This is a genomic window from Microcoleus sp. N3A4 (genome assembly GCF_036701805.1).
GTDB lineage: Bacteria > Cyanobacteriota > Cyanobacteriia > Cyanobacteriales > Microcoleaceae > Microcoleus.
This window is the reverse complement of sequence record NZ_JAUBRJ010000037.1, coordinates 23572-73315: the sequence shown is the minus strand read 5'-3', so window position 1 is coordinate 73315 and position 49744 is coordinate 23572. Positions and strand designations below refer to the sequence as shown.

The 49744-nt window shown below is 46.2% G+C and carries 52 protein-coding genes and 1 tRNA gene; 25 read left to right on the top strand and 28 right to left on the bottom strand.

Annotation, left to right across the window (positions count from 1 at the left end):
- Positions 1 to 98: 98 nt before the first annotated feature.
- The 6 genes from QUA56_RS21110 to QUA56_RS21085 form a co-directional block, all read right to left on the bottom strand.
- Positions 99 to 716: a hypothetical protein gene (locus QUA56_RS21110; RefSeq protein WP_333361142.1), complete on the bottom strand. Its 618-nt coding sequence runs from the start codon at positions 714 to 716 to the stop codon at positions 99 to 101.
- A 134-nt stretch (positions 717 to 850) separates the two neighbouring features.
- Positions 851 to 1558 carry an ABC transporter ATP-binding protein gene (locus tag QUA56_RS21105; protein ID WP_333361140.1) on the bottom strand — a complete coding sequence of 236 codons (708 nt, stop codon included), beginning with the start codon at positions 1556 to 1558 and terminating at the stop codon, positions 851 to 853.
- A 212-nt stretch (positions 1559 to 1770) separates the two neighbouring features.
- Complete coding sequence (locus QUA56_RS21100; RefSeq protein WP_333361138.1) at positions 1771 to 2550, bottom strand: ABC transporter ATP-binding protein; 780 nt, start codon at positions 2548 to 2550, stop codon at positions 1771 to 1773.
- Positions 2551 to 2701: 151 nt separating this feature from the next.
- The gene (locus tag QUA56_RS21095) at positions 2702 to 2833 is read right to left on the bottom strand and encodes a hypothetical protein (RefSeq protein ID WP_333361136.1); all 132 of its coding nucleotides are present in this window, start codon (positions 2831 to 2833) and stop codon (positions 2702 to 2704) included.
- Complete coding sequence (locus tag QUA56_RS21090) at positions 2830 to 3669, bottom strand: SAM-dependent methyltransferase (protein WP_333361133.1); 840 nt, start codon at positions 3667 to 3669, stop codon at positions 2830 to 2832. Before QUA56_RS21090 ends, QUA56_RS21095 begins: the two co-directional genes overlap by 4 nt.
- 156 nt (positions 3670 to 3825) lie before the next feature.
- Entirely contained in the window at positions 3826 to 5391 is a 1566-nt protein-coding gene (locus QUA56_RS21085) for an ABC transporter permease subunit (protein ID WP_333361131.1), read from the bottom strand.
- A 185-nt stretch (positions 5392 to 5576) separates the two neighbouring features.
- Here QUA56_RS21085 and QUA56_RS21080 point away from each other — a divergent pair, with 185 nt between their 5' ends.
- A complete protein-coding gene (locus QUA56_RS21080) occupies positions 5577 to 6149 on the top strand; it encodes a Uma2 family endonuclease (protein ID WP_333361129.1) in 573 nt (190 codons plus the stop codon).
- Positions 6150 to 6185: 36 nt separating this feature from the next.
- On the opposite strand, the gene QUA56_RS21075 is transcribed toward QUA56_RS21080, so the two are convergent.
- From QUA56_RS21075 to QUA56_RS21040, 8 genes are all read right to left on the bottom strand, one after another.
- On the bottom strand, positions 6186 to 6515 hold the full coding sequence (locus QUA56_RS21075) for a helix-turn-helix transcriptional regulator (RefSeq protein ID WP_333361126.1): 330 nt from the start codon (positions 6513 to 6515) through the stop codon (positions 6186 to 6188).
- On the bottom strand, positions 6499 to 6900 hold the full coding sequence (locus QUA56_RS21070) for a type II toxin-antitoxin system RelE/ParE family toxin (RefSeq protein WP_333361124.1): 402 nt from the start codon (positions 6898 to 6900) through the stop codon (positions 6499 to 6501). The genes QUA56_RS21075 and QUA56_RS21070 overlap by 17 nt, the downstream gene beginning before the upstream one ends.
- Before the next feature lie 83 nt (positions 6901 to 6983).
- On the bottom strand, positions 6984 to 7319 hold the full coding sequence (locus tag QUA56_RS21065) for a XisI protein (RefSeq protein WP_333361122.1): 336 nt from the start codon (positions 7317 to 7319) through the stop codon (positions 6984 to 6986).
- On the bottom strand, positions 7307 to 7720 hold the full coding sequence (locus tag QUA56_RS21060; protein ID WP_333361120.1) for an element excision factor XisH family protein: 414 nt from the start codon (positions 7718 to 7720) through the stop codon (positions 7307 to 7309). The genes QUA56_RS21065 and QUA56_RS21060 overlap by 13 nt, the downstream gene beginning before the upstream one ends.
- An 18-nt stretch (positions 7721 to 7738) precedes the next feature.
- Positions 7739 to 8815, bottom strand: a complete 1077-nt coding sequence (locus QUA56_RS21055; RefSeq protein WP_333361118.1) for a branched-chain amino acid ABC transporter permease — start codon at positions 8813 to 8815, stop codon at positions 7739 to 7741.
- Between the two features lie 350 nt (positions 8816 to 9165).
- Positions 9166 to 10548 (bottom strand): branched-chain amino acid ABC transporter substrate-binding protein, encoded by a 1383-nt coding sequence (locus QUA56_RS21050; RefSeq protein WP_333361116.1) that lies wholly within the window; start codon positions 10546 to 10548, stop codon positions 9166 to 9168.
- A gap of 157 nt (positions 10549 to 10705) precedes the next feature.
- Positions 10706 to 11062: a type II toxin-antitoxin system RelE/ParE family toxin gene (locus tag QUA56_RS21045; RefSeq protein ID WP_333361114.1), complete on the bottom strand. Its 357-nt coding sequence runs from the start codon at positions 11060 to 11062 to the stop codon at positions 10706 to 10708.
- Positions 11055 to 11309 carry a hypothetical protein gene (locus tag QUA56_RS21040; protein WP_333361112.1) on the bottom strand — a complete coding sequence of 85 codons (255 nt, stop codon included), beginning with the start codon at positions 11307 to 11309 and terminating at the stop codon, positions 11055 to 11057. Before QUA56_RS21040 ends, QUA56_RS21045 begins: the two co-directional genes overlap by 8 nt.
- A 164-nt stretch (positions 11310 to 11473) precedes the next feature.
- Between QUA56_RS21040 and QUA56_RS21035 the strand changes: the two genes are divergently transcribed.
- The 11 genes from QUA56_RS21035 (at position 11474) to QUA56_RS20985 (ending at position 18943) form a co-directional block, all read left to right on the top strand.
- A complete protein-coding gene (locus tag QUA56_RS21035; protein ID WP_333361110.1) occupies positions 11474 to 12421 on the top strand; it encodes an NAD(P)-dependent oxidoreductase in 948 nt (315 codons plus the stop codon).
- A 59-nt stretch (positions 12422 to 12480) separates the two neighbouring features.
- Entirely contained in the window at positions 12481 to 12891 is a 411-nt protein-coding gene (locus QUA56_RS21030; protein ID WP_333361108.1) for a hypothetical protein, read from the top strand.
- Positions 12888 to 13769: an RNA polymerase sigma-70 factor gene (locus QUA56_RS21025; RefSeq protein ID WP_333361106.1), complete on the top strand. Its 882-nt coding sequence runs from the start codon at positions 12888 to 12890 to the stop codon at positions 13767 to 13769. Before QUA56_RS21030 ends, QUA56_RS21025 begins: the two co-directional genes overlap by 4 nt.
- 232 nt (positions 13770 to 14001) lie before the next feature.
- Positions 14002 to 14283 (top strand): hexameric tyrosine-coordinated heme protein, encoded by a 282-nt coding sequence (locus QUA56_RS21020; RefSeq protein ID WP_333361104.1) that lies wholly within the window; start codon positions 14002 to 14004, stop codon positions 14281 to 14283.
- 181 nt (positions 14284 to 14464) lie between these two features.
- Positions 14465 to 14770 carry an alternative oxidase gene (locus QUA56_RS21015; RefSeq protein ID WP_333361102.1) on the top strand — a complete coding sequence of 102 codons (306 nt, stop codon included), beginning with the start codon at positions 14465 to 14467 and terminating at the stop codon, positions 14768 to 14770.
- A gap of 87 nt (positions 14771 to 14857) precedes the next feature.
- Positions 14858 to 15052 carry a hypothetical protein gene (locus QUA56_RS21010; RefSeq protein ID WP_333361100.1) on the top strand — a complete coding sequence of 65 codons (195 nt, stop codon included), beginning with the start codon at positions 14858 to 14860 and terminating at the stop codon, positions 15050 to 15052.
- 209 nt (positions 15053 to 15261) lie between these two features.
- Positions 15262 to 15639, top strand: a complete 378-nt coding sequence (locus QUA56_RS21005) for a hypothetical protein (RefSeq protein WP_333198476.1) — start codon at positions 15262 to 15264, stop codon at positions 15637 to 15639.
- A 54-nt stretch (positions 15640 to 15693) separates the two neighbouring features.
- Entirely contained in the window at positions 15694 to 17244 is a 1551-nt protein-coding gene (locus QUA56_RS21000; RefSeq protein WP_333361098.1) for a GMC family oxidoreductase N-terminal domain-containing protein, read from the top strand.
- Positions 17245 to 17364: 120 nt separating this feature from the next.
- The gene (locus QUA56_RS20995) at positions 17365 to 17847 is read left to right on the top strand and encodes a transposase (RefSeq protein ID WP_333361096.1); all 483 of its coding nucleotides are present in this window, start codon (positions 17365 to 17367) and stop codon (positions 17845 to 17847) included.
- A 414-nt stretch (positions 17848 to 18261) separates the two neighbouring features.
- Positions 18262 to 18609, top strand: a complete 348-nt coding sequence (locus QUA56_RS20990) for a nucleotidyltransferase domain-containing protein (protein ID WP_333361094.1) — start codon at positions 18262 to 18264, stop codon at positions 18607 to 18609.
- Positions 18587 to 18943 carry a HepT-like ribonuclease domain-containing protein gene (locus tag QUA56_RS20985; protein WP_333361092.1) on the top strand — a complete coding sequence of 119 codons (357 nt, stop codon included), beginning with the start codon at positions 18587 to 18589 and terminating at the stop codon, positions 18941 to 18943. Before QUA56_RS20990 ends, QUA56_RS20985 begins: the two co-directional genes overlap by 23 nt.
- 143 nt (positions 18944 to 19086) lie before the next feature.
- Here QUA56_RS20985 and QUA56_RS20980 read toward each other — a convergent pair whose 3' ends face one another.
- The 6 genes from QUA56_RS20980 to QUA56_RS20955 form a co-directional block, all read right to left on the bottom strand.
- Positions 19087 to 19575, bottom strand: a complete 489-nt coding sequence (locus tag QUA56_RS20980) for a hypothetical protein (protein WP_333361090.1) — start codon at positions 19573 to 19575, stop codon at positions 19087 to 19089.
- 128 nt (positions 19576 to 19703) lie between these two features.
- A complete protein-coding gene (locus tag QUA56_RS20975; protein ID WP_333361088.1) occupies positions 19704 to 20693 on the bottom strand; it encodes an AAA family ATPase in 990 nt (329 codons plus the stop codon).
- A complete protein-coding gene (gene pnuC, locus QUA56_RS20970) occupies positions 20690 to 21361 on the bottom strand; it encodes a nicotinamide riboside transporter PnuC (RefSeq protein ID WP_333361086.1) in 672 nt (223 codons plus the stop codon). Before pnuC ends, QUA56_RS20975 begins: the two co-directional genes overlap by 4 nt.
- 21 nt (positions 21362 to 21382) lie before the next feature.
- Positions 21383 to 22834, bottom strand: a complete 1452-nt coding sequence (locus tag QUA56_RS20965) for an NAD(P)/FAD-dependent oxidoreductase (protein ID WP_333361084.1) — start codon at positions 22832 to 22834, stop codon at positions 21383 to 21385.
- Positions 22835 to 22964: 130 nt separating this feature from the next.
- Positions 22965 to 23996 carry a glycosyltransferase family 2 protein gene (locus QUA56_RS20960; RefSeq protein WP_333361082.1) on the bottom strand — a complete coding sequence of 344 codons (1032 nt, stop codon included), beginning with the start codon at positions 23994 to 23996 and terminating at the stop codon, positions 22965 to 22967.
- Between the two features lie 173 nt (positions 23997 to 24169).
- Complete coding sequence (locus tag QUA56_RS20955) at positions 24170 to 24340, bottom strand: hypothetical protein (protein WP_333361080.1); 171 nt, start codon at positions 24338 to 24340, stop codon at positions 24170 to 24172.
- Positions 24341 to 24603: 263 nt separating this feature from the next.
- Here QUA56_RS20955 and QUA56_RS20950 point away from each other — a divergent pair, with 263 nt between their 5' ends.
- Positions 24604 to 25698, top strand: a complete 1095-nt coding sequence (locus QUA56_RS20950) for a glycosyltransferase family 2 protein (protein WP_333361078.1) — start codon at positions 24604 to 24606, stop codon at positions 25696 to 25698.
- A 123-nt stretch (positions 25699 to 25821) separates the two neighbouring features.
- Here the strand turns inward: QUA56_RS20950 and QUA56_RS20945 are convergent, their stop codons facing one another.
- Entirely contained in the window at positions 25822 to 26361 is a 540-nt protein-coding gene (locus QUA56_RS20945) for a Dps family protein (RefSeq protein WP_333361077.1), read from the bottom strand.
- A 148-nt stretch (positions 26362 to 26509) separates the two neighbouring features.
- On the opposite strand from QUA56_RS20945, the gene QUA56_RS20940 reads away from it, so the two are divergent.
- Positions 26510 to 28447, top strand: a complete 1938-nt coding sequence (locus QUA56_RS20940; protein WP_333361076.1) for a sugar phosphate nucleotidyltransferase — start codon at positions 26510 to 26512, stop codon at positions 28445 to 28447.
- Positions 28448 to 28836: 389 nt separating this feature from the next.
- Here QUA56_RS20940 and QUA56_RS20935 read toward each other — a convergent pair whose 3' ends face one another.
- Both QUA56_RS20935 and QUA56_RS20930 read right to left on the bottom strand, forming a co-directional pair.
- Entirely contained in the window at positions 28837 to 30672 is a 1836-nt protein-coding gene (locus QUA56_RS20935; RefSeq protein ID WP_333361074.1) for an APC family permease, read from the bottom strand.
- A 67-nt stretch (positions 30673 to 30739) separates the two neighbouring features.
- Complete coding sequence (locus QUA56_RS20930) at positions 30740 to 31579, bottom strand: prephenate/arogenate dehydrogenase (RefSeq protein WP_333361072.1); 840 nt, start codon at positions 31577 to 31579, stop codon at positions 30740 to 30742.
- A gap of 38 nt (positions 31580 to 31617) precedes the next feature.
- On the opposite strand from QUA56_RS20930, the gene QUA56_RS20925 reads away from it, so the two are divergent.
- From QUA56_RS20925 to QUA56_RS20895, 7 genes are all read left to right on the top strand, one after another.
- The gene (locus QUA56_RS20925) at positions 31618 to 33180 is read left to right on the top strand and encodes a pentapeptide repeat-containing protein (RefSeq protein WP_333361070.1); all 1563 of its coding nucleotides are present in this window, start codon (positions 31618 to 31620) and stop codon (positions 33178 to 33180) included.
- A gap of 96 nt (positions 33181 to 33276) precedes the next feature.
- Positions 33277 to 34839: a pentapeptide repeat-containing protein gene (locus QUA56_RS20920; protein ID WP_333361067.1), complete on the top strand. Its 1563-nt coding sequence runs from the start codon at positions 33277 to 33279 to the stop codon at positions 34837 to 34839.
- Positions 34840 to 34918: 79 nt separating this feature from the next.
- The gene (locus QUA56_RS20915) at positions 34919 to 36448 is read left to right on the top strand and encodes a pentapeptide repeat-containing protein (protein WP_333361066.1); all 1530 of its coding nucleotides are present in this window, start codon (positions 34919 to 34921) and stop codon (positions 36446 to 36448) included.
- 22 nt (positions 36449 to 36470) lie between these two features.
- Positions 36471 to 37979, top strand: coding sequence for a helicase C-terminal domain-containing protein (locus QUA56_RS20910; RefSeq protein WP_333361064.1), 1509 nt, complete (start codon positions 36471 to 36473; stop codon positions 37977 to 37979).
- 65 nt (positions 37980 to 38044) lie between these two features.
- Complete coding sequence (locus QUA56_RS20905) at positions 38045 to 38257, top strand: DUF2839 domain-containing protein (protein ID WP_333361062.1); 213 nt, start codon at positions 38045 to 38047, stop codon at positions 38255 to 38257.
- Between the two features lie 135 nt (positions 38258 to 38392).
- A tRNA-Val gene (locus QUA56_RS20900) sits at positions 38393 to 38464 on the top strand.
- 53 nt (positions 38465 to 38517) lie between these two features.
- Positions 38518 to 38739 (top strand): hypothetical protein, encoded by a 222-nt coding sequence (locus QUA56_RS20895; protein WP_333361060.1) that lies wholly within the window; start codon positions 38518 to 38520, stop codon positions 38737 to 38739.
- Positions 38740 to 38776: 37 nt separating this feature from the next.
- Here QUA56_RS20895 and QUA56_RS20890 read toward each other — a convergent pair whose 3' ends face one another.
- Together QUA56_RS20890 and QUA56_RS20885 are read right to left on the bottom strand one after the other, a co-directional pair.
- On the bottom strand, positions 38777 to 38983 hold the full coding sequence (locus QUA56_RS20890) for a type II toxin-antitoxin system HicB family antitoxin (protein WP_293185095.1): 207 nt from the start codon (positions 38981 to 38983) through the stop codon (positions 38777 to 38779).
- Positions 38983 to 39177 carry a type II toxin-antitoxin system HicA family toxin gene (locus QUA56_RS20885; protein ID WP_333361057.1) on the bottom strand — a complete coding sequence of 65 codons (195 nt, stop codon included), beginning with the start codon at positions 39175 to 39177 and terminating at the stop codon, positions 38983 to 38985. Before QUA56_RS20885 ends, QUA56_RS20890 begins: the two co-directional genes overlap by 1 nt.
- A 257-nt stretch (positions 39178 to 39434) precedes the next feature.
- Here QUA56_RS20885 and QUA56_RS20880 point away from each other — a divergent pair, with 257 nt between their 5' ends.
- Together QUA56_RS20880 and QUA56_RS20875 are read left to right on the top strand one after the other, a co-directional pair.
- A complete protein-coding gene (locus QUA56_RS20880) occupies positions 39435 to 40385 on the top strand; it encodes a DNA polymerase beta superfamily protein (protein WP_333361055.1) in 951 nt (316 codons plus the stop codon).
- Between the two features lie 41 nt (positions 40386 to 40426).
- Positions 40427 to 41188 carry a nucleotidyltransferase domain-containing protein gene (locus tag QUA56_RS20875; RefSeq protein WP_333361053.1) on the top strand — a complete coding sequence of 254 codons (762 nt, stop codon included), beginning with the start codon at positions 40427 to 40429 and terminating at the stop codon, positions 41186 to 41188.
- A 162-nt stretch (positions 41189 to 41350) separates the two neighbouring features.
- Here QUA56_RS20875 and msrA read toward each other — a convergent pair whose 3' ends face one another.
- Entirely contained in the window at positions 41351 to 41974 is a 624-nt protein-coding gene (gene msrA, locus QUA56_RS20870) for a peptide-methionine (S)-S-oxide reductase MsrA (RefSeq protein ID WP_333361051.1), read from the bottom strand.
- A gap of 107 nt (positions 41975 to 42081) precedes the next feature.
- The gene (gene cobJ, locus QUA56_RS20865) at positions 42082 to 43857 is read right to left on the bottom strand and encodes a precorrin-3B C(17)-methyltransferase (RefSeq protein ID WP_333361049.1); all 1776 of its coding nucleotides are present in this window, start codon (positions 43855 to 43857) and stop codon (positions 42082 to 42084) included.
- Between the two features lie 210 nt (positions 43858 to 44067).
- Between cobJ and bchH the strand changes: the two genes are divergently transcribed.
- Positions 44068 to 47937 carry a magnesium chelatase subunit H gene (gene bchH, locus QUA56_RS20860; RefSeq protein WP_333361046.1) on the top strand — a complete coding sequence of 1290 codons (3870 nt, stop codon included), beginning with the start codon at positions 44068 to 44070 and terminating at the stop codon, positions 47935 to 47937.
- Between the two features lie 445 nt (positions 47938 to 48382).
- Here bchH and QUA56_RS20855 read toward each other — a convergent pair whose 3' ends face one another.
- Complete coding sequence (locus tag QUA56_RS20855) at positions 48383 to 48577, bottom strand: hypothetical protein (protein ID WP_333361045.1); 195 nt, start codon at positions 48575 to 48577, stop codon at positions 48383 to 48385.
- 459 nt (positions 48578 to 49036) lie between these two features.
- On the opposite strand from QUA56_RS20855, the gene QUA56_RS20850 reads away from it, so the two are divergent.
- Positions 49037 to 49657 (top strand): M23 family metallopeptidase, encoded by a 621-nt coding sequence (locus QUA56_RS20850; protein ID WP_333361043.1) that lies wholly within the window; start codon positions 49037 to 49039, stop codon positions 49655 to 49657.
- Positions 49658 to 49744 lie beyond the last annotated feature (87 nt).

Here is a 49744-nt window from a genome sequence, read left to right as displayed (position 1 = left end):
GTAGGCACAGATATTTTTCCTACACTGAATGTATGATAATCCTTAGTCATTAAAGCCAGAACTGCGGAATGTGGGTTAACACTGTTGAATCAAGAGAATTAGTTGGTAAGAATGCTCGCTGTAGGGGAGCCGTACTTTTGAGCTATTGCTTCCATTACTTGCCACTGTTTTTGAATTTTTTCATGGTATTTATTGGTTCCATAATCTTCAATGCTTGGTGCTGGCCATATAGTTCCAACTGTTTCTAAAGATTCAGCGATCGCTAACATCATGTTGGTTAAACTAGGAAACCATAAAGAAGGGTCACATTCTTCTAGTTGTAGCACAGGTGAGTTTTCAACCTTTGTTTCCGAACCAGCAATGAATAGAGAACCATTTTCATAGGAAACAAATTGAAGATACTTTGGATCGTGAAAAGATGGAGAATAATATCCTTTTGCCTCCTCAATAGACACGAAATGAATTAAGTCACTTACGGATTCAAAAAATCTCTCCAGCGCACAGGAATATGTCGAATTACTGTATGAACCATCGTCATCATCTGGCCACATCATACCTACAGGTGCGCCGGCCCACTGATAAAATTCATAGGCTTCATCAGATAGCTGAAATGGAAAAAAACTGAGTTTTTTTTCAATTTCTTCTCTGGGTCTATCTGGCTCGCTTAGCTCACAGTAAATACTGATTCGCTCAAGAGCCTCGGTCATCACAGACATAGTTTATTACTCCCAAATCAACTTCAAAATGCTGCTATTGTATTGTCAAAATAACACATAATTATCATTGCCTAAGCGGAAACGACCTAATAGCCGATTACCAATGCCCAATTCCCAATTCCCAATTCCCATATTTAACTTTCACCTAAATACGCTTTGCGAACAGTTTCATTTGACTGCAAATCGCTAGCAGTACCGGCGACTACAACCTGACCAGTTTGGATGACATAGCCGCGGTGAGCTACACTTAAAGCCATACGGGCGTTTTGTTCCACCAGTAAAATAGTTGTTCCTTCAGCATTAATATCGCGGACGATCGCAAAAATTTGACTGACTAACATCGGTGCCAATCCCATACTCGGCTCGTCCAATAATAACAAGCGGGGGCGCGACATCAAAGCCCGGGCGATCGCCAACATTTGCTGTTCGCCGCCGCTGAGAGTTCCCCCTTTTTGACTAATTCTTTCTCGCAAACGAGGAAATAAATTTAATGCTTTTTCCATATCGGACTTGATACCGAGAGAATCGCTGCGGAGATAAGCACCCATTTCTAGGTTTTCTTGCACCGTCATTCGCGGAAAAATTAGCCGCCCTTCTGGACTTTGAGAAATCCCCAAACGAACGATCGCCTCTGTAGATAGTGCTTCTAAAGGCTTTCCCTCAAATAATACAGTGCCTTGGCGCGGGCGCAGCAGTCCTTGAATCGTGCGGAGAGTTGTAGTTTTCCCCGCCCCGTTGCTGCCAATTAATGTCACAACTTCTCCCTGCGAGACTGTTAGCGATACTCCTTTGAGAGCGTGGATATTTCCGTAGTAGGTGTGAATGTCTTTAATTTCTAGCATGATTACTTTTTAGAATATATTGTCTGAAAGTTACATCAAAAGTTGAGGAACGATCCCAAACATCGATCGAGTAGTATGGGCGGGGGCGGGTTTATGAGATTGTCTCTTATGGCCAATTATTGGCAGTTTTACCCGCCCCTACAAAATTTAACATCATACAAGTCCGAATCAAACGGAAATGATATAAGGTGCGCTGCGGCGAACCTTACCCATTACCCATTGCCATCTTCTTCTTTTCCCAAATATGCCTCAATTACGCGAGGATCGGCGCGAACTCGATCCGGAGTTCCCTCAGCAATTTTAGTACCGTACTCCATCACACTCACGCGATCGCTAATTCCCATCACCACTTTCATATCGTGTTCGATTAGCAAAATACTCAAATCTAACTCATCGCGAATCCGGTAAATAAAGCGAGTTAAATCAGCAGTTTCGTTCGGGTTCATCCCCGCAGTCGGTTCGTCCAAAAGCAACACTTTCGGATCGGAAGCCAAGGCCCTGGCAATTTCCAATCTCCGCTGGTCGCCGTAGGAAAGGTTTTTTGCCAACTCCGGCGCTTTAGCAGCACCTAAACCGACAAAATCCAGCATACTCAAGGCTTTTTTCTTAGCTTCCCGTTCCTCCAAAATCACAGCCGGAGTGCGGAGGATTGCGCCCAACAAACCTGTTTTTAACCGGCAGTGCCTGCCCACTAAAACATTATCCAGCACAGTCATGTTGTTAAACAAGCGGATATTTTGAAAAGTTCTAGCAATGCCGAAACTTGTCAGGCGATCGGGAGGCAAACCCGTGATATTCTTATGTTCCAAGAGCAACTGACCGGCACTCGGTTTGTAGATACCCGTCAGCATATTAAAGAATGTGGTTTTGCCGGCACCGTTGGGCCCGATTAAACTGGCGATCGAGCCTTTTTCCAATGTTAAACTAACCTGGTTGACCGCAGTCAAACCGCCGAATCGCATTGTAAGTTGCTGTGCTTCTAATAATGACATTTTGGTTTTATTTCCTCTGCTGTAGGGTGCGTGACTGCGAATAGATTTGGGCCCAGTCTAACAGGGCTGTGGCGTCACGCACCTTCCTGAATATAGCGGGGTTCGATCTTCTCCGGTAGGGTGCATGACTGCAAATAGATTTAGGCGGAGTCTAGCCAGCCTCTCGCGTCACGCACTTTTCTGAATATACGGGCATTTGAGCCTCGAATTTGTTATTAGGAGCAGTTTTTGTTACTTGGCTGTGGTAAGGTGCGTCAGCAGCAAATTGTTTGAGTTGAGTCAACGTTTTGGACTGACGCACCCTACTGCATTCTCTAACGTACAAACAAAATAGAACTTAAAAAGATTAGATTCTAGAGAAAGTTGAGGGCGATATTGTTGGTGCAACTCAGCAGTTGAGAATCTGTCAATAATTTTGAGATTGACATCCTCAGCCAAAGTTTCAATATTTTCAAACCCAGTAATCCACGGTGCATACATACTTTCGTATTTATCTATGTAATCATTAATATCTTGGTAGCCCGTCGTTCTCAAAATCACCTGCTCCGACATATAATCAAAAGACAATCGGAAATTCTGGAAATTGTCGCGAATTTGTTCTAACACAAATATTACATCTTTTTTTGCCAGCAAGGTAGTGTTGCCTTCCCACAAAAAATATGTCGCTCGCTCGAAATCAACTTCGCTCTGTTTCAGCAAGGAGATTAAACCGTCTTTTATGTAATCGCCGGGAATGTAGCGAACATTTGCACTAATTTTGTTGGCTTTGAGAGTTTTTGCTTTTAATTGCAGTGTCGCGGGGTCGTCTATTTCAAAATAAAGCACTCCTTCTCCATTTATTCTAGCAGCGCGAGTATCCAAACCCGAACCTAAAATAACTATTTGCTTGCAACCTCCTAAAATTTGATTAGACAAAACATCATCAAAATATTTAGTCCGCAACTTAACCATTTCTTTAGCGGCGGGAGAGTTTTGAGTTATTTCGCTGGCAGTTTTTTTTGTTTCCTCATTCAACCAGATTTTTACTACATTATCAGTGTAAAGAGGATTTGGTTCTGCATTCTCTTCCGCTCTCAATTCGGCTACAATAAAAGCAGTCCCAGTTACATTATTAGTCATCGCTAATTTTTTAACCTTATTTTAAATCCGTTTAACGACGCTGTATGGTGCGTCAGTCTTGAGATTAGTGCGAAAAATTAAAGTTTTCTGACTGACGCACCCTACCTGATGCGATCGGGGCTTTAGTCCCGATCTATTTAACCAGACATAATATTACTATTGACTTCTCGCATCTGCTAAAGACTCATTGCTAGCTTCAGCATCCGAATGCAGTTCAGCTTGGTGAATCTTATCGGGAATCAGCCCCTCCGGCCGCACGATCATCATGACAACAAGAGTTAGGCCGAATAGAAATAAGCGCATTTGAATCGGGTCTAAACTGGTGGCCAGAAAGTCTCGCAACTGGGGAATTGCAATCCTGGGGAGTACAAAAGTATTTAGAAAACCCTTGAGGACTTGGGCTAATTGTGGCAGATAAAGCCGATCGGCAGACATGATAATGATAGCGCCCAAAATCACCCCCGTCATGTTGCCCAAACCGCCTAAAATCACCATACACAGGATGATTACCGACACCGAGAAATCGAAAACGCTGGGAAAAATCGCGCTAATATAGGCGGCGTAAAATGCGCCTGCAAACCCCGAAAACGTCGCTCCCATCGCAAAAGCCGAAAGTTTGGTTTTCACCAGGTTAATCCCCATCGCACTAGCCGCTAATTCATCTTCGCGCATGGCATTCCACGCCCTGCCCAAGCGGGAATCTCGCAGCCGCGAAATCATGAAGTAAGCGAAGACAACTAGCAGCAAAATTAGGTAGTACCAGGGAAAGTAGTTGCCGGTGCTGAAAGTGCCGACAATGGGGAGAGATGGACGCCCGATCGGGTTTATTCCCGCTTCGCCGCCGGTGAGGTTAAAAGGTCGATCGCACCCAACCAGACAAAGCACCAACTCGGGTTTCCCCAATAGGGAAGCAACAATCTTCGACACTGGTTCGTCGATCCGAATCGCGGTTAAATTCCTAAAGACAACCGGGATAATTTCGCCAAAACCGAGGGTAACAATCGCCAAATAATCGCCCTTGAGCCGCAGTGTCGGAATACCGAGGATTACGCCCGCGATCGCAGCTACACCGGCGGCGATCGGCAATACCACCCAAAAATTCCAAGCAATATTTAACTGCCCAGAAGATAGCAAAGCCGTCGTGTAAGCGCCGATCGCAAAAAACGCCGCATATCCCAAATCCAACAAACCCGCAAAACCCACAGTAATATTCAAACCCAGCGCCAGCATAATAAAGATTTGAATCTGTACTACAGTAGCAATCCAGCCTGTTTGAGCTTGAATGTCGATAAACGGAAACAGAATTAGAATAAAAGCTAATGTCACCAGAGTTGCCAGCCGCTGGCGTTCCCCCTGCAAACCCTGCAAAGCACCCATTAACGTAGCTGTCAAAATTGCGATCGTCAAACTGCAAATCCCGTACAGCAGCGTAGTCGGCAAAGCCACAGCAGGTTGACCAGAAAAAGGTCTAATCAAAACCCCTTCTACCACACTCGCAACTAACAGCCAAACTCCCAATCCCAATCCCGCTAAACTACCGATAGTCGCACCCATTTTCGGGCTGTAAACCTTCTGATCTTGACAGCTCATAAAGCCCGCCGCCGTACCCATCAGCCACCCGATTACAGTGCCGCTCCAACCGCCGAATAGGAGGACAGTCAAAGAGCCGATCGCTCCTAAAATACCGCTCGATTTAATTGCTTGGATTATTTTATTAGTCATTAGTTATTAGTCATTAGTTATTAGTTATTAGTCACTGTTCACTGTTCACTGTTCACTGTTCACTGTTCACTGTTCACTGTTCACTGTTCACTGTTCACTGTTCACTGTCAACTGTCAACTGTCAACTGTCAACTGCTATATACTGGAACTGTTACCGCAACACACTTCAAACGGGCGATCGCGATATGGTACAAGCACCTCAAAAAACTATCACCCTGGACGAGTTTTTGCAACTCCCAGAAACCAAACCCGCTAGCGAATACATCAACGGTGTCATTTTACAAAAACCTATGCCCCAAGGAAAACACAGCACAATTCAGGGAGAACTCATCACGACAGTTAATGCAGCGGGCAAACCTCAGCGGATTGCTTGGGCATTTCCAGAACTTCGCTGCACCTTTGGCGGACGTTCTATTGTTCCCGATGTCGCGATTTTTGTTTGGAATCGCATTCCCCTAGATGCTGACGGCGAAATTGCCAATACATTTAATGCTCACCCAGACTGGACAATAGAAATTTTGTCTCCAGCCCAAAGTCAAACCAAAGTCACAAACAATATTTTGCACTGTTTGAATGCTGGTTGTCAGATGGGTTGGTTGCTCGATCCCGATGAAAAAAACATTTTAGCCTATCCCGCAAGGCAGCAGCCAATTTCCTTGCAAGAACCGACAGATATACTACCGGTTCCCGAATTTATGCCGGAAATGCAGTTGACTTTAGGCGAAGTTTTTGGCTGGCTGAAACCAGGGAATATTTAAAATGTAAAATGCGATCGTGCATACTCGTTTCTCAATTTACGCACTACGCTGCTCAGTCCGATTTTCCTCAATGGCGATCGGGATGAGTTGAACCTCCAATCGCTGATTGAGCGCGCGCGCAATTTTTTGCAGCATTAAAAGCGAGTGTTCCTCATACTCAGCATCTTCAAGCTCCGCAATCACCGACTGTTTCGTCCCAATGCGATCGGCAAGTTGCTGTTGGGTCAATCCTGCTTGCATCCGAACACGATAAATCAGTTGTGCAAGTTCTGCATTGAAAGAGGATTCCTTAATCATTTCCTCCATTTCAGGATCTTCAGAGGTCATTTGTTGAAGGATCTTTAGTGCATCATTCGTCTTCGCCATCTTCTGTTTCCTCCACATAGGTATGAACTGCTGGATTGGCTTCAAATTGAGCCTTTTGCTGAATTGCCCGCTCAATCTCTGTATCAGGGACTCGATCCTCATCTTTTGTGATGGCATGAGTCAAAATTGCTACATTCTGCCCAGAAAAGAAGTACAAAATGCGATACTGCACTCGAAGATGCTTTGCCCGTAATTCATAAATTCCGTCACGCAGATAATCTGCCACAGGTCTTCGTAACTCGTAACCTGTACTTGCTAGTTGTTGAATTCGCGCAACACAGTTGGCATATCCTTTGCGATCGTGCTTCATGAGGATCTTAAGCCATTCCAAAACTGGAGCCGCGCCATCTCGATCTTGATAAAAAATAACTTTTGTTTCGGGCAAAGTTTTCGATCCTCGTCATCCACATTTACTTTATCACAAAATTGCTATAATTAGTGTATTTCGTGATTTTGCAGGTGGATATTTCAGGCGATCGCAAATCCGGTATGTTTGCGGACTTCCGGCGAATGAAAAGCCAAGACAATGCAATTTTCCGGGACGCCACCCTCCAGTAATTCATCAGTAATGCCGTCTTCAATACCGTCATAATGAATCCAGAGTTTTCCTTCGCGAATCTCGACGTGAATGAGGCAATAGTGAACTCGCCTTTGACCCTCCCAACCTTCATTCATCAATAAAAAATCATTGCGGTCTTGGCTGACAATGACTTTGCTATTAAGATCGGCATATCTGTAAGGTAGGCTGGCATAGTACGACAGAATTTTATAGATTAACTCGCGGTATTTGTCTAGTTTATCCATCTGGTAATAACCTCCTGAATAGTATCGACAACGAGAATTTTTATTACTCCGTCTGCAAGTACAACTTGTACGATATCTTCATTAAAGAAGCTTGTATAAATCTCTTCAGTAATTGCTAGATATAGAGTGCGATCTGGCTCTTTTTTCGATAGGATTTTTAAGTACAAAGTGTATTGACCGATCGCATTTTCCCAATCTTTTACTAGAGATTTGCCGACAAAACTTTTAATTTCAACTGCAATCTTTTGTCCCTCGCGTTCGGCTGCTAGCAGCTTTTTAGCTCCCAAATCCACAAACACACCGCGCGAACCAAATTGCAGAGTCAAAGGATCGTCTGTAATTGTCCACCCGTCCTTTTCTAAAGCAGTCCTTACATTATAATGATAAATGTCTTTTGCCATTTTTTCAACCCAGCACCTTCAAACCTTCTCCTGAACATTTTCTCCCAACAAACCCCCTGGCCTAAAAGCCAAAATCACCACCAAAACCCCAAACACCCAAGCATTAGTCCAGCGACTCGACAAATACTGATCGCTCAAAGACGACAGCAACCCAATCAAAACGCCTCCCAACATCGCCCCGACTATATTGCCAATTCCTCCCAAAACCGCCGCCGTAAAAGCTCTCAAACCCGCCGTAAACCCCATCGTAAACACGATCGTATTGTTGTACAAACCCACCAAAATTCCCGCCGAACCCGCCAAAGCTCCACCAATCAAAAAAGTCAGAGCAATAATCTGATCTACATTAATCCCCATAATTTTAGCAGCATCGCGGCTTTGAGCCGTTGCCCGCATCGCCTTTCCCAGACGAGTGTACTGGACAAACACATGAAGCAAAACCATCAATACCACAGCCACCACCAACACAATTAAATCTTTCGTAGTAAATACAATACTCGTTTGAATTCCCAAAAACTTTAGAATATCAACTCGCGGCAACAAATCGGGAAAGCTTTTCGGAGCGGCAGAATTAGAACCCATCACCGGAATAAAAGCCTTCAATCCTCCCCAAAATAACCCCATATTTTGGAAAATAAAGGAAACTCCAATTGCCGAAATTAACGGAGCCAAACGAGGAGCATTTCGCAAAGGTCGATAAGCATACTTTTCGACAACAATATTCAGTCCAGCACAAAACACCGAACATACAATTAAAGCGACTAACATCACCGGTATAGCAATACCTAAAGGCGCGCCGTCTTGAATGCCAAAAGCGCCGAACACTGTTAGGGAAGCAAAAGCACCCAACATATACAAATCGCCGTGAGCAAAATTGATTAACTCAATAATGCCGTAAACCATCGTGTAACCCAAAGCAATAATTGCAATCAGCGCCCCGTTGACCAAACCCACTAACAATTGTTGAATCAAAACTTCAGGACTGCTGGCTATTTCTCCTAAAATTTTCGGCAAATCAAATCCTGCGATCGGGCCTAATAGCAAAACTATATAAACTACACCTAGATATAAGAGAATTCTTTTCCAGTTCTTCATGTTTGTGAGTAATTGGGAATTGGGAATTGGGCATTAGGAACATTCATTCTACTCGTTTCTAGGCAGATATTAGAAACGCGGATTCGGAGGCTCTACCTCCAATTTTTCGGCTCGGAAAGCCCAGCAGACCAAGAGTGACATTGGTTCCTAGGCTCTGCTTAGGAACCAGTTAAAATCACTAATGACAACAGTCAACTGACAACTGACAACTGACAACTGACAACAGTCAACTGACAACAGTCAACAGTCAACTGACAACAGTCAACAGTCAACTGACAACAGTCAACAGTCAACTGACAACAGTCAACAGTCAACAGTCAACAGTCAACTGACAACTGACAACTGACTAATTATTCCGTCTTGAGCGCATTCACGAACTCCCACTTACCGCCTTTAACAACATTTCCTGACATTGTAGTCAAGCTCGTGTCGCCATTAGCATCAAAACTCCAAGTGCCGAGTACCCCGTTAAAATCTTTAGTTGCCAAGACAGCATCGCGGATCGCGGCGCGGTCATTTTTGCAAACTTTATTAATTGCGCCGATCGCAACTTTAGCAGCTTCATAGGCGTATGCTGCATAAGCTTCCGGTTCAGCATTATATTTTGCCTTGTAACTTGCGTACCACTTCGCACCCACACCAGTCAATTCTTGAGGAGGCAAGCCGCCAAAAGTAGCATAAACTCCTTCGGCATCTTTGCCTCCGGCATCGATTAAAGCTTGCTCTTTAATGCCGTCCGGGCCCATGAACTTAACTGCATCAGCCGTCATCCCGACATTTCTCATGTCTTTAATTATTTGTCCGGCGTTGCTCTGAGTAGTGCCGCCGAAGTAAATGAGGTCTGGATTTAAAGCTTTGATCTTATTCATTAACGCCTTGTAGTCGCTAGCTTTAATATCAATTCCTTCTCTTCCGAGGACTTGAATTCCCAACTTTTTAGAAGTTGCTTCAAAAACATCAGCGATGCCTTTGCCGTAGAGTTCTTGGTCGTCGAGAATGTAGACTTTTTGCACGCCTAAAGATTTTGCCCAGTTGCCAGCTACAGCCCCTTGAAGGTCGTCAGCGGGGACAACGCGGGTGAAATTGCGAGTGCCTGCGGGATAATAAACGTTGGGTTCTTTGGCTTCGCCTTTTCCTGGTTTAGTCAGTCCCGGATAAGTGTTGGCCGGACTGATCATGACGATGTTAGCTTGGTTGAGCACGGGAATGGAAAGTTTGGCTGCACCGGAGTTATAGTGACCGATGGCGGCAACTACCGAACCGTCAGCTACGGCTTTGTTCGAGTTTGACGTTACTTGGGCCGGGTCCCATTTGCCGGCGGCGGCAGTGGCATCGTCGAGCACTTCGTATTCGATTTTGATTTTGCCGTCGCAAGCTTTGGAGTCGGTTTCGGCAAGTGCTTGTTTGATGCCGTTGACCATTGTTTGAGATTGACCCAAGGCGCTGCCTGTCATGGGGAGCATGGAGACAATTTTGACTGTATTTGGATCTCCGGGGCTGCTAACTGCGACGGGAGTGGCTCCGGGACTGGCTCCGGGAGTTGTGGCGGTGGGTGCTTGAGGATTTTGACAGCTAGCGCACAGAGATGCTATCCCGGCGGCGAGGAGTAATGTCCGCATCCCCCCGGTGTTGAGATTTTGTGTTGGGTTGGTTTTTGTGGGTGTGGGACTTTTGCCCCCTGATTGCTGTGAAAAGTTCATAGCTTGGTTGGTTTGTTGCTGGCGTTTTTGCATATTTTTCACTTTAGTGAGTATGTAGTCAAGAGTTAGCACAAGTTTAAAAAATTTGTGTCAACTCTCAAATATACACTGCTGCCACAAGAAGGTCGGGACTTGGGCCATATGTGATATTAATGTCGGCGATATCCAAAGTTTAGACTTGAAAAATGTCTTATTCGCCTGGTTCTGCTTGGTATTGTGCGATCGCAGTTTGGATTTCCTCGGCCGAGACGTTTGCTTGTTCTGATTTCGAGTAAATCAGGTGTAAGACAACCTGAGTCGGTGATTCAACTTGATAAATCAAACGATAACCACCGCTCTTACCAATTTGGGAATCACTGTTTTTAGCCCGGACTTTGTAAACGGTGTATTGGGTTCCTGCAATCTGGTTTCCGATGAAGTTTCCTTGGATAATCTCATCGAGGACGGGCTGAACATCCGTTTGAATTTGGCGATACTTTTTAGCGAGTCCTTTGAGGCGACGTTTGAAGAGTGCCGTGAATTTGAGTTGGACTGGCATATCAGACATTGATGCCGTCCCAGAGTTCCTCAATGGGGAAAGTTTGTCCAGCTTTGGCTTGGTGGAAGGAGGCTTTCAGGTCAGCGAGGATTTGGTCGTTGGAGTCGGTGTCTGAATCAAAATCTGAGTCAAAGTCTGGGACGATCCCGGCCTGTGTCCGACTGGTCAAAAATTCCAGGAATGTCAGGGTTTGCTCTAAAATCGATTCAGGAGTCCGTTCGATCGCTTCTAGAAGGCGTTGTTTAATCGGCGACATAAGATGACCTCTAAATCTAGCTCCTCCGATCTTATCAATAATTATATTGCGTGTTTCCTATTGATAACCCTGTTCGATCGCACTGATGCACGAATTGTCACAACTAACGATGCTCTTTCGTCTTATCTATAAATACCTCACAGGCTTCAACAGGAGGTTCCTAGATGAGAATTTTTGTTGCAGGTGCAACGGGGGCGATCGGTCGTCCGCTACTCGCCCAATTGCACAGCGCAGGACATGATGTAGTGGCGTTAACCCGCACTCCCGAAAAAGCACGGATTTTAGCTGAACAAGGTGTGGAACCGGCGATCGCAGATGTGTTTGATGCAGATGCTGTCAAAGCTGCTGTGATTCGCGCTCAACCGGAAGTTGTAATCGAACAACTCACCTCTCTGCCTAAAACCTACACGCCTGAGACAATGCAGGCGGCAGCAGCACTGAACGATCGCATCCGTCTCGAAGGAGGTGCAAATGTCCTAGCGGCAGCGCAAGCGGCTGGTGTGCGTCGTTACATCCGGCAGTCGATCGCATTTTGGGCGATTCCCGGTACAGGATTGGCAGACGAAGAAACACCGCTAGCCTTAGATGCCTCGCCCGCAGTTGCAGACGGAACCCGCACCCTGAATGAGATTGAACATCCCTTACTAGGGAACCCCAATCTAGAAGGAATTATCCTGCGTTACGGCTTCTTCTACGGGCCCGGCACTTGGTACGCAACCGATGGAGACGTTGCCGAACAGGTGCGGCAGCAACAATTCCCGATCGTCGGAAATGGCGAAGGGCTATGGTCTTGGGTTCACATTGAGGATGCGGCCTTTGCGACGGTGGCGGCAGTCGATCGGGGAAATCCCGGTATTTACTTAATTGCGGACGATCGACCCTTAGAGGTGCGCGTGTGGCTTCCTGCTTATGCCCAGTGGCTCAATGCTCCACCGCCACCGCAGGTATCAGTTGAGGATGCTCTGCGAATCAGCGGTGCAGATGCTGTCTACTATGGCACCCAGATACGAGGTGTCTCTAATGGTAAGGCAAAACGCGAACTAAATTTTCAGGCTCGATCGTTGGAATGGCTTGTTAAAAATGCCGTTGAAGAGGGCCAACTGAGAATTTAAACTCGATCGGGCTAACACTAGGAGTTGTCTAAAAAGCTTTCTAATCAGGGAGAAATAAAATGAAGATTGCTCAATATGGAACAACGATCGCGGTCATCCATGCGATCGCAAACGGAGTGCATGGTTTAGCGCATTTGGAAATCCCAATTCCCCTCTCTCTGCTTCAGAGTTTGTTTGTGGGTATTGTGATTGTTCTGATTCCCATCATTGCAGCCGTTTTGCTTTGGACGCAGTTCTACCGCATTGGTATCTGGCTCTTGCTCAGTTCAATAGCAGGATCGTTCCTGTTTGGGTTCTACAATCATTTCATCGCGATTAGTCCAGATCATGTGTCTCAAGTTGCCTTTGAAGGCTGGGGTTTGGTGTTCCAAGTCACAGCCATCCTGATATTAATTGTGGATGGATTAGGAGCGGGAATTGGCTTCTGGGCATTGAGAACTATTCAGCAACAAGAGCAGGGGGCTTTATGAGTTCTCTGGATGATTTTAACCACCATCGTCCGTTGCTGTTCTCGATCGCCTACCGAATGCTGGGAACTGTCACAGATGCCGAAGATATGGTACAAGAAACCTTCCTGCGCTGGCAACAGACGGCAAGCGAAACCGTGCGATCGGCAAAGACTTATCTGACAACTATTACTACTCGTCTCTGCATCGATCATTTGCGATCGGCGCGTGTCCAACGAGAACAATACGTCGGTACCTGGCTACCAGAACCGATGTTAACGCCACAATCCGAAAATTCAACCGATCTAATGGAATTAGCAGACTCGCTCTCGATCGCATTTTTAACTGTAATGGAGCGTTTATCTCCGATCGAACGGGCAGTATTTCTACTCCGCGATGTCTTTGACTACGACTATGACGAAATTGCTCAGATGGTCGGCAAGAGTCCCACCAACTGTCGCCAAATCCTGCGACGGGCGAAGCAGCATCTTGCCGACCAACGTCCTCGTTTCCCAGTTTCTCGGCCTCAACAAAAGCAGATTACAGCCCAATTTTTAGATGCCTCCACCAAGGGCGATTTGCAAGACTTGTTGCTGTTACTGGCGAAGGATGTGACGTTTTGTTCAGATGGTGGAGGCAAAGTGATTGCAGCCATCAAGCCGATACACGGGGCAATGAAAGTAGCTCGAATGCTATTAGCTATTCGTCGCAAATGGACGCTTAATGCTGTGTCTAGCTTAGCCGACATCAACGGACAACCAGGCATGATTCAATATCTGGATGGCCGCATTCACAGTGTGATGACGTTTGAGATTGTTGATGGCTATATCCAGTCTATTTACAGTGTGCGTAATCCAGAAAAGCTAGAGCGGATTTGCCAGGAGATATCTTTAGAGAAGTAACTGAAAACCATCGGTGAGTTGATTCAAGTTTGACCTAGCTCATAGAAGCTATTGAAATCTCATTCTACGCTCGAAGCAATGAACTCAAAGAGGTAAGGGTTCAGCATTTGATATCCTTATCCGTTTGCATCGGAATCATTTATCTCTCTCTTCTCTTCCTCTGCGCTCTCTGCGTCCTCTGCGGTTAAATCATTCCGATTCTAAAAAAGACACTAAATCAGGAGATTTTGACATGGATAATATAATGCCTCCCAACAATCCATCTGTTGTAACACCAGCCGAAGTTACATTGGTTCCCAATAACTCGCTTTTGACAGAAACCCCTGAAGAGGGACGGCAACTGGCAGTCAAAATGGCACGGCTGATTATTAAAATGACTCAGCCTGATGAAGAAAAGCGCAAACAGTTACGAGAGGTTTATGGCAATGATGCCATGATGCTGATTGCAGTTGGTCACGTTGTCGCAATAGAATTTGCCACAGTCGCTGCTGCCAACAACTACTGGCGTAAGTAGGTACAAGTCAGAACCCCAACTTCTCAGACAAGTCGGGGTTCTGAACCGCTGGTAATGTATTCAATTTTTGACGAATGCACCATGAAAGTTTTGATTCGATTGATAGTTGGTTTTTTTGTCTTCACTCTAGTAATTTTTTGTAGATGTCGTCTACGGAAATCGTTCCTACCCTCGGTTTTATATGCTGGAAACCATCGCCCGCGTGCCTTACTTTTCCTATCTATCAGTGCTGCATCTGTACGAGACGCTGGGTTACTGGCGCAAAGCTGACTTGTTGAAAGTTCACTTCGCTGAAACCTGGAACGAATTGCATCATTTGTTAATTATGGAATCACTGGGGGGCGATCGCCTCTGGATCGATCGCTTCATCGCTCAACACGTTGCCGTGGCTTACTACTGGGTGGTAGTGCTGATTTATATGCTGTTTCCCTCTTACGCCTACTACCTGATGAAACTGATTGAAGGTCAATCGATTGCGCGATTTTAGATTTTAGATTTTAGATTAAAGCATTGACCCCACGGATAAATTCGGGGGGCAAGTTTCATCGGATACAGGTTTTTTATTTCTGGACGGATGAATCACGTGGCGGGTATCCTGGATGCTTTCGGTCATGCCTATCACACCTATGACGAATACTTGAAAACCTATGAAGCCCAACTGAAAGCTCAACCTGCGCCCCAGGTGGCAATCAATTTCTATCGGGATGGCGATCTTTATATAGCGGTTCTCAGAAAGATGAGGTACGTTGTTGGGCTTCAGCCCTCTTAGATGACGAAGACGAACACGTCAAAACGATGGTGACACTCCAGAAACCAGAAGCGCGGCTAACTTTCAAAAGTCCCCATACAGTTGTTGAAGCGGTCGCTGCCAACGCAGATAAAACGGGTTGGTTGTAGGAGGTGTTATAATTTGAAATTGGATTGCAATTCGATCTGAATGATGGCAGTCCAATGAGTTCTACAACATTCTTAAGAACTATGAAAACACTACTGAAAAAATCAGCTTTACTCCTTGCTCTACCAATCTGTGTCTTAGCTAATTTTTCCTTACCTGCGTCTGCTGATTCTACTGCTGACCTCATCCTCAGTACGAGATGCCAGGGTGGTTACAACATTAATATTTGGAAAAAGAAGGCTTCGGGTGAACTGCTATATCGCTCGACCAGTTCCAACGGTAATTTAAGTTTGGGCGGAGGTACTAGCAAAGCTACAGAAGGCGTTCGAGTCTATAAGTTTCGGAAGGGCAATTATCAATATTGGGTGTGGGATGGCACGTTGGATAGCCCGAAGTCTGGAACTTTAGAGGTGTACAAAAACAACCGTATCTTGATGCAGAAAGCTTGTAGGAAAAGTTGAATCTTCTAGCCTGACTAAGTTAATCGATTACATACAACAAAGCAGGAGAATGTTATGACGAACTATGACTACATTGTAATTGGTGCAGGTTCGGCAGGCTGTGTTGTCGCCAACCGTCTGACAGAAGACAGTGAAACAACCGTGTTGTTGCTCGAAGCTGGCAATCCAGATACGAAACCAGAGATTCAAATCCCGTTGGAATGCTTCAACTTACTAGGCTCTGAGGTAGACTGGGCATACTTTACAGAACCAGAACCTTACCTCAATAACCGCAAAGTCTTTCATCCCCGCGGCAAAGTCTTGGGCGGCAGCAGTTCGATTAATTTCATGCTTTATGTCCGAGGCAATCCTCATGATTACGATCGCTGGCAAGAATTGGGTAATCCCGGTTGGAGTTATCAAGATGTATTGCCATATTTCAAGAAATCTGAAAACCAGCAACGAGGTGCTTCCGAATACCACGGGGTTGATGGGGAGTTGAGCGTTACGGATCTAATTTCCCCGGCACCGATATCCCAACGATTTGTAGAAGTATCTGTAGCAATGGGATATCACAACAATCCTGATTTCAATGGGATGCACCAAGAAGGCGCAGGACTCTATCAGATGACGATTAAAGATGGAAAACGGCACAGTACCGCTGCTGCATTCCTGGTGCCAATTCTCGATCGTCCCAATTTGACAACAACGACAGCAGCGTTGGTGACTCGATTGTTGTTTGAGGGAACCCGCGCCGTTGGGGTGGAATATATGCACGAGGAAACGCTGCACCAAGTCCGGGTTAACCGGGAAGTGATTTTAAGTGCTGGCGCATTCGATTCGCCTAAGTTGCTGATGCTTTCGGGCATTGGTAATCAAGAATACCTGGAATCATTGGGTATTTCTGTAGTAGTCGATTTGCCTGGTGTCGGTCAAAACCTCCAAGATCATCCTCTCATTCCTGTGGTACACCTGGCAACTCAGGATTTACACCCTGCAATCACCAGTAGTATCGTTGAAGCCGGATTGTTTTTGCATAGCGAGGGTAATCTGGATGCTGCGCCTGATTTACAGTTGATCTTCAGCCCTGTTGTGTTGACATTCCCTCCTAGTTCTGATTCGGGATTCACTGGTTTAGTATGTTTGATCCATCCTGAGAGTATTGGTAGTGTATCTTTACGATCGCCCGATCCGAAAGATCCACCAATGATTCGGATGAACTATCTCCAAAGTGAATCTGATGTGCAAAAAGTCATTGCAGGAATTAAATTATTCCGCAAATTATTTCAGACAAGTGCCTTTGATGAGTTTCGAGGTGAGGAAGTCGCTCCTGGTGCCGATGTTAAGAGCGATGAAGCCATCGAAGCCTACATCCGGGAAACGTGCGGTACGGTGTTTCATCCTGTCGGCACCTGCAAAATGGGAACTGACTCAATGGCGGTTGTAGACTCTGAACTCCGCGTACATGGAGTTGAGGGGTTGCGTGTGGTAGATGCTTCCATCATGCCAACAATCACCACAGGAAATACGAATGCGCCGACAATTGCGATCGGCGAAAAGGCAGCAGATTTAATTAAAGCCGCAGGTTGCGTTTCACAGCAAGTACAGGAAGCAATGACAAATTAACAGGGAGTGCGATCGATTAAATAGCCTTGACTGTTTCTTTGCCAACTATGAGCTAGCTCATAGAAGTTGTTGTTTAAAAATGTCAGACTCAAGGTAGTTCAAGGTTAGGAGGGTAGCGATATGACTCTCACAAAATCAAACACAACTGCATCCCAAGTAGAAACTCTCGCCAAACTCTACCTGGAAGGCAAGCCAGCCGAGATTTCAGATGAAACCATCACCCAACTCTGTGATTGGCTGATGGGTGAGTTCCAGAGATTGCCCTTAAATCTAAAATTTTCAGATTATATGCGTTATGACAACGCTGAAAAAATGTTTGCAGATATTGAGCTTCAGCAACTTTGGGTATCCGCTGAGAGTTACGATTCTGCTGTTTATCCTAATCCTATTTATGGATTTATTTTTCATGGAATGCACGATTACGACCACTACTTGACGGATACTGAATTCAGTTTGGAAGGGGAAATCGTGGCTTACAAATTCACTGCAAAACGTGCGCCGAGTTTAGATATTCAAAAGATTCTCTACTCCGAAATTGTGCTGCGATCGGCTGCCTATCTTTATTTAGGACATATGGCTGCTCCTAAAATAGTTTTTCTCTAATTAATTATATAGGTAAAAGAGAATGCAGGAATGTCCTTGTTGTTCTGAGCCATTGTTGCGGCACATTCACAAACAAAAAATTTGCTGGTTTTGTCCCCAATGTCGGGTAATGATGCCAGCTATTTCCGAAGTAAAAGTTACTTCAAATATTAGCATAGGAGAAGCATGATGATGACCCAACATTGAAACTGTGGGAGCATCTCAGTTTTGCAAAAAGCATTTTTTTTTTTATTATAGTGCGAGCTTAAGAGCTCGCGTATTCTACAAATCGCGAGCTCTTAAGCTCGCACTATAAATGCAAAACTGAGATGCTCCCGAAACTGTTATGCACCCACCAGGATCTTAAGGGTCAGTAAGACTTGTGATGTTACAATCAAAAGATGTTAGTTGCTCTCGTTGGATGTTAGCTCGCCCATGATTGAGTTGCAATCGGATTTAGAATATGTTGTGACCGATCGCTTAAAAGTCTCTCTAGATGCGATCGCACAATTTTGCCAGCGCTGGAACATAGTCGAGTTTGCCCTGTTTGGCTCAGTGCTCCGGGATGATTTTCGCCCTGATAGCGATGTGGATGTATTAGTTACTTACGAGCCATCGCACCGCCTCACGCTGTCTCATTTATTGGGTATGCAGGAAGAAATAGAGAGTTTATTTCACCGTCCTGTAGATTTGGTGGAAAAAAAGCTGTTAAAAAATCCCTATCGGCGATCGAACATTTTGAAAACGCATCGAGTGATTTATGCAAGCGAACGATCGGAATAATGATTCACTTTGGGACATGGCGCAGGCAATTCGTCGGATTCAGGAGTTTACTGCTGATTTTTCATTGGAGACTTATCTGGAAAGTGTTTTGATCCAAAGTGCCGTAGAGAGGCAGTTGGGGATTTTGGGCGAAGCAGCTAGGAGAGTTTCGATCGAGTTTCAGCAGTTTCATCCCGAAATTGATTGGCGGAATGCGATTAACTTACGCAATATTTTGGTGCACCGTTATGACCAAGTGAGTTCGGAAGTTATTTGGAATATAGTTACAAGTATTTTGCCTAGTTTGCTGGTACAAATACAGGCATTACTGCCACCGTTACCTGATGATATTTGATATCGCGATCGGTCAAATCCCTCCGCTGAGGGCTTGAGGGCGATCGATCCGGTTTGTAGTGAGGACTTTAGTCCCCAGGAGCCTGCGGGCTAAAGTCTTCACTATAAACTAATCTTAATTGATATCATTCAATCGGACATCAACTACGGTAGCTGACCTAATTTTTGAGTAAGAATCGCTACAGCCACTTCGTAATCTTTTCCGAGGAGGTAAGCAAAATGATAATAGCTGGCAAGATAGAAATCGCAGCCAAACTTCTGGTAGCGATCGCAGATCGCCAGAAATCCATAACGGGCATCGCTGGGCTTTGTGAACCAATCGCGATGGTAAGAGTCCTGAAGAAACAGGGTGAGTGTCTGTTTGTCAGCACTCGGAATCAATCGAATGGGATAGATGCTGGCATGGTGCGATCGCGGCACTGGCAACAGCAAGTTATACTCTTCAACTGTGAGGAAATCTGCCAGACTATCTTCGGTGCGAGGAAAATAGGATTTCTCCGGTAACTTGAGAAAATGGTGCCATGCCATCCAAAATTCGTGTTTGCTGTCAAATCCCGGATCGATATCTAATCGCCACTGTTCGTCTTGACATAAATCATCGAGAACATCTTGGGGCAAATCCGTGAGTTTCATAAATTTTTCCCCTGCAATTTTTTAACCAATTATATCGACTATTTTAATAGGTTTTTCTAGAATAAAGAGATATTTTACAAGAGCGATCGCCCGCAAATAAAAGATGCGCGATCGCACTCCACTTATTTTTAATTCTCTAGCTCCTTTAACGGTTCAAACACCAAAACAGAATCGATCGCCCGTAGAGCCTCCGACATTCGCAACTCATGCGCTCCTCCCACAGTAATATACCGCTTTCCTTTCTTCTGAAGAACCTCAACAAACCACTGGTGCATAGTCATCCGTAAATGTTCGCTTTCTCGTGTTCCATCCTGAACAAACCCGAAATCCGGCTGAGTCAAAATATACAAATCATAGCGGCGGCTGTCTGCAATTTGCTCGATCGTCCGATGTTCCGAACCAACGTAACGTTTGTGCCAAATACAAGTAGCTAAAGAATCTGTATCGCAAATAACTACTTTGTTAGCGCGAGTAGCAATATCGTCTTCTATAGCAGTTTGTTTCTTGGCAATTTCTACAAATTCATAGCTGTCCCAAATTTCAGGATCGGGCGAATATTGCCGGCCTTCCCAGTAACACCTGCCGTATTCGGGCACCCAAACAGTTTGGTAGTGCTGTGCGAGCGATCGCGCTAGGGTAGTCGTGCCGCTCGATTCTACACCCAGCACGCAGATTCGTTTGGCAAAGTAGGCCTTGGCTGGGGGAGTCAGCATTTGCCAGTGTTCGGCTAAGTGCGATCGCAATTGCGTTCCAGAAATCGGGAATTTGAGCCGTTCGCGATCGACTGCACAGTGTTGAGATCCCATCAGTTTTGCCCAAGGTTCGCCGTAATCTTCGGAAGTAAAAGCGATATCGGGTTTCCGCCCGCAAAGCACCTCAAGAGTCCTCTGAGCCCAAGGTTCGGGCGCTTCCGGCAAATCGTCGAGCACTTCGATAACTTCTGCGTCGGGATGCAAAAACCGAATCCAGTCGGCTCTAACGCTTCCTGCAACTGCTTGATTTGTTTTGTAACAGGCGAGAACGATTAAACGGTCAACCTTTTTTTTAGCTTCTCGAATTAAGTAGTCGTGTCCTTTGTGGAAGGGGTAAAATTTGCCTACAGTAACACCGAGTATCATAAAGATTGCTGCTGTTTTAACTTTTGTTCCGAGTAAATCCGCTGAAAATTTTGTAGTCCATGAATTGCCATCAACCAAAAAATCGCGTACAAAATACTCGTCAGATATAGCCCCCGCGAGGCATATAATGGAACGTAAATCGTGTCTGCAACAATCCACAAATACCAGCTTTCGAGATAGCGTTCCATCAGGTACAACTGGGCGATCGCGCTTAAGATGGTCGTCAGGGCGTCCCAAAATGGTGCTGCCCCGCCCAAAGATACTAATACTGTTCGCAAGCCAAATACGCCAACTGCAACTAAGACTGCGGTGAGGATGAGCCAGCGTTGAGAAATTCGACATACAGGTTTTTCAGTGCTGTTTTCTCCGCCCCGCAGCCAAATATAAATTGCTTGCAAGCTCGTGATTAAATAGAATAATTGAATCGCAACTTCGCCGTAAAGTTTAACTTGATAAAACACCGCAGCGTAGGCGATAACTCCGATTAAGCCGATCCACCAGCCGAGGGGATTGTTTTTAGCAAGCAGCCAAACGCTCCAAGCAGAAGCGATCGCGGCGATCGCTTCGATTAAGTCGAGCGGGATAGGGACAAACTGCTGTACTGAAAGCAGGAGCACGAAGATGCTTGCTGCGGAGCCGATTAAGTTTGGCAGGTTCGCTTTTTTCATGGAAAGCCCTATTTCGCCAGGCTATATTGACTGCGAAATCAAATCCGAATCGCTTTTTTCTTTTGAGCGATCGACTGAAAAATCTTCATAGTACGATCGCTCAGTATTCACATCCCACAAATCGTGCTTTTCGCCGAGAATATTTCTCACGGCCAGCATTCCAGTCAGCATAGAATGGTCTTGGTTGTTGTATCGGTGCATACCGTTGCGCCCGATCGTCTGCAAATTCTCAATTCCCTTCAAAAAACCTTCAAGTACCTGCAAGTGTCCGCGATATTCCCCATCATAAACTGGATAAGCTTTAAGTTGCCGTATGACAACTCCATCTTCAACCTCGGCAGTTGTTGCTAAACCCAAACCAACCAACTCGCGAGTTGCTAATTCGACAAGTTCAGCGTCCGACATTTCCCAAATCTCGTCGCCTACACTACAGAAATATTCCATTCCCAAACAACTTTTGCTGGCGTCTGGAACTAAAGCGGCGCTCCAATTCTTAAAGTTTTGAATTCGTCCCACTTTGACTTCGGGGGAGTGAATGTAAATCCAGTTGTCAGGAAACAAATCCTTGCGATCGACAATCAGCGATACAATCAAAAAATCTCGATATTTGAGCGATCGCGCGGCGTGCAACACCTCTTCTGGCGGCTGCGGTTTCAGCCTTGCTACCAGCGCCGATATCGGCATACTCGTAATGAAATTATCCGCCGAATATTGAACTAATTCTCCGTTCTGCTCAGCAGTAATACTTTTAATTTTATTCCCTTCACGTTCAAAGCTAATCACTTTAGTATCGAGATAAACTTTGCCGTCTTTATTTTCCACAGCTTCCGCGAACTTTTCCCACATCATCCCCGGCCCCAAAGCCGGATAATCAAATTCTTTGATTAATGTTTTAGTGTCGTTGCTGCCAAACAAAGCATTAATAATTGCTGTCGTCAGCGACAATCCTTTAATTCGCTGCGCCGCCCAATCTGCTTGAATTTCCGAACAAGGAATTCCCCAAACTTTTTCAGTGTAAGTCTTAAAAAATGTTTTATACAAGCGTTCGCCAAAACGATTGATCACCCACTGTTCAAAAGTTTTTTCTTCCTTAAGCGGCCAAATTCTAACTTTCAGATAACTCAAAATAATTAGCGTACTCTCAATTATGCCCAAATTAAAGAGAGTATTGAAGGCACTGATCGGATAGTTAAAAAATTTACCTCGATAAAAAATTCGCGACAATCGCGGCACTTTAATAAACTTATTTCCCAGTACCTCTTGCCACAACTGCTGCACGGCTTCAACTTTAGTATAAAAGCGGTGGCCGCCAATGTCGAAACGATAGCCTTTGTAGGTTTCGGTACGAGCTATTCCCCCAACTTTATCACCTTTTTCCAGTACAACAGGGATGATGCCCTGCTTGACTAACTCGTAGGCTGCAGTCAAACCCGCAGGGCCTGCACCGACGATCGCAACAGGATAATGTTTCACGCTTGCCTACCTCCAGCTTTTTGATCTAAAACTATACAGTTATTTATAACTTCTAAAATTGATAGATGCACCCGTGAATACCCTGAGAAACTATGGAGCGACCTGATGTTGAAGGACGATTTGCCTTGATTTACTGAGCGGATACCGGCAAGCTAACTTTGCCAGTCAAGGGTTTTTTTTGGTATAAGTGGCGACCAGTGCCGATCGCAAATGCCAGTCCGCTGTAAAAGTAGAAAAGCCAGTGCCAAGGAATTGTTTTGAGGGCAAATACGATACCGTGTTTACGGTGAAAAAATCGGTAAAGTGGTGCATTAATTGCTACCAACGGTATTGCCAGCAAACTAGCCAGTACCAGACAGCTCACCGACCAGCACGTCCCCAAAATTGCTAGCAGCACTGCATAAGTTAAAATTACGCTGATCCGGTTTGAAACTTGCAAATTGAGGTCATTATTCAATTGGCGATCGCGCCAAATCAGTTCCGTCCAAGGCAGCGCTCGGTAGAAAAAGTCAGCTTTCACCATCCCCATCGGTTCCCAGCGCTTTAAATGCTTCACCTGCAATGTTTTGCACAGCCGAATTTTATAACCTGCTTGTTTCAAACGGTAGCCGAGTTCAATATCTTCGATCGAAGCTTGGCGGTAACTCTCATTAAAACCACCCATCTGCAAAAAAATTTCCCGGCGAATCACTCCGCACGCGCCCCAAAAAGTCGAAGCTTCTTCATTACCTGTTTGGTGTACGTAGTGGTGCAGCAAGTTCCTGTACTGCGATAGAAAATCGGGATCTCCAGGATCGTCGTCGTAAGAGCCGATGAAAGCAGCCAAGTAGGGATTATTTTTGAACACCGAGACGGCATAACCCACAGCTTCTGGACAAACAGCGACATCAGCATCCACAAAAAACAGAATATCTCCCTTCGCAGCTTGCGCTCCCAAATTTCTGGCTCGGGCTGGGCCCCCGCACTCAGGAATTCTGATTAATTTGGCGCCGAATTCGTTGGCCAGACGCCAGGAACCGTCGCTTTCGCCATCTGCTACTACAATAATCTCGATCGGTCTCGGCACAGCTTGAGCCAGTTTTGACAAACAGGTGCGGAAGTAAGCGCCCCCGTTGTGGACTGGGATAATGACGGATACAGTGGGGTCGGCGGTAGAAATCATTACCTAAATTGTTTAAATTGCAGGGGCAAAAATTTGCTGGAATTTTCTTGGTGCTACTTTACTAAGGGTAAAATTAGCTCTACATTTTTATTTATAACTCGATTTCTGTTTGTATTCAACTAGATTTTTTGCTGTCATTCTCGATTGCATTTTTCCCCATTCATGCCTGTATTCTACGCCATGTCTTGCTGAGACTGACCTGATGCAGACAACAGCTTTACAAAATCTTTAAATATATCATTGTTTGTGTAAACTTGCGAAAAAGCCCCAGCAGCATTTTTGTGATGCTTTGTTCCACCGTACAAGACATTGATTTTATAAGCAAGCACACCGTATAAAATCAAACATACTTTCTACGGAGACAGGCAGGCTGTCAGGACTTCCCCGGTACAGTTTTTGTTACAGACCTCATCCGCGAGTGACTCCTGCACCCAGTTTGTATCCAGACTGCGGTGTCAGTGCACATTTTATGAGTTTTGGCAATATATTTAAAATATACATCTTAAAATTTCCGACGGTGTACGATCGGGCTTTCGTAATTTGCTAACATACCCTTAGCTAGATCCCTTTGAGGCAAAACTTTTACATAAACAAGTTTTTATATTACATGAACACCTCCCAAAACAATTTAAATCAGCCATTAGTTTCAGTCATCATACCAGCTTACAACGCTGAAACTTTTATTGCTAAAACATTAGAGTCTGTCTTATCTCAAACTTATCAAAACATAGAAGTTTTAGTAGTTGACGACGGCTCTACAGATACCACAGCCGAAATCGTCAAATCTTTTGCTCAAAAAGATAGCCGAGTCAGCTTATTACCGCAGTCAAATGCCGGCGTCGCCGCCGCTCGCAACCTAGCAATTGAAAAATCTAGCGGCGAATATATTGCTCCCATCGATGCCGACGATATTTGGTACCCGCAAAACCTAGAAAAACAAGTCGAATGCTTAATTAAATCAGAACAATCCGTAGGAGTTGTCTATTCCTGGTCGCTTGATATCAACGAAAACGACTTATTCACTGGTGGATTTTACAACTCCACCATCGAAGGAGAAGTATACAAAGCCTTAGTTTATAAATATTTTATGGGTAATGCGAGTTCATCTCTGATCCGCCGCATTTGTTTCGAGAGAGTCGGCGGTTACAATTGCCAATTGAAAGCCGAAAACGCCCAAGGCTGCGAAGACTTGGAACTTTTTCTCCGCATCGCTGAGCATTATCAATTTAAAGTAGTGCCAGAATTTTTAGTTGGCTACCGACAGATTCACAGCAGTATGTCTTGCAACTATGCAGCAATGGCAAAATCTCACTCTCTAATTATGGCAGAGGTGCGGGAGCGGCATCCTGAAATTCCTGCCAATATTTATCGCTGGTCTAACAGCAGTTTTTATATATACAATTTAGCCGTTAAAAGCAACCGTAACGGCAACCATCGGAGTACATTGTTTTGGCTGTATCGAGCTTTTAGAGAAGATTTATTTATGACTATTTTACGCCACAACTTCTACATTTTATCAATAGAAAGTATATTAAAAATTCTACTTTCACCAGTTACTCCATCTCGGTCAGACTTAAAATCAACACCAACAGAGACTGAAGGCACAACAATTTCCACCATCAAGACGCGAACCAGGATTCATAAAATGCTCCCGTCCCAGGTTTATGAAAAAATGCGATTCAATAATTTTGCCAATCGATAACGCAAATAAACCCAATATCAAACAACCAGATTTCTTAAAGAAACCTGGTTTTTGAGGCAAGCTATGGAAGAGAGTTAAATCAACGGAAATAAATTTTTGCTTCTTCCTTCTACTTATATATCTCTAAGCGTGAGAAGCTGTAGCAGTTTGAGATTTCGGCTGCTTACCGTCGGGCGAAATAGATTCCCCTTCAATAAACGATCGCAGCATCCAAGCCATTTGTTCGTGCTGTTCCATTAAACCAGTCAAAAAGTCTGCGGTTCCGTCATCCTTAAACTCTTCACCGCACTGTTCGACGTGTTGGCGGAGATTGCGAATAATCAGTTCGTGGTCGTCAACTAAACGCGACACCATCTCAGTCGCTAAAGGCAAATCGCCAATATGTTCTTTAATCGAACCGTACTTCAGAAAACCCTCAGCAGTACCAATTGGATAGCCACCTAAAGTTCTCACCCGTTCGGCCATAGCATCGATATTTAGTGTTAACGCCTGATAGTGTTCTTCCCACAACTGGTGGAGCGATCTAAACTGCGGACCCACTACATCCCAGTGATACTTTTTGGTTTTGATTAACAGCAGATAAGCATCTGCCAGGTCGTGATTCAACAGTTCGATAACGCCTGCACGCTGCTCGTCAGATAGACCTATGTTTAACTTACGCATTGAAATTGTCCCCTTAAATTTCTGTTTACATTTATTAAAACAAATTGCGCCAGCCACTTACATCAACCCAGAGGACGATCGAATTTTATTAAAATATCTGCATTTCAGGTTAAAGTAATCGCAATATAGATACCCTTAGATAGATGCAATGAAACTTTTTGTTCCAGGCCGCCTTTGTTTGTTTGGCGAACACAGCGATTGGGCCGCAGGTTATCGCCCGCGCAATCCCGCTATCGAAAAAGGCTGCACTCTGATTGCCAGTACAAATCAAGGAATTTATGCCGAAGTTAACCAACATCCCACACACTTGATTTTGCGGGCTGCTTTAAATGACGGCACAAAAATTGAAGCTGCACTCCCGATGGAAAAAACTGCTCTGCTTGCTGAGGCACAAACAGGAACTTTTTTCAGTTATGCAGCCGGTGTTGCTTATCAATTTCTCTCGCACTGCGGCGTGGGAGGACTAGAAATTGACAATTATTTAACAGATTTACCAATTCAGAAAGGCTTGTCATCAAGTGCCGCAATTTGCGTGTTAGTAGCCCGCGCTTTCAATCGCTTATACGATTTAAAAATGAACGTCCGCGCCGAAATGGAAATGGCTTATCTAGGGGAGACTGCAACACCTTCGCGCTGCGGCCGCATGGATCAGGGTTGTGCCTATGGAAATCGCCCGATAATGATGATTTTTGACGGCACGGGAATGGATGTTGTTGAGCTAAAAGTTGCCAAAGATTTGTTTTTTGTAATCGTTGATTTGGGCGCTAGCAAAAATACTCAAGAAATTCTGGCAAGCCTGAATCAGGCTTACCCGTTTGCGGCGAATGAAGTTCAAGAAAACGTGCAGAAATATCTCGGTGCAATTAGTTCTCAAATTACCCAAGCTGCGGCCTCCGCTTTACAGCAGGGAGATGCAGTTAAAATCGGCGAGTTGATGAAAGTTGCCCAGAGGGAATTTGACAGGTATTTAATCCCCGCTTGTCCGGGGCAATTAACTGCTCCAGTTTTGCACGAAATCCTAAACTATCAACCGATTCAGCCTTATATTTTGGGAGGGAAGGGAGTAGGTTCTCAAGGAGACGGCACGGCGCAGTTGATCGTGAAAGATGAGGACGGCCAGCAGGAAGTTATCGATATTATAAACAGCGATTTCCCGCAGATGGAATGTCTGAAACTGACAATCCGTTCTCAGTACAGAGTCCGCAAAGCCGTGATTCCGGCGGCCGGTTTCGGCACTCGGATGTTTCCGGCTACTAAGGCAGTCAAGAAAGAATTCTTTCCAATTATCGATCGCGACGGCCGCGCTAAACCGATAATTTTGGCAATTGTGGAAGAAGCTTTGAGCGCGGGAATCGAAGAAGTTGGTATAGTGGTGCAAAAGGGCGATCGCACTTTTTTTGAAGATTTCTTTAAAACTCCCCCGTCTCCCGAACTTTTCCAAAAATTGTCTCTGCAAAATCAGGAATACAGCCAATATTTACAAGATTTGGGGCAGAAAGTTACAATTCTGACTCAAGATATTCAGGAAGGATTCGGCCACGCGGTATTTTGTGCTAAAGAATGGGCAAACAGCGAGCCATTTCTCCTGCTTTTGGGCGACCACATTTACTCCTCGCAAACTGAAAGTTCTTGCGCGCGTCAGCTATTGGATATCTACTCGCAAGTGCAGCAAAGCGTAATTGGTTTGAGAGTAACACAAGCTGAGGTAATTCATCACTACGGCTGCGCGGCGGGAGTTTGGCAGGAACAAGATGCTATTTTGTCTGTGACGCAACTTTACGAAAAGCCGGATATCGAGTATGCGCGGCAGCATTTAAGCGTAGAAGGAATGGCGGACGATTTATTTTTATCAATGTTTGGGATGTATGTCCTCGATCCTAAAATATTTGATTATTTGGAAGAACATATTAATGGCAATTTTCGAGAAAGAGGCGAATTCCAGTTAACCTCGTGTTTGGATAAATTGCGGCATTTCGAGGGAATGGCTGGTTATGTTGTGCAAGGGCGGTGTTTTGACACGGGATTGCCGGAGGTTTATCGGCAGACGCTGATTGATTTTCCCCTATCTGGTGAGTCGATCGCTTAATCAGCCTTAAAATGGAGCCTGACAGCTCACAACTACAGCATATTCCATGTATGTGCGGTACACACAATCTTGTAGTAAGGTGCGTCGCCACGGGTCAATCTGCAAGTTCCATTTAAAAGGTCGCAGCGACGCACCCTACATATTAACATCACACAATATAAATATAGCGGCTGCTGTACTTCATCAACCTGGAATATGCTGTATCAAAAATCCTATCAAGCCTAATTTTGCCGCACTGCGTGTCCCGACACCGGTTTCTGCCTAGATAATTCGCATCGAAACCAAAGATTTTGCGAATAAACCGGGTTTCTTTTGTTAGCGCGTCCGACCGCATTCCAGTCTTCACTGCGAGGAAGTAGGGGCAATCGCCGGTGGTTGCCCCTCCCCACTTAGAGATAATATCTAACCGTTGTTACAACCCGACTTCTCTTCGCCCGCAAAGACGCTTTCAAGAAAAAAGCAGTTTGATTGTGCAGCAGTCCCTCCCACCAATTTTGGGTCACAAAAGCCGGAATTATCAGCGTTAAAAACACTCCCGGTCGCTGCTCTTCAAACAAAGCCAAAAACTGAGTCAAAGCCTCACTAACAGAACGGTAAGGCGATTCCAAAATTTCCAAAGGAATATCAGACTGCAAATCTTGCCAAGCTGCTTGTAATTTTGCTCGATCTGTCAAACCAATATCCACGTGAACTGCCACAACTTCATCAGCAATTAAACGAGCGTAATCGAGGGCCTCGAAAGTTCCTCGGTGCAACTGCCCGACTAACACAACTGCCGGATGTGTCACCGCCTTAACTCTAGGTCTGCGAAGATAAGACCTCGGTTCTATTCCCTGAATGCTCAAGCGAGCCGCTACATACCGATAGTGCCGGTGAATAGCTAAAAATAGACTGACTACGATCGGAATAGTTACTACGACAACCCAAGCTCCCAAAAGGAATTTTGTAGCGATAATTACACCCAAAACTCCCGTTGTTGCCACTGCACCAATACCGTTCATTACAGCACTAACTTGCCAACCTTTACCTCGTTCCTTAAACCAGTGAATTACCATTCCCGATTGGGAGAGAGTAAAAGAAGTGAAAACTCCCACCGCATACAGGGGAAGCACCGCGCTCGTATTGCCTCGAAAGATGATAATTAAAAGAGCAGCGCAGAAGCTGAGCAGATTAATGCCATTAGAATAAACCAGGCGATCGCCCAACAGCGACAATTGCCTCGGCAAAAACCCGTCCCGCGCCAAAAAATAACAAAGTCGCGGAAAATCCGCATAACTCGTATTCGCAGCCAACAGCAAAATTAACAGAGTTGCAGCCTGCAAATAATAATAAAATATACCGACACCAAAAATCTGTTTTCCCAACACAGAAAGGAGCGTTTCATGTTCTGTAGGAATCACCTGATAAATATGAGCCAAGTAACTAACCCCCAAAAACATCGCTCCCAGAATTCCCGCCATATAGCTCAAAGTCAGGCGCGCATTCTTCCATTCAGGAGGCTTAAAAGCTAACACCCCGTCCGATATTGCTTCAACTCCAGTCAGGGCTGTACAGCCCGCCGCAAAGGCCCGCGCCAGCAGAAATAATCCCAAAGGTTCCTTAGCTGGAATATTTTGTAATGTCGGCAAAACATGACCTGTTGCCTGTTGGAATAAACCGCAGCCAATCAAAACAAAAATGCCAACGAGAAACGCATAGGTGGGAACCATAAATATATTGCCAGATTCCCGCAATCCCCTGAGATTGGCAAACATGATTAGGACAATAAAAACTAAGCACAGTTCAACTGTGTAGGGGTGCAGGGAGGGAACTGCTGAAGTCAAGGCTGCCACCCCAGCCGAAATACTGACTGTTACGGTGAGGATGTAATCAATCATCAGCGAACCTGCTGCGATCAAACCAGGATAAATACCTAAATTGTCTCGCGCCACAATGTAAGCGCCACCGCCGTTGGGGTACGCTTTAATTGTCTGTCGGTAAGACAGCGCAACGATCGCCAACAGTAAAATAATAATTCCAGAAATAGGCAGCGATAAACTCAAACTGCTACTCCCCGCTAGTAATAGCACCAGCAGAGTTTCTTGAGTAGCGTAGGCAACAGACGAAAGTGCATCGGAAGCAAGAACAGCTAGTCCTGTAGCGTTGCTCAGCCGTTCATGAATAGATGCGCTAGTGGGGAGAGATTCACCCAGTAAAAATCTCTTGAGTCGAGAATAAGTGTACATTGAAACTCAATATATAGGCGTCCACAAATCATAATCGAGACGGGGACCGTTTTAAGTATTTTTTGGCTTATAAGTTGTAATTCTCTCTCGCTTGTTGAGTCAGCTTCAGCTTGTGTTCGAGAGCTTGCCAATTTTCGGCTGCGATATCGCTGATGAACTCGTCGAGACTGTCGCGGTAAATAGAGAGCGATCGCAACAATTCCTCTCGATTGTACTTTGCCACCATCACTCCCAGCTCGGGATTGCCGCCCCCAACGCGGCTCGTATCCCGAAAACCCGAACTCGCCAAATGTTGGGCTAAATTAACAATATCCCGATCGCCTTCAAGATCGCAGGCAGCAACCAGCGTCGCGCTCGCCATTAGCGGCAAATGAGAAATCCAAGCCACAGCTCGATCGTGCTCTTCCGGCTCACATCGGTAAACTTTAGCACCCAGCAACCGTGCAATCTCCTCAACCTCATCCACCGCAAGCGCCGGCGTCTGAGCAGTCGGCGTCACCACGTAAGGCCGGCCCACAAACAAATCCGGCACCGCCGCCTCGATTCCGCTTTCAGCAGTCCCCGCCATCGGGTGTCCCCCCACAAAATTCGGCCACAGAGAAGACACAGCCTGCACTATAGGTGTTTTTACAGAACCGACATCAGTTACAATAGTATCCGGGGAAAGATAGGGCACCAACTCTCGGACGATCGGCTCGATCGACCCCAGAGGCGTGCAAATAAAAACCAGATCGGCTGCTGCGATCAGAGACAGGTGTATGCTGGCTTCATTTACAACACCGCGAGCTTGCGCCCGATCGCAAGTTTGCTGCCGACTCGAAACCCCAAAAACATCAAACCCGCGCGATCGCAAATCCAGCCCGATCGAGCCGCCAATTAAACCCAGTCCTACAATACCGATATTCATAGCAATAAAATGGGGATATTTGATACGGTGCCGCCCCCATGACAGTCGAGGAACTCCTGAAAAAATATGCCGCCGGAGAAAGAAACTTTGCCGGAATCAACCTGACTGAGGCCAACCTCAGCGGCGTCAACTTGAGCGGAGCCAACCTCAAGGGTGCGAATCTGAGTGTAGCAAACCTGAGCGGAGCCAACCTCAGCAAAACCAACCTCACCGGTGCCAAACTCAACATCGCCAGACTCAGCGGCGCCCATCTCGGCGGTGCCGACCTCACCGACGCCGACCTCAACGTTGCCTACCTAGTGCGAGTTGACCTCAAAAGAGCCACACTCACAGGAGCCAAACTGATCAGAGCCGAGTTAATTCGAGCCGAACTCAGCGGCGCTAACCTCAGCGGAGCCAACCTCAGCGGAGCCACCCTCACCGAAGCCACCCTCCGAGGAGCCAACCTCGCTCAAGCCAACCTTCGAGGCGCTCACCTCAGCGGCGCGTCCTTGACAGAAGCCAACCTCGAACAAGCCAACCTGCAAGGTGCCGACCTCAGCCGAGCCGACCTCAGCGGCGCAGACCTGCGAGGCACAGAACTGCGACAAGCCAACCTCACTCAAGCCATACTCAGCGGAGCCGACCTCAGCGGCGTCAATTTGCGCTGGGCCATCCTCAGCGGCTGCAACCTCCGCTGGGCAGACCTCAGCGAAGCCAAATTGAGCGGGGCCGACCTCAGCCGAGCCGACCTCTGCCACGCCAACTTGCTCAATGCCAGTTTAGTTCACGCCGACCTGTCAAATGCCTATCTGATCCGCGCCGACTGGATTGGAGCCGACTTAACCGGAGCCACCTTAACCGGAGCCAAACTCCACGCCGTTTCGCGACTGGGCATCAAAACCGAAGGCATGACCTGTAAGTGGGTCGATCTCAGCCCCAACGGCGACCACAGCCAAATTTACTGGTTGAACTCGGGGGGAACCCAGGAATTTTTTCACGAAACCTTGCCCACAGTTCGGATTGTGATTGACTCGCCCTTAGACCAAGGCGCTCATTTTGCCCTAGCTGCAACTTATTACCAAATTGCCCAACAATACCCGAGTTTAAGTCAGCCGCCCACGATCGAAGTCAGCTCAAGGCGCACCGTACTCGCCTTTAAAATGGACAGCGACGATAAATTATTTGCCACCGCTTACGTTGCCATCATTCCTTTTAACGACGCCGCCACAACTCAAAAAAACCTAATCGCTTTGATGAAAATGATTCAATCTCACGATGCAGGCAAACTTAACGTCAAAGAATCCAAACACGTCCAGTTATGTAGCAAAGCTCTCAACCAAGCTATCAGCAAAGTAGACCAAATCAAAATTTCAAGTTCTTTTCCCAAAATCGGCCAAAGCATCAATTTTTTTCAAATTCCTACACAGATGATCTTAATTAATTCCCGCGACCAAAGACTCAGCGTATATCACCACCCAGCCTTCGGCAAGCGCCTGATCAAAAAATACGACCCGAATAACTCAAGCGCAGGCAAGTTAATCGAAAGCACAAAATTGGGTCAAGCTAATATCACTACCATTTTGGATTTTATAAAAGGCTTCCACAATATCGATGTCTAGGCATATTGCATCTAGTTACAAAAAATGCTTATTCTATTTAAAAGGTTGGCACAACAAAGCTTTGTTCTAGCTAACACATCAGGGAATTTGAAAAGCATGGACGCCGAAGAACTCATCGCCAAATATGCAGCAGGAGAAAGAGACTTTACTGCCATCCTCCTTTGCGAGGCAAATCTCAGCAGAATCGATCTCAGCGGAGCTAATTTCAGCGAAGCAATCTTGAGCCTCACCAACATGAGTGGTGCCAATCTGTCAAACGCCAACATGAGAAAAGCCAAACTCAATGTTGCGAGACTCAGCGGTGTCAATCTCCACAAAGCCGACCTCAGCGGCGCTATCCTCAACGTGGCTAACTTGATTCGAGCCGACCTCAGCGAAGCCAAACTCGTCGAAGCTACACTGATCAGAGCCGAACTGATCAGAGCCGACCTCAGCAGTGCTAACTTAAGCGGCGCAAACCTCAGCGAAGCAGATTTGAGAGAAGCAACCCTCAGAGAAGCCAATCTAGAGCAAGCTGATGTCAGTGGGGCTCACCTCAGAGGCGCTTCCCTGACAGCGGCCAACTTGGAACGGGCCAACTTGCACAGAGCCGACCTCAGCAGGGCAGACTTGCGAGGAGTCAACCTCTGCAATGCCGAACTCAGACAAGCTAATCTGTCTCAGGCCAACCTCAGCGGCGCTGATTTGCGAGGCGCTAATCTCCGGTGGGCTGACCTCAGCGGGGCGAACCTGACAGGCGCTGACCTCGACGAAGCGAGATTGAGCGGGGCTAACTTGTACGGGGCAAATTTGAGCAATGTCAACCTGTTGAACGCTACTCTGGTACACGCGGATTTGACTCAAGCGAATTTGATTCACGCTGATTGGGTGGGGGCAGATTTGACGGGGGCTGCCCTGACGGGGGCAAAAATTTACGCGGTGTCTAGGTTTGGCGTGAAAGCAGATGACATTACCTGCGATTGGGTTGACCTCAGTCCTAACGGCGATCGCAGCCGCATTCAGCGCTTTACCCCAGAAGCATCTCAAAGGTTTTTTAATGCTACACCGCCGACAGTTCAAATTATTGTCGATCGACCTCTAGACACCGACGCTAACTTTGTCCTCGCAGCTACCTACCGCCAAATTGCCCGTCAATACTCGGGTTTGAGCAATCCTCCCAGCATAGAAGTTAATTCGCGGCGCACAATCATCTCATTTAGAATAGACCAGGACGAGCAACTATTTCTCACAGCTTTCGTTGCCATTATTCCCTTTAGCGACGCGGCATTTACTCAGAAAAATCTCATTACTCTGATCAAGATGATTCAACCCCAAAGCGGTAATAACCTGGGCGTCAGAGTCTCAAATCTGGTAGTGCAATTGAACGTGACCCTGACCAAAACAATTAGAAAAATAGGGGAAATGAAAATTCAGCCGATTCGCCTCGATCGCGAATCGGTATCGAGTTTTTTCCAATCGCCTACCCAAACTGTACTGGCTAACTCCAGCGCCGAAAGTTTGATGGTTCACTATCACCCAGACTTTGGCAGAAACTTGACAAATTTGGCGGGAGTCACCAAAACCTCGATCGGTCCTACAATTAAAGCCCAAAGATTCACAACCCCGCCGCTAAATACGGTCGTTGAGTTTGTCAAAAGCTTTTATCAGCTCGGTGAGTAAATACTATAAATTAATTTGAGATAATTTCTATTCATGCCATATAAAAATTAGCCGATTGCCCTTTCTGTCAGGTAAAAAAATGGAAGCTGAAGAACTTCTCAAACGATTTGCAATCGTCAAAAGATACACAGAAGGCGACAGAAATTTCACAGGAATCAACCTGAATGAAGCTAATCTCAGCCGCATCAACCTCAGCCAATCAATTTTAACGCGGGCTAGCTTATTTGTCACCAACATCAGCGGCGCTAACTTGAGCGAAGCTAACTTGAGCGAAGCTAACCTGAATGTGGCTAGACTCAGCAGCACCAATCTCTCGCGGGCAATCTTAAACGGGGCTACTCTCAACGTAGCAAACTTAGTGAGAGCCGATTTAAGTGCAGCTCAATTAATCGGAGCATCCCTGATTAGAAGCGAATTAGTCCGCTGCGAACTGAGCAAAACTAACTTCAGCGGCGCAAACCTGACTGAAGCAGATTTAAGAGAGGTAAAACTGACGCAAGCTAACCTGTCGGGTGCTAATCTTTCCGGTGCAAACCTCAGAGGTGCTTCGGCTGCTTCAGCTAACTTTCAAGCAGCTAACTTGCACGGCGCGGATTTGACGAAAGCAGATTTCAATGGTGTCAATTTGAGCAGTGCCGATCTGAAACAAGCTTCTTTACAGCAGGTAAATCTCAGCAGTGCCGATTTGAGCGGAGCTAACTTCAAATGGGCGGATTTGAGCGGAGCTAACCTCAACGGCGCCGATCTGAGCGAGGCTAACTTTAACGGAGCTAACCTCAACGGAGCAGATTTAAGAAATACTAATTTAGCCCATGCTAGTTTGGTTCACGCTGATTTGACAAAAACCAATTTGATTAACGCAGATTGGGTAGGCGCTGATTTGACTGGGGCAACTTTAACAGGGGCAAAACTGTATTTGGTTCCCCGGTTTGGCATCATCGCAGATGATATTACTTGCCAGTGGGTTGACATCAGCCCCGCAGGCGATCTTACTCAGGTTAAACAATTTAATTCGCCTTCAGAATCGAGAAAATTTTTAAATCACACGCCAGGGTTAGTGCAAATTGTGATTGACGCACTTTTAGACTACTCAGCAAACAGCACTTTAGCAACAGCTTACAGCGAAATAGCTCAGCATTACCGGGTAATGAGCTCTCCTCCCAATATTGAAATCGGCTACCGCCGGACAACTCTCACTTTTAGATTTGATAGCGACGAACATTTATTGCCAGGAGCTTTTTTAGGGATTCTTCCTTTTAATGACGCCTTAGAAACTCAGAGAAATCTTGTGGTGCTAGCCAAAAATATGGAAAGTCAAGATTTGAACAAAAAACGGATATTGCAGTTTTGTAAAGCATTGAATTCAGCGATAGATAATTTAAATGAGGTGAAAAGAATGCTGGAAACAGCAATAAATGCCGATCGCCAAACAAAATTTTTTCAGTCACCTACCCAAACTATTTTAATTAGTTCGGGGCAGGAGAGTTTGACCGTGCAGTCTCACCAGAATTTTGGTCGGCGAGGTGGAAATAATCAGGAAAGTAAATTCAAGTTGCCCGCGGGTAAAAAATTAGTTGATTTTATGGCAAGTTTTGATTATCTTGATTGATAAATCCCAACTGTAAAATCGATTGATTGAGGTAGAAGTCCACAACTCGCTGCTCCGCTTCCTGCGATCGAACTCCGAGCCGCACTGGCCCCATCATTTAACGATGGCGCGGCTCGTGGCGCGGGCTTTGCGCTTGGGGCGCAGCGCTCTGATCCAGACGGGGCTTCCCGCTGGAGCTTTCCGACAGCGGTATCGAGTCAGCTATTTGATGCCGATTTTAATGTGGCCGGAGCCTGTGATTTTAGTCGCGCCGACACCGCTGCTAGAACATTTGCAGGCGGTGGAAATTCCGCGCTTGCAAGAGTGGCTGCAAACTGAGCGGCCGATCGAGACTTATTCCGATCGTGCCACGGGACGAGGATTGATGCTAGCAGATCCGCAGTCTTGGCTGGCGGCTCGCTTGGCGGCGAATTCGCCACTTCACAGCAATATTCCGACAATTATTGACGGTGTGGATGACTTGGAAGTTTGGACTCGCCAGCAATTGACGGCGTGTTTGCAACCGGCTGACTGGAACGATTTAATGCAATCTCAGCCTTTGGAAGCCGATGCAATCCTCCAAGGGCGGGTAATGCTAACGCGGGCTTTCTTTCAGCATCCGCCTAAGCCTGATGAGTGCTATTTGCTGGAAACCGCAGAGCAAAATATTTTGAAGGGGCTGTTTGAAAGGATCGAGCCAAACTCGCTGATTCCGGCTGCTTGGAGCAATTTTTGGCAGCGGTGGGAAGCAAACGGCAGACTCAGGTGGGCTCAAATTAATCGATCGGGAGGGTCATTTTCTCTGTACTGCGCGCCGGTGCAGGTGGCTGAGGTTTTGAGCAAAATTTGGTCTGCAGTGCCTGTGGTGTTGATTGGGGGGGCGGTGGATGTGGAACCGAAGGCTCCGATCTTCCGGCAAATGCTGGGACTGCCAGAATTGACGAGCGTGAAGTTTTCGCCCGATCGACAAAGCGAATTAATTCAACTGTACATTCCCAACTGGCTGCCGCTGCCGAATACGCCGGAATTTCAGGGTGTTTTAATTGAAGAAATTCGGACTTTGCTGTTGATGAGCGCGTCAGTGGCGGGTTTAACGGTGCTGATTGTTGGTGATGTACCGCTGAAGGCTAGGCTGGCGGCGATTTTGGCTTCTGAGTTCGGTTCTCGGGTGCAGGTAGAAAAAACAGATGTGGGCGAGAATGCGATTTTGGTGACGGGGTGGGAGTTTTGGCGGGAACATCAGGGGGAATTGAGGGCGCCTCACTTGCTGGCGATCGCAACTTTGCCGCTACCTTCCTTGGAAAATCCTTTGGTGACGGCGCGTGTGGCTTATTATAAGGAGCAGCGCAGGGATTGGTTTCGGTTGTATTTGCTGCCGGCGGCGCTGAATGAGTTGCAGCGGGCGATCGCGCCGGTGCGAGAACGTCAAGGGGTGGTGGCGATTTTCGACAGCAGGGTGATTCACCGCAGTTACGGACAGCAGGTTTTAGCGGCTTTGAGTCCTTTTGCGAGGATTGATTATTTGGATACGACTTGGTTGACGCAGGCTTGAGATGACCTGTTGGTCTATAATTTGGTTAGGTATTGAGTTGAAATCTAATTTAGCAGACAAAGATTATGGGTGAAGCTAAGCGTCGCAAAGAGTCGATCGGCGACGAATACGGTAAAGAAGAACGCATCCTTCCCTGGCTGCCAATCACGAAAACCCAAAGCGAAGATTTTGTCAAGTGGACAAGTCGCGGAAGCTGGATCGGGATTAGCTTGTTGGTTGGTTGGTGGATTGTAGTGCGATTCGTCGGCCCAGCGGCGGGTTGGTGGGTGGTTGATTGATGGCTGCAAGTGCGATCGGGCATTTGTTTGTGCGATCGTACATTTTGTCGAGTTTCAACTCGGAAAGTAGCGGCCGAATTTTTTGGTAAAATTTAGTTGCCAATTTGGAGTTAGTATGTTATGTTAGTTATCTTCGGGCGATTAGCACAGTGGTAGCGCGCTTCCTTCACACGGAAGATGTCACAGGTTCAAATCCTGTATCGCCCATTCAAAATTTTAACGTGACTCATTTAGGCGATCGCCGGGATAGAGGTAACTCTATGATACAAATAATTCTGAAAGCTGAACAAGAAAAGTTATTAGCAGAAAAAATTAAAATGAGCCTGGAACTTAAGAATAGTTATCAGCCCGATCCGCACAGACAAGCTTTAGCTGAAACTTTTAGCAACTTATGTGAAGAAACCCAGGCTTTACACGCGGATCATCCTTTAACTGATGAAGAAATTGCCCAAGAAATTGCAGCTTATCGGAGAGGAGAATGAGAAAATGACTGAAAATAAAAAGTAATTGGTGTTTAGCTTAAGCTTCAACATATTCGCAAATAGAGACAGGTTCGGGAATAGGAAAAGCATCCTCTTGTAGTCCTTCAATATGAAATGCGATCGCCTCTTTAATTAAATTCCTCACCTCTTCTAAACTTTCAGCCACAGCTACACATCCAGGTAAATCGGGAACATACGCACCGTAGCTAGTTTGACCTTTTTCAATTACAACAGCATAACGCATTAATCTTCCTCCTGTAGTTGAGATTGCCGCAAAACACTTTTAAGCGTACCTATTGGCATATCAATGCCTAAATTACCTGACACAGTTACAGTTCCAGCCTTTTCTGGGTGTTTAAATTGACGGTGACTGCCCCTTGTTCTAGCTAAATACCAATCATCATCTTCTAACATTTTAATAACTTCTCTAACTTTCATTGTTCATCTATCTATAAAACTAATCAACTCCCACACTTTTATTCCGATCATATGATCTAACTTCAGCAACCTCTCCATTGTAACCTGCGCGACTGATAAAAAACCTCATCCTGCTCAATCCGAGGAGAATGTTTAACAATGCCAAAACAGCCGTAGCACGGGCTGCAAGCGGGACGCGATCGCCCAAACCCCCTTTTTTTATACTACATCTATGCTACACTAACATTGTAGCTCGTGCCACCGCAGGAGGTTCCCTCATGGCAAATGCCAATCTTCCCCAAAATTTCAACTTAATCATCCCCGCAGGCACCCAAATTGTTACCAAAATTGAGGTCAAAAATCCTGCAACTAACGAATATTGGAAACCGGGATTAGTAGGTGTCATCGTTCAGTCGCCTACAGACAATTCCCACGCCTATTTAGTCAAACTCCCAGACGCAACACAAGTTAGTCTGCGGCGACACGAATTCAGCATCCGCAAACAATTTCAAAGCGAAGGATTGCAGTCAGGAGGAGATTTTCTTGCAGAATACAACCTCTATGATTCTGTAATTTACCGCTGCATTGTTGGTTCCAGAGCTTACGGTCTTGATAACGAGCAATCCGATACAGACAGGCGCGGGATTTACCAGCCGCCGGCAATACTTCACTGGTCGCTTTACGGCATTCCAGAACAATTGGAAAACAAGGAAAATCAAGAATGCTATTGGGAACTGCAAAAATTTCTGGTTTTGGCACTAAAAGCTAATCCAAATGTGCTAGAATGTTTGTACACGCCTTTGATAGAAACGGTTTCTCCTGTAGCACAAGAATTGCTGGAAATTCGGGAAATCTTTCTTTCTCAATTGGTTTATCAAACTTACAATAGCTACGTTTTGTCTCAATTTAAAAAAATGGAGCAAGACCTCCGCAATACCGGGGAAATTCGCTGGAAGCACGCGATGCACTTGATTCGGTTGCTGCTGTCAGGAATTACGGTACTTAAAGAGGGTTTTGTCCCGGTGCGGGTGCAGGATTATCGATCGCAATTGCTATCAATCCGCAACCAGGAAATCTCCTGGGATGAGGTTAATTGCTGGCGGTTGAGCTTGCACTCAGAGTTCGATCGCGCTTTTGCTGCAACTTCCTTACCGGAACGTCCTAATTACGAGAAAGCTAATCTGTTTTTGATTAAATCTCGTAGAGGTGCGATCGAAATCGGATCTTGAAATCGCTTCTATACAAAGCCCGCCTGCACGGACTAAAATAAATGACAGAATACATTTCCGATTTAGCCCAAATTATCTCCGTTCGACCTTATCCGCTGCTGTTTGCCACTGTCAGCGGTTCGCATTTATACGGGTTTCCTTCCGCAGATTCTGACTTCGACTTGCGGGGAGTACACATTTTGCCGCTACCGAAAGTAATTGGACTGATTTCTGGAGAAGAAACGATCGAAGTTTCTGAGGTTCGGGAGGGAATGGAAATAGATTTAGTAACTCACGACATCAAGAAATTTTTTGAGTTGCTGTTGAAGCGCAACGGCTACGTGCTAGAACAACTGTATTCGCCGCTCATAGTTTACAGTACAAAGGAACATGAGGAATTAAAGGATCTCGCCTCGAACTGCATTACCAAGCACCACAGCCACCACTATCTCGGTTTTGCTCAAACTCAATGGCGATTGTTTGAGAAAGAAAGCCCGCGTCGGGTTAAGCCGCTGCTGTACGTTTACCGGGTGTTGCTGGCGGGGATTCACTTGATGCAAACGGGGGAAGTTGAGGCGAATTTGGTGAAACTTAACGAGAAATTCCAATTGTCGTATATTCCTGATTTGATCGATCGCAAGCTGGCTGGGGAGGAAAAATCTGTGTTGGAAGATACAGATATTGAATTTTATCAGCAAGAGCGCGATCGGCTAATCAATATATTAGAAGAGGCAAGTTTTACAAGTCATTTGCCGTCAAATCCTAATGCAAAGGTTGCTCTTAGCGATTTTCTGGTAAAGGTGAGGATGTCATCTGTGAACTAAGCTATTTCATGTCTAACTTGCATACTGCGGACGGGCGGGACGCCCATCCCACAATAGCTGGGTAAAATTAGTCGTCTGGTGCAGCCGTGCACCCTACAGATTAGTCGCTACATATTAGTCGCGGACGGGCGAGACGCCCATCCCACAAGAGTTAGGTAAAATTTAATGTCGGATTCTGGAGACTATTTTCTCTAATTTCTCGCATCCGGCTGCAGACAAACCAAAATCTCTAATTTCCGCTTTGAGATTGGAGAAACTGCCGAAGCCCGCGACATAACCGTTGACTCTTGCTGCTACAGTGGAGTTCACAAACTGAGTGCGATCGAATTCTTTCATCAGTTCGGGTTCCTGACGCAAATAATATTTTTGATGGTAATCCTCCGCCCAATAAAACTCGGTCAAAGACTGAATTAATGTATAAATTTTGCCGCCATTAGCTTTTTCGCGATGGAGTTTTAGCTCAACACATTGCCTTTGTGAATCACTGCGATAAAAAACCGCATCCATATACTGTCTAGACCAACTAGGAAATTGCCGGGGATTGTGACTTCTCCAGAAAATATCCAGCAGTTCTGCATAGGAAATCCGCGAGGTATCGAAATCTATTTCGACCGCTTCAATATGATTCCCTATGTTATGATAAGTGGGGTTTGCTGTAGCCCCGCCCGCGTAACCGACGCGAGTTCGCACGACTGCTTGGATAACTCCAAACTGCGCGTCGGGAGACCAAAAACAACCAAGTCCAAAAGTAGCTGTTTCTATTGTTTCTGGTAATTTTGTGTTCATTGGTGGCTGGTTGTGTGAAGGAGATTTTTTTTATTAACCGCAGAGGGCGCAGAGGGCGCAGAGAAAGAGAAGATAGAGAAATGTTGCTTTTGACAAATCACTTAGACTTATTTTTCGTACCTGCGCGGCGTGTAAACCCAAACATCTCCATATTTGCGGGGAATAATCCGAGTTTGACTGGAACCAACAATTACTAAAGTTCTCATGTCTGCATCTTCGGGGCGGAATTCGCCGAGGGTGCAAACGCGCACGGATTGGCCTGGCCTCCCGAGGTTTCGCCCTAGGATGACGGGGGTTTTAGCATCGCGACTTTGCAACAAAATCTCGATCGCCCTTCCCAATTGCCACTTCCGCTGTGTGGATACTGGATTGTAAAATGCGATCGCGAAATCTGCGATCGCAGCGGCCGAAATCCGCTGTTCTATGACCTCCCAGGGCTTGAGAATATCCGAAAGCGAAATCGCGCAAAAATCGTGTCCGAGGGGTGCTCCGATCGCAGCAGCGGCTGCCTGCATGGCTGAAATGCCCGGTGCCACCCGAATATCGATGCCTTGCCATTCGGGTTTGGCATCAAAGTCGATCGCCTCAAACACCGCTGCCGCCATCGCAAAAATACCCGGATCTCCCGACGAAACCACGGCGACAGATTTTCCCGATGCTGCTAAATCTAGGGCAAAACGGGCGCGATCGATCTCTTCGCGGTTGTCGGAATCGTGCCGCTGTTGCCCTTCCCGCAGGGTTCCGGCTAAGTCGAGATAGAACTTGTAACCCACCCAATCCGTGGCTTCGCGCAGGATTTGTTTAACCTCCGGGGACATCCAGGGCGCGCCTCCGGGGCCCGTACCGACGATCGCCAGTTTGCCGCGGCTAACTCCGATCGCGCTAGCATCTAGGGGTTCGGCAGCCAGGGCGATCGCGCAATTGAGCGCTAAAGTGCGATCGCATTCGATTAAGTGACTGTTTGCACCGGCTGCTGTCAGGGCAATTTGTGCGGCCTGATTTTCGATGAATTCAATTGAGTCTAATTCGACAAGTTCGGATAGATTTAAAAAGCGGACGGGGACTTGAAAATATTGTGAAACTGCTTCAAGTGCCGGATTTCCCATCTCATCTTTTAAGGCAAAAATTCCCGCAACGGAAGCTGGCGCTAAACCTGCATTTTCCAATAATTTCTGGACTAATGAAACCGCTATTTCCGGCTCAATATTCGATAGCTTTGTGAGTGCAACTGCCACAATTTGCGGATGGTAAACCAAACAATCTGGCGCAGGCAAAACTGCTTTTTCGGTGACGCGGATCGTCAATTTTGCATCGGGGGCGATCCTCTCCGAGGGCTGCGCTAACGGCAAATTGCTCTCGGAAAGCCAGCTAGCTTTGCCTTCTAGGCGTACTTTTGCCCCGGCGAGCAAATTTGAAATAAAAGTTTTCGCGTCCTCTGGATTCGCCAAAGAATAGCCCTGGGGAGGACTCAGCAGCGCGGTGCGAAACCGGATATCTCCCGTTGTGGTAATCGCAGGCTGTACGCCGAGGGCTGCTGCAATCTCTCTGGCCAAATCATTAACGCCGTGCAAACCGCCCAGCAGCGGTACGACGGCGCTTCCGTCTTCTGCGACGGCTAAAACTGCCGGTTCGGCGCGTTTGTCTGACAGCATTGGGGCGAGGGTGCGGATGATTATTCCGGCGGCGCAGATGGCGATGATTGGGGTTTCTGTTGCAAATAATTCCCGCAATGTTTCGCCGAAGTTGCTAAAGTTGATGTCTGTGTGGGAAGTGCGATCGATTAAACCGTAAATCTGGGAACCGGGGAAATGTGCGGAGATTTTTTTGGCGATCGGCAGGCTATTGTGACCTAAGATAACTATTGCGGGAGGTATTCGATTCACTGTTGTAAATATTGCTCTGTTTGGATTGGTTTGATTATTTTAATTGGTTCTTACTTTAATAAGACATATTTGATAAACTGCGAAGGCGCGAAGTAAGAGAAAGCAGAAGATTATCTTTTTTGTTCTGTCTGTCAGTGGCACAGGCATCTTGCCTGTGCATCTCTGTAATTAGTCTATCATTAAAAGAAGCAAATATTTCGAGGTTGGGCTGTGAAACGCATTGTCTTAATTGCAGGGTTTGAATCTTTCAATGCTGAGTTGTACCGGAAAGCTGCCGAGTTGGCTGTGGCTGGCTGTCAGGGATTGGAAGTGCGGGTTTTTAGCGATCGCGCCCTCGCAGACGAACCCGACGCTGTAGCAGCCGCCCTCTCGAATGCTGATGTGTTTTTCGGGAGTTTGCTGTTTGATTACGATGCGGTAATGTGGCTGCGGGAAAGGGTGCAACATATCCCGATTCGCCTGGTTTTTGAGTCGGCTTTGGAATTGATGAGTCTTACTCAAATCGGCGCTTTTAAAATTGGCGACAAGCCGAAGGGAATGCCGAAACCGGTTAAGTTTATTCTGGATAAGTTCAGCAACGGGCGAGAAGAAGATAAACTCGCTGGTTACATCAGTTTTTTGAAGGTTGGGCCGAAGTTATTGAAATACGTGCCAGTGCAAAAAGTGCAAGATTTACGCAACTGGCTGATTATTTACGGTTACTGGAATGCGGGCGGTGCGGATAATGTTGTCTCGATGTTTTGGATTATTGCCGAAAAGTATTTGGGGCTGAAGGTTGCAGAAATTCCGCCGCCTGTGGAAACTCCCAATATGGGTTTATTGCATCCCGATTATCATGGTTATTTTGAATCGCCCCGGCAATATTTGGATTGGTATCTCGGTAATCAAACCAGTAGGGTGCGTCGCAAAGAAGAATCTGCAAATCAGCTTGAAAATCTCTCCGCGACGCACCATACAACAGACAGTAGGGTGCGTCGCGATCGACAATCTGCGAATCAACCCGAAAATCTCTCCGCGACGCACCATACAACAGAATCTGTGGTGGGCATCTTGCTTTACCGCAAGCACGTTATCACGAAACAGCCTTATATTCATCAATTAATTCGCTATTTTGAAGATGCGGGAATTGTGCCTTTGCCGATTTTTATCAATGGTGTTGAAGGCCATGTGGCGGTGCGGGATTGGATGACTACTGCTGATGAAACTGCGCGGCGAAAACAAGGCAATATTGAAACTCTTTCTCTTTCTCAAGATGCTGTGGAAGTTGATGCGATTGTTTCTACTATTGGCTTTCCGCTAGTTGGCGGGCCCGCTGGTTCGATGGAGGGTGGAAGGCAGGTGGAAGTTGCTAAGCGCATTTTAACTGCTAAAAATGTACCTTATTTTGTGTCCGCACCTCTGCTGATTCAGGATATCCATTCTTGGACTCGTCAGGGGATTGGAGGTTTGCAAAGTGTGGTATTGTATGCTTTGCCTGAGTTGGATGGCGCGATCGATCCTGTTCCCCTGGGCGGTTTGGTGGGTGAGGATATTTATCTGGTGCCCGATCGCGCGAAACGCCTCACAAGTAGAATTAACAATTGGGTAAAATTGCGCCAAACTCCGCCATCTGAAAGGAAAATTGCGATTATTCTCTACGGGTTTCCTCCCGGTTACGGGGCGGCTGGTACGGCTGCTTTATTAAATGTACCGAAATCGCTGCTAAATTTCCTGCACAAACTTCAAGCAGCAGGTTATACAGTTGGAGAAATTCCGGCTGACGGTGAGGAGTTAATTCGCAGGGTGAAAGAGGCGGATGAAGCTACTTGTGACGGGCAAGATGCCCGTACCACACAAGAGACTGTTAATGTCAAAAATTTAGAAAAATGGCTGGGCTATCTGTTAACAAGTCGTATCGAAAAACAGTGGCATTCTCTAACGGGTACTGGAATTAAGACAGATGGCGACGAGTTCCAAATCGGCGGCATTCAACTGGGGAATGTTTGGATAGGTTTGCAGCCGCCGCTGGGGATTTCGGGCGATCCGATGCGCTTAATGTTCGATCGCGATTTGACACCTCACCCTCAATACGCTGCTTTTTACAAGTGGCTGCAAAATGATTATCAAGCTGATGCTGTGGTTCACTTCGGAATGCACGGCACTGTGGAATGGTTGCCGGGATCTCCTCTGGGAAATACTGGCTATTCTTGGTCGGATATTCTGTTGGGAAGTTTGCCCAATCTTTATATCTATGCCGCCAACAATCCGTCGGAATCGATGTTAGCAAAACGGCGCGGTTACGGTGTTTTGATTTCTCACAACGTGCCGCCTTACGGCCGCGCGGGCTTGTACAAGGAATTGATGGCTTTGCGGGATTTGATTGCGGAATATCGGGAAGATACGGCTAAGAATTATGTGCTGAAAGAGGCTATTTGCCAGAAGATTTTAGATAGCGGTTTGGAGGCAGATTGTCCGTTTGAGAATGCTCGAAAATTGGGGATTGCTTTTAGTTTTGAGAATGTGGGAATGTTCAGTGCTGATGCTTTTAACCGCTATTTGGTGAAGCTTTACGAGTATTTGCAGGTGGTGGAATCTCGCTTGTTTTCTTCTGGTTTGCACGTTCTCGGGGAACCGCCTAATTCTGAGGAAATGACCTCTTATCTTGAGGCTTATTTTGGGGAGAGGTTATCACAGGAACAGGTGCGTGAACTGGTTTTTGAAGAAAATGAACCACAGAGGCGCAGAGGGCGCAGAGAGGAAGAGCAAGAGGGGTTTGGTGGGGTTTTTGAGGAGGGCTTGTTAGTTAGGGATTTGTTGTTGCAAACGACGGATGAGTTGACTAATCTTTTGCGGGGTTTGAATGGGGAATATATTCTGCCTGCACCGGGTGGGGATTTGTTGCGGGATGGGGCTGGCGTGTTGCCAACTGGCAGGAATATTCATGCTTTAGACCCTTATCGGATGCCTTCTCCGGCGGCTTTTGAAAGGGGGCGGGAAATTGCTCGGAAAATTCTTGACAAGCACGTTGCTGAACAGGGGAATTATCCTGAGACTGTGGCGGTGATGCTGTGGGGTTTGGATGCTATTAAGACTCGCGGGGAGTCGATCGGCATTTTGCTGGAATTGGTGGGGGCTGAACCTCTTAAGGAGGGAACTGGACGCATTGTTCGCTATGAGTTAAAACCGTTAGCTGATGTCGGCCATCCCCGGATTGATGTGTTGGGAAATCTTTCGGGGATTTTCCGAGATAGCTTTGTGAATATTATTGAATTGTTGGATGATTTGTTTGCGCGCGCGGCGGATGCTGATGAACCGGAATCGGAGAATTTTATTCGCAAACACGCTTTAATTTTGCAGGCTAAAGGTGTGCAGAATTATGCGGCAAGGTTGTTTTCTAATCCGGCTGGGGATTTTGGTTCTCTGGTTAACGATAGAGTTGTGGATGGTAGTTGGGAATCGGGGGATGAGTTGGGGAAAACTTGGGAAAGCCGCAATGTTTTTAGTTACGGGAGAAAGGATAAGGGGGAGGCGAGGCCGGAGGTTTTGACTCAGTTGTTGCAAGGGTGCGATCGCATAATTCAAGAAATTGATTCTGTGGAATACGGTTTGACTGATATTCAAGAGTATTATGCCAATACTGGCGGTTTGAAGAAAGCCGCAGAAAAGCAGCGCGGCAAAAAAGTCAATACCAGTTTTGTCGAAAGTTTTTCTAAGGATACAACTCCTCGCAATTTAGAAGATTTGCTGCGCTTGGAATATCGAACTAAGTTGCTAAATCCTAAGTGGGCTAACGCGATGGTCAATCAAGGTTCGGGCGGCGCTTATGAAATTTCGCAGCGGATGACGGCGTTAATTGGTTGGGGCGGAACGGCTGATTTTACTGATAGTTGGGTTTACGATCAGGCGGCGGATACTTATGTTTTGGATGAGGAAATGGCGCGGAAGTTGCGGGAGGCAAATCCTGAAGCTTTTCGCAATATTGTGGGACGAATGTTGGAGGCTAACGGGCGGGGTTTTTGGCAGCCGGATGCGGATAAGTTGCAGCAGTTGCGCGAGTTGTACGAGTTAACTGATGAGAAGATTGAAGGGGTGACAGTGTAGTTTTTTTAGTCTAAATATGTAGGGCTGGCTAGAAGCCCAACCCCAGAATAGTTTCAAAATTTCTCATGTGCAATTTAGAGGCGCGGCTATATACAGCATATTCGGTGGTTCGTGAAGTACACTTTTCAGCTATATTGTGTGGTACGTGTTATGTAGGGTGCGTCGCTGCGGAGCAGGTTCAATGGAACTTGCTCCTTGACAGGTAGCGACGCACCTTACTTACTACAAGATTGTGTGTACCGCATATACATGGAATATGCTATAGCCTTTCTCAAAAAGATGAGGTATGACTGACAGCTTACATAACCACCCAGACTTATTGGGCCGGGGCCCAACTACGTACCTCATCTTTCTGAGAACCGCTATATATGTTTGCCTTGATCTCTGATTTGTCATGGGTACTTCTATTCTTTTATTCGTCTTTCCCAAAACATATCCACAAACATCACTGAACAAGCAGATGACATCGATCGATCGTATACACCACCAGTTTTCCAGATTCTATCTCTTCTCTGTTTTCGGCCAGAATTTTCTCTATTTTTATCTTCTTTGTTTCTACCAATTCATCGTTTTTTAATGTTGCTGATACATTTAATGTTTTTAAATTTTCAGAACAAGGTACGCCCTCAATCCACATCATTACGGACATTGCTCGCTTCATTTCTCGCTAAAGGAGGGGTTGCTATCGATAAAATCACTTAATTATTTTAAAGATTGGTGCTCAGACATCTTGTTTTTTTCACTGATAAGCTATCGCGCATTTAAATTGCATATTCTCTGCGGGCGGGACACCCCACTCATTGTTTGATTGTTTTTTGACAGACAATTTAAATGCCGCAACAGCTTAGTATAGGATAATTGCCCGAACTAATTATAGTTTCAAGCAAAAGCTCGATCGAATTCAACCGCAGCACGAATTCCGCTGAAAAATAATTTTCCGTTCCTCACAGCATTCAACCCGAAGCCTTGACAGCGGCTCTGTATGCAGTAAGATACACGTTGGTCAACTGATTCGCTAGTGGGTAGAGCTCAGAGGCAATCTTGCAGCGAATTGACACAACAGACAACGCACCCTTGCAAATCCATTCAACTTTGAGGAATGAAAAAAAACGTGCAAGACTCTACAAGCCCGCTGGCGGCAAAACGCTTAATTCGTCCCAAATCGATGCTGCTGGTGGCAGTTTCGATCGGCATTGGTTTACTTGGTATGGGATGGCGGCAGGAGTTAGTCCGGGCTCAGCAAACCTTACCAAGCAAAGTCGCTACGGGCAATTTGTGGCAAGAAGCTTCTTTTCCCGTCGAAAATTTTGAAGCCTACAGTTCCGCCTTCGGCCCTCGCGGCGGGGATTTTCATTACGGTTTGGACTTGGCAGCCCCCGAAGGCAGCTATATCCGCAATTGGTGGGGCGGGCAAATTGTGGAAGTTTGGGAAGACGGCAGGTGCGGCACTGGTATGGTGGTGCGATCGGGAAATTGGGAACACATCTACTGTCACCTCAGAGGTCGGGTGGAAACAGCTAACGGCGGACGTTACTATATCGATCGCCAAGGCGGCCTGCAAATTTGGCAGGGTCAAACTGTGCCGGCCGGTGCGAGAATTGCCAGAGTTGGGATGACCGGTCGCACGACTGGCCCTCATTTGCACTGGGGATTGAAGTACGACGGCCGCTGGGTAGACCCGGCTTTGGTACTCCGGGAAATGTACTCCCAGCAGTCTTAATTAGTCAGTTGTCAGTTGTCAGTTGTCAGTTGTCAGTTGTCAGTTGTCAGTTGTCAGTTGTCAGTTGTCAGTTGTCAGTTGTCAGTT

Bases quoted from the DNA above. Each gene is read 5' to 3' on its own strand.
- QUA56_RS21110 (WP_333361142.1), bottom strand. From the start codon at position 716: ATGTCTGTGATGACCGAGGCTCTTGAGCGAATCAGTATTTACTGTGAG.
- QUA56_RS21105 (WP_333361140.1), bottom strand. From the start codon at position 1,558: ATGCTAGAAATTAAAGACATTCACACCTACTACGGAAATATCCACGCT.
- QUA56_RS21100 (WP_333361138.1), bottom strand. From the start codon at position 2,550: ATGTCATTATTAGAAGCACAGCAACTTACAATGCGATTCGGCGGTTTG.
- QUA56_RS21090 (WP_333361133.1), bottom strand. From the start codon at position 3,669: ATGACTAATAATGTAACTGGGACTGCTTTTATTGTAGCCGAATTGAGA.
- QUA56_RS21085 (WP_333361131.1), bottom strand. From the start codon at position 5,391: ATGACTAATAAAATAATCCAAGCAATTAAATCGAGCGGTATTTTAGGA.
- QUA56_RS21080 (WP_333361129.1), top strand. From the start codon at position 5,577: ATGGTACAAGCACCTCAAAAAACTATCACCCTGGACGAGTTTTTGCAA.
- QUA56_RS21075 (WP_333361126.1), bottom strand. From the start codon at position 6,515: ATGGCGAAGACGAATGATGCACTAAAGATCCTTCAACAAATGACCTCT.
- QUA56_RS21065 (WP_333361122.1), bottom strand. From the start codon at position 7,319: ATGGATAAACTAGACAAATACCGCGAGTTAATCTATAAAATTCTGTCG.
- QUA56_RS21060 (WP_333361120.1), bottom strand. From the start codon at position 7,720: ATGGCAAAAGACATTTATCATTATAATGTAAGGACTGCTTTAGAAAAG.
- QUA56_RS21055 (WP_333361118.1), bottom strand. From the start codon at position 8,815: ATGAAGAACTGGAAAAGAATTCTCTTATATCTAGGTGTAGTTTATATA.
- QUA56_RS21050 (WP_333361116.1), bottom strand. From the start codon at position 10,548: ATGCAAAAACGCCAGCAACAAACCAACCAAGCTATGAACTTTTCACAG.
- QUA56_RS21045 (WP_333361114.1), bottom strand. From the start codon at position 11,062: ATGTCTGATATGCCAGTCCAACTCAAATTCACGGCACTCTTCAAACGT.
- QUA56_RS21040 (WP_333361112.1), bottom strand. From the start codon at position 11,309: ATGTCGCCGATTAAACAACGCCTTCTAGAAGCGATCGAACGGACTCCT.
- QUA56_RS21035 (WP_333361110.1), top strand. From the start codon at position 11,474: ATGAGAATTTTTGTTGCAGGTGCAACGGGGGCGATCGGTCGTCCGCTA.
- QUA56_RS21030 (WP_333361108.1), top strand. From the start codon at position 12,481: ATGAAGATTGCTCAATATGGAACAACGATCGCGGTCATCCATGCGATC.
- QUA56_RS21025 (WP_333361106.1), top strand. From the start codon at position 12,888: ATGAGTTCTCTGGATGATTTTAACCACCATCGTCCGTTGCTGTTCTCG.
- QUA56_RS21020 (WP_333361104.1), top strand. From the start codon at position 14,002: ATGGATAATATAATGCCTCCCAACAATCCATCTGTTGTAACACCAGCC.
- QUA56_RS21015 (WP_333361102.1), top strand. From the start codon at position 14,465: ATGCTGGAAACCATCGCCCGCGTGCCTTACTTTTCCTATCTATCAGTG.
- QUA56_RS21010 (WP_333361100.1), top strand. From the start codon at position 14,858: ATGAATCACGTGGCGGGTATCCTGGATGCTTTCGGTCATGCCTATCAC.
- QUA56_RS21005 (WP_333198476.1), top strand. From the start codon at position 15,262: ATGAAAACACTACTGAAAAAATCAGCTTTACTCCTTGCTCTACCAATC.
- QUA56_RS21000 (WP_333361098.1), top strand. From the start codon at position 15,694: ATGACGAACTATGACTACATTGTAATTGGTGCAGGTTCGGCAGGCTGT.
- QUA56_RS20995 (WP_333361096.1), top strand. From the start codon at position 17,365: ATGACTCTCACAAAATCAAACACAACTGCATCCCAAGTAGAAACTCTC.
- QUA56_RS20990 (WP_333361094.1), top strand. From the start codon at position 18,262: ATGATTGAGTTGCAATCGGATTTAGAATATGTTGTGACCGATCGCTTA.
- QUA56_RS20985 (WP_333361092.1), top strand. From the start codon at position 18,587: ATGCAAGCGAACGATCGGAATAATGATTCACTTTGGGACATGGCGCAG.
- QUA56_RS20980 (WP_333361090.1), bottom strand. From the start codon at position 19,575: ATGAAACTCACGGATTTGCCCCAAGATGTTCTCGATGATTTATGTCAA.
- QUA56_RS20975 (WP_333361088.1), bottom strand. From the start codon at position 20,693: ATGATACTCGGTGTTACTGTAGGCAAATTTTACCCCTTCCACAAAGGA.
- pnuC (WP_333361086.1), bottom strand. From the start codon at position 21,361: ATGAAAAAAGCGAACCTGCCAAACTTAATCGGCTCCGCAGCAAGCATC.
- QUA56_RS20960 (WP_333361082.1), bottom strand. From the start codon at position 23,996: ATGATTTCTACCGCCGACCCCACTGTATCCGTCATTATCCCAGTCCAC.
- QUA56_RS20950 (WP_333361078.1), top strand. From the start codon at position 24,604: ATGAACACCTCCCAAAACAATTTAAATCAGCCATTAGTTTCAGTCATC.
- QUA56_RS20945 (WP_333361077.1), bottom strand. From the start codon at position 26,361: ATGCGTAAGTTAAACATAGGTCTATCTGACGAGCAGCGTGCAGGCGTT.
- QUA56_RS20940 (WP_333361076.1), top strand. From the start codon at position 26,510: ATGAAACTTTTTGTTCCAGGCCGCCTTTGTTTGTTTGGCGAACACAGC.
- QUA56_RS20935 (WP_333361074.1), bottom strand. From the start codon at position 30,672: ATGTACACTTATTCTCGACTCAAGAGATTTTTACTGGGTGAATCTCTC.
- QUA56_RS20930 (WP_333361072.1), bottom strand. From the start codon at position 31,579: ATGAATATCGGTATTGTAGGACTGGGTTTAATTGGCGGCTCGATCGGG.
- QUA56_RS20925 (WP_333361070.1), top strand. From the start codon at position 31,618: ATGACAGTCGAGGAACTCCTGAAAAAATATGCCGCCGGAGAAAGAAAC.
- QUA56_RS20920 (WP_333361067.1), top strand. From the start codon at position 33,277: ATGGACGCCGAAGAACTCATCGCCAAATATGCAGCAGGAGAAAGAGAC.
- QUA56_RS20915 (WP_333361066.1), top strand. From the start codon at position 34,919: ATGGAAGCTGAAGAACTTCTCAAACGATTTGCAATCGTCAAAAGATAC.
- QUA56_RS20905 (WP_333361062.1), top strand. From the start codon at position 38,045: ATGGGTGAAGCTAAGCGTCGCAAAGAGTCGATCGGCGACGAATACGGT.
- QUA56_RS20895 (WP_333361060.1), top strand. From the start codon at position 38,518: ATGATACAAATAATTCTGAAAGCTGAACAAGAAAAGTTATTAGCAGAA.
- QUA56_RS20890 (WP_293185095.1), bottom strand. From the start codon at position 38,983: ATGCGTTATGCTGTTGTAATTGAAAAAGGTCAAACTAGCTACGGTGCG.
- QUA56_RS20885 (WP_333361057.1), bottom strand. From the start codon at position 39,177: ATGAAAGTTAGAGAAGTTATTAAAATGTTAGAAGATGATGATTGGTAT.
- QUA56_RS20880 (WP_333361055.1), top strand. From the start codon at position 39,435: ATGGCAAATGCCAATCTTCCCCAAAATTTCAACTTAATCATCCCCGCA.
- QUA56_RS20875 (WP_333361053.1), top strand. From the start codon at position 40,427: ATGACAGAATACATTTCCGATTTAGCCCAAATTATCTCCGTTCGACCT.
- msrA (WP_333361051.1), bottom strand. From the start codon at position 41,974: ATGAACACAAAATTACCAGAAACAATAGAAACAGCTACTTTTGGACTT.
- QUA56_RS20855 (WP_333361045.1), bottom strand. From the start codon at position 48,577: ATGATGTGGATTGAGGGCGTACCTTGTTCTGAAAATTTAAAAACATTA.
- QUA56_RS20850 (WP_333361043.1), top strand. From the start codon at position 49,037: ATGAAAAAAAACGTGCAAGACTCTACAAGCCCGCTGGCGGCAAAACGC.